The 57,671-nt window shown below is 69.2% G+C and carries 44 protein-coding genes and 13 pseudogenes (2 of these 57 running past the window's edge); 22 read left to right on the top strand and 35 right to left on the bottom strand.

The genetic code is table 11. The annotated features are described in order from the left end of the window. The 4 genes and pseudogenes from H3H54_RS08690 to map all read left to right on the top strand — a co-directional run. Positions 1-10, top strand: the 3' end of a protein-coding gene (locus tag H3H54_RS08690; RefSeq protein WP_262426280.1) for an ABC transporter ATP-binding protein. It extends 920 nt beyond the left edge of the window; 10 of the gene's 930 nt are visible here — the last part of the coding sequence; the start codon falls outside the window, past its left edge; its stop codon occupies positions 8-10. After that, a complete protein-coding gene (locus tag H3H54_RS08685; protein WP_262426279.1) occupies positions 7-798 on the top strand; it encodes an ABC transporter permease in 792 nt (263 codons plus the stop codon). The genes H3H54_RS08690 and H3H54_RS08685 overlap by 4 nt, the downstream gene beginning before the upstream one ends. Before the next feature lie 78 nt (positions 799-876). After that, positions 877-1,908 (top strand): heme A synthase, encoded by a 1,032-nt coding sequence (locus tag H3H54_RS08680; protein ID WP_262426278.1) that lies wholly within the window; start codon positions 877-879, stop codon positions 1,906-1,908. Continuing rightward, positions 1,905-2,725 (top strand): annotated as a pseudogene (gene map, locus H3H54_RS08675) (type I methionyl aminopeptidase). Before H3H54_RS08680 ends, map begins: the two are co-directional and overlap by 4 nt. A 14-nt stretch (positions 2,726-2,739) precedes the next feature. On the opposite strand, the gene H3H54_RS19570 reads toward map, so the two are convergent. The 10 genes and pseudogenes from H3H54_RS19570 to dut form a co-directional block, all read right to left on the bottom strand. After that, positions 2,740-3,147: a transketolase C-terminal domain-containing protein gene (locus tag H3H54_RS19570; protein WP_395963749.1), complete on the bottom strand. Its 408-nt coding sequence runs from the start codon at positions 3,145-3,147 to the stop codon at positions 2,740-2,742. A gap of 102 nt (positions 3,148-3,249) precedes the next feature. After that, positions 3,250-3,614 (bottom strand): annotated as a pseudogene (locus H3H54_RS19565) (1-deoxy-D-xylulose-5-phosphate synthase); the annotation flags it as partial. Further along, positions 3,611-4,612 (bottom strand): 1-deoxy-D-xylulose-5-phosphate synthase N-terminal domain-containing protein, encoded by a 1,002-nt coding sequence (locus H3H54_RS18870; protein WP_316249178.1) that lies wholly within the window; start codon positions 4,610-4,612, stop codon positions 3,611-3,613. The pseudogene H3H54_RS19565 and the gene H3H54_RS18870, both read right to left, overlap by 4 nt. A gap of 264 nt (positions 4,613-4,876) precedes the next feature. After that, a pseudogene (acnA, locus tag H3H54_RS08665) lies at positions 4,877-7,659 on the bottom strand (aconitate hydratase AcnA). 242 nt (positions 7,660-7,901) lie between these two features. Next, on the bottom strand, positions 7,902-8,129 hold the full coding sequence (locus tag H3H54_RS08660) for a hypothetical protein (RefSeq protein WP_262426277.1): 228 nt from the start codon (positions 8,127-8,129) through the stop codon (positions 7,902-7,904). Next, positions 8,090-9,070 carry a hypothetical protein gene (locus H3H54_RS08655; protein ID WP_262426276.1) on the bottom strand — a complete coding sequence of 327 codons (981 nt, stop codon included), beginning with the start codon at positions 9,068-9,070 and terminating at the stop codon, positions 8,090-8,092. Before H3H54_RS08655 ends, H3H54_RS08660 begins: the two co-directional genes overlap by 40 nt. Continuing rightward, positions 9,067-9,222: a hypothetical protein gene (locus H3H54_RS08650; RefSeq protein ID WP_262426275.1), complete on the bottom strand. Its 156-nt coding sequence runs from the start codon at positions 9,220-9,222 to the stop codon at positions 9,067-9,069. The genes H3H54_RS08655 and H3H54_RS08650 overlap by 4 nt, the downstream gene beginning before the upstream one ends. 171 nt (positions 9,223-9,393) lie before the next feature. Beyond that, positions 9,394-10,155, bottom strand: a complete 762-nt coding sequence (locus H3H54_RS08645) for a DUF3159 domain-containing protein (RefSeq protein ID WP_262426274.1) — start codon at positions 10,153-10,155, stop codon at positions 9,394-9,396. Next, a complete protein-coding gene (locus tag H3H54_RS08640; protein WP_262426273.1) occupies positions 10,152-10,907 on the bottom strand; it encodes a DUF3710 domain-containing protein in 756 nt (251 codons plus the stop codon). Before H3H54_RS08640 ends, H3H54_RS08645 begins: the two co-directional genes overlap by 4 nt. Beyond that, positions 10,904-11,344 carry a dUTP diphosphatase gene (gene dut / locus H3H54_RS08635; RefSeq protein ID WP_262426272.1) on the bottom strand — a complete coding sequence of 147 codons (441 nt, stop codon included), beginning with the start codon at positions 11,342-11,344 and terminating at the stop codon, positions 10,904-10,906. The genes H3H54_RS08640 and dut overlap by 4 nt, the downstream gene beginning before the upstream one ends. A 202-nt stretch (positions 11,345-11,546) precedes the next feature. Between dut and H3H54_RS08630 the strand changes: the two genes are divergently transcribed. Then, positions 11,547-12,092 carry a DUF3093 domain-containing protein gene (locus H3H54_RS08630; RefSeq protein ID WP_262426271.1) on the top strand — a complete coding sequence of 182 codons (546 nt, stop codon included), beginning with the start codon at positions 11,547-11,549 and terminating at the stop codon, positions 12,090-12,092. Positions 12,093-12,178: 86 nt separating this feature from the next. Here the strand turns inward: H3H54_RS08630 and H3H54_RS08625 are convergent, their stop codons facing one another. After that, entirely contained in the window at positions 12,179-12,481 is a 303-nt protein-coding gene (locus H3H54_RS08625; protein WP_262426270.1) for a DUF4193 domain-containing protein, read from the bottom strand. 285 nt (positions 12,482-12,766) lie between these two features. On the opposite strand from H3H54_RS08625, the gene sepH reads away from it, so the two are divergent. After that, a complete protein-coding gene (gene sepH, locus H3H54_RS08620; protein WP_262426269.1) occupies positions 12,767-14,044 on the top strand; it encodes a septation protein SepH in 1,278 nt (425 codons plus the stop codon). A gap of 38 nt (positions 14,045-14,082) precedes the next feature. Here sepH and H3H54_RS08615 read toward each other — a convergent pair whose 3' ends face one another. The 4 genes and pseudogenes from H3H54_RS08615 to H3H54_RS08600 form a co-directional block, all read right to left on the bottom strand. Further along, on the bottom strand, positions 14,083-15,195 hold the full coding sequence (locus tag H3H54_RS08615; RefSeq protein ID WP_262426268.1) for an alkaline phosphatase family protein: 1,113 nt from the start codon (positions 15,193-15,195) through the stop codon (positions 14,083-14,085). A gap of 60 nt (positions 15,196-15,255) precedes the next feature. Continuing rightward, positions 15,256-15,831 (bottom strand): DUF5998 family protein, encoded by a 576-nt coding sequence (locus H3H54_RS08610; RefSeq protein WP_262426267.1) that lies wholly within the window; start codon positions 15,829-15,831, stop codon positions 15,256-15,258. A 232-nt stretch (positions 15,832-16,063) separates the two neighbouring features. Beyond that, a pseudogene (locus H3H54_RS08605) lies at positions 16,064-16,684 on the bottom strand (acetate--CoA ligase family protein); the annotation flags it as partial. 260 nt (positions 16,685-16,944) lie between these two features. After that, complete coding sequence (locus H3H54_RS08600) at positions 16,945-18,585, bottom strand: GNAT family N-acetyltransferase (RefSeq protein WP_262426266.1); 1,641 nt, start codon at positions 18,583-18,585, stop codon at positions 16,945-16,947. Between the two features lie 103 nt (positions 18,586-18,688). Between H3H54_RS08600 and H3H54_RS08595 the strand changes: the two genes are divergently transcribed. The 3 genes from H3H54_RS08595 (at position 18,689) to H3H54_RS08585 (ending at position 22,799) form a co-directional block, all read left to right on the top strand. Further along, the gene (locus H3H54_RS08595) at positions 18,689-21,145 is read left to right on the top strand and encodes a DNA topoisomerase (ATP-hydrolyzing) subunit A (protein ID WP_262426265.1); all 2,457 of its coding nucleotides are present in this window, start codon (positions 18,689-18,691) and stop codon (positions 21,143-21,145) included. Positions 21,146-21,214: 69 nt separating this feature from the next. After that, on the top strand, positions 21,215-22,093 hold the full coding sequence (locus tag H3H54_RS08590; protein ID WP_262426264.1) for a D-hexose-6-phosphate mutarotase: 879 nt from the start codon (positions 21,215-21,217) through the stop codon (positions 22,091-22,093). A 460-nt stretch (positions 22,094-22,553) separates the two neighbouring features. After that, on the top strand, positions 22,554-22,799 hold the full coding sequence (locus tag H3H54_RS08585; RefSeq protein WP_262426263.1) for a hypothetical protein: 246 nt from the start codon (positions 22,554-22,556) through the stop codon (positions 22,797-22,799). Between the two features lie 91 nt (positions 22,800-22,890). Here the strand turns inward: H3H54_RS08585 and H3H54_RS08580 are convergent, their stop codons facing one another. The 3 genes and pseudogenes from H3H54_RS08580 to H3H54_RS08570 all read right to left on the bottom strand — a co-directional run bounded on the left by H3H54_RS08580 (position 22,891) and on the right by H3H54_RS08570 (position 26,693). After that, positions 22,891-23,796 (bottom strand): metallophosphoesterase, encoded by a 906-nt coding sequence (locus H3H54_RS08580; protein ID WP_262426262.1) that lies wholly within the window; start codon positions 23,794-23,796, stop codon positions 22,891-22,893. Beyond that, positions 23,793-24,578, bottom strand: a complete 786-nt coding sequence (hisF, locus tag H3H54_RS08575; protein WP_262426261.1) for an imidazole glycerol phosphate synthase subunit HisF — start codon at positions 24,576-24,578, stop codon at positions 23,793-23,795. The genes H3H54_RS08580 and hisF overlap by 4 nt, the downstream gene beginning before the upstream one ends. Then, positions 24,575-26,693: pseudogene (locus H3H54_RS08570) on the bottom strand (type IIA DNA topoisomerase subunit B). The gene hisF and the pseudogene H3H54_RS08570 overlap by 4 nt, the downstream one beginning before the upstream one ends. 176 nt (positions 26,694-26,869) lie before the next feature. On the opposite strand from H3H54_RS08570, the gene H3H54_RS08565 reads away from it, so the two are divergent. After that, positions 26,870-27,088: a hypothetical protein gene (locus tag H3H54_RS08565; RefSeq protein ID WP_262426260.1), complete on the top strand. Its 219-nt coding sequence runs from the start codon at positions 26,870-26,872 to the stop codon at positions 27,086-27,088. 88 nt (positions 27,089-27,176) lie between these two features. On the opposite strand, the gene H3H54_RS08560 is transcribed toward H3H54_RS08565, so the two are convergent. The 6 genes and pseudogenes from H3H54_RS08560 to H3H54_RS08535 form a co-directional block, all read right to left on the bottom strand. Continuing rightward, positions 27,177-27,743 carry a GNAT family N-acetyltransferase gene (locus H3H54_RS08560; RefSeq protein WP_262426259.1) on the bottom strand — a complete coding sequence of 189 codons (567 nt, stop codon included), beginning with the start codon at positions 27,741-27,743 and terminating at the stop codon, positions 27,177-27,179. Positions 27,744-27,858: 115 nt separating this feature from the next. Continuing rightward, positions 27,859-29,181, bottom strand: a pseudogene (locus tag H3H54_RS08555) (RNA polymerase sigma factor). Between the two features lie 145 nt (positions 29,182-29,326). Beyond that, positions 29,327-29,752: a universal stress protein gene (locus H3H54_RS08550; RefSeq protein WP_262426258.1), complete on the bottom strand. Its 426-nt coding sequence runs from the start codon at positions 29,750-29,752 to the stop codon at positions 29,327-29,329. A gap of 57 nt (positions 29,753-29,809) precedes the next feature. Beyond that, a pseudogene (locus tag H3H54_RS08545) lies at positions 29,810-30,892 on the bottom strand (homoserine O-acetyltransferase). 173 nt (positions 30,893-31,065) lie between these two features. Next, positions 31,066-31,302: a hypothetical protein gene (locus H3H54_RS08540; RefSeq protein ID WP_262426257.1), complete on the bottom strand. Its 237-nt coding sequence runs from the start codon at positions 31,300-31,302 to the stop codon at positions 31,066-31,068. Between the two features lie 649 nt (positions 31,303-31,951). Beyond that, positions 31,952-32,215, bottom strand: coding sequence for a hypothetical protein (locus H3H54_RS08535; RefSeq protein WP_262426256.1), 264 nt, complete (start codon positions 32,213-32,215; stop codon positions 31,952-31,954). A 150-nt stretch (positions 32,216-32,365) separates the two neighbouring features. On the opposite strand from H3H54_RS08535, the gene H3H54_RS08530 reads away from it, so the two are divergent. Beyond that, positions 32,366-33,499 carry a polyprenyl synthetase family protein gene (locus tag H3H54_RS08530; protein ID WP_262426255.1) on the top strand — a complete coding sequence of 378 codons (1,134 nt, stop codon included), beginning with the start codon at positions 32,366-32,368 and terminating at the stop codon, positions 33,497-33,499. A 19-nt stretch (positions 33,500-33,518) separates the two neighbouring features. Here the strand turns inward: H3H54_RS08530 and H3H54_RS08525 are convergent, their stop codons facing one another. Beyond that, complete coding sequence (locus tag H3H54_RS08525) at positions 33,519-33,872, bottom strand: Rv2175c family DNA-binding protein (RefSeq protein ID WP_262426254.1); 354 nt, start codon at positions 33,870-33,872, stop codon at positions 33,519-33,521. 221 nt (positions 33,873-34,093) lie between these two features. Here H3H54_RS08525 and pknB point away from each other — a divergent pair, with 221 nt between their 5' ends. After that, positions 34,094-36,079, top strand: coding sequence for a Stk1 family PASTA domain-containing Ser/Thr kinase (gene pknB / locus H3H54_RS08520; protein ID WP_262426253.1), 1,986 nt, complete (start codon positions 34,094-34,096; stop codon positions 36,077-36,079). Between the two features lie 69 nt (positions 36,080-36,148). On the opposite strand, the pseudogene H3H54_RS08515 reads toward pknB, so the two are convergent. Further along, positions 36,149-37,494: pseudogene (locus H3H54_RS08515) on the bottom strand (class II 3-deoxy-7-phosphoheptulonate synthase). Positions 37,495-37,600: 106 nt separating this feature from the next. Then, positions 37,601-38,335: a 1-acyl-sn-glycerol-3-phosphate acyltransferase gene (locus tag H3H54_RS08510; RefSeq protein ID WP_262426252.1), complete on the bottom strand. Its 735-nt coding sequence runs from the start codon at positions 38,333-38,335 to the stop codon at positions 37,601-37,603. 41 nt (positions 38,336-38,376) lie between these two features. Between H3H54_RS08510 and H3H54_RS08505 the strand changes: the two genes are divergently transcribed. After that, positions 38,377-39,192 (top strand): alpha/beta fold hydrolase, encoded by an 816-nt coding sequence (locus H3H54_RS08505; protein WP_316249177.1) that lies wholly within the window; start codon positions 38,377-38,379, stop codon positions 39,190-39,192. Between the two features lie 38 nt (positions 39,193-39,230). Beyond that, positions 39,231-39,764: a hypothetical protein gene (locus tag H3H54_RS08500; RefSeq protein ID WP_262426250.1), complete on the top strand. Its 534-nt coding sequence runs from the start codon at positions 39,231-39,233 to the stop codon at positions 39,762-39,764. Positions 39,765-39,815: 51 nt separating this feature from the next. Here the strand turns inward: H3H54_RS08500 and H3H54_RS08495 are convergent. After that, a pseudogene (locus H3H54_RS08495) lies at positions 39,816-40,750 on the bottom strand (ROK family glucokinase). 194 nt (positions 40,751-40,944) lie between these two features. Here H3H54_RS08495 and H3H54_RS08490 point away from each other — a divergent pair. The 3 genes and pseudogenes from H3H54_RS08490 to H3H54_RS08480 all read left to right on the top strand — a co-directional run bounded on the left by H3H54_RS08490 (position 40,945) and on the right by H3H54_RS08480 (position 44,851). Next, positions 40,945-42,756 (top strand): annotated as a pseudogene (locus tag H3H54_RS08490) (AMP-dependent synthetase/ligase). Between the two features lie 96 nt (positions 42,757-42,852). Then, entirely contained in the window at positions 42,853-44,520 is a 1,668-nt protein-coding gene (locus tag H3H54_RS08485) for a DEDD exonuclease domain-containing protein (protein ID WP_262426249.1), read from the top strand. Positions 44,521-44,569: 49 nt separating this feature from the next. Further along, positions 44,570-44,851, top strand: a complete 282-nt coding sequence (locus H3H54_RS08480; RefSeq protein ID WP_262426248.1) for an Lrp/AsnC family transcriptional regulator — start codon at positions 44,570-44,572, stop codon at positions 44,849-44,851. Positions 44,852-44,948: 97 nt separating this feature from the next. Here H3H54_RS08480 and trpD read toward each other — a convergent pair whose 3' ends face one another. Next, positions 44,949-46,031, bottom strand: a complete 1,083-nt coding sequence (gene trpD, locus H3H54_RS08475) for an anthranilate phosphoribosyltransferase (RefSeq protein WP_262426247.1) — start codon at positions 46,029-46,031, stop codon at positions 44,949-44,951. Between the two features lie 235 nt (positions 46,032-46,266). On the opposite strand from trpD, the gene H3H54_RS08470 reads away from it, so the two are divergent. The 4 genes and pseudogenes from H3H54_RS08470 (at position 46,267) to H3H54_RS08455 (ending at position 50,656) form a co-directional block, all read left to right on the top strand. Then, the gene (locus tag H3H54_RS08470; RefSeq protein ID WP_262426246.1) at positions 46,267-47,001 is read left to right on the top strand and encodes a heme-copper oxidase subunit III; all 735 of its coding nucleotides are present in this window, start codon (positions 46,267-46,269) and stop codon (positions 46,999-47,001) included. 93 nt (positions 47,002-47,094) lie between these two features. Further along, positions 47,095-47,894: pseudogene (locus tag H3H54_RS08465) on the top strand (c-type cytochrome). Positions 47,895-47,902: 8 nt separating this feature from the next. Further along, positions 47,903-48,972: pseudogene (locus H3H54_RS08460) on the top strand (Rieske 2Fe-2S domain-containing protein). Positions 48,973-48,976: 4 nt separating this feature from the next. Next, the gene (locus tag H3H54_RS08455; RefSeq protein WP_262426244.1) at positions 48,977-50,656 is read left to right on the top strand and encodes a ubiquinol-cytochrome c reductase cytochrome b subunit; all 1,680 of its coding nucleotides are present in this window, start codon (positions 48,977-48,979) and stop codon (positions 50,654-50,656) included. Here H3H54_RS08455 and H3H54_RS08450 read toward each other — a convergent pair. Continuing rightward, entirely contained in the window at positions 50,650-51,147 is a 498-nt protein-coding gene (locus H3H54_RS08450) for a hypothetical protein (RefSeq protein WP_262426243.1), read from the bottom strand. The two genes, H3H54_RS08455 and H3H54_RS08450, sit on opposite strands and share 7 nt — an antisense overlap. Positions 51,148-51,344: 197 nt before the next feature. On the opposite strand from H3H54_RS08450, the gene H3H54_RS08445 reads away from it, so the two are divergent. Further along, the gene (locus tag H3H54_RS08445) at positions 51,345-51,818 is read left to right on the top strand and encodes a GNAT family N-acetyltransferase (RefSeq protein ID WP_262426242.1); all 474 of its coding nucleotides are present in this window, start codon (positions 51,345-51,347) and stop codon (positions 51,816-51,818) included. Positions 51,819-52,234: 416 nt separating this feature from the next. Here H3H54_RS08445 and H3H54_RS08440 read toward each other — a convergent pair whose 3' ends face one another. The 5 genes and pseudogenes from H3H54_RS08440 to H3H54_RS08420 form a co-directional block, all read right to left on the bottom strand. Further along, positions 52,235-52,651 carry a cytochrome c oxidase subunit 4 gene (locus H3H54_RS08440; protein WP_262426241.1) on the bottom strand — a complete coding sequence of 139 codons (417 nt, stop codon included), beginning with the start codon at positions 52,649-52,651 and terminating at the stop codon, positions 52,235-52,237. 1 nt (position 52,652) lies between these two features. Further along, the gene (ctaD, locus tag H3H54_RS08435) at positions 52,653-54,365 is read right to left on the bottom strand and encodes a cytochrome c oxidase subunit I (protein WP_262426240.1); all 1,713 of its coding nucleotides are present in this window, start codon (positions 54,363-54,365) and stop codon (positions 52,653-52,655) included. Next, positions 54,362-55,300, bottom strand: a complete 939-nt coding sequence (gene coxB, locus H3H54_RS08430) for a cytochrome c oxidase subunit II (protein WP_262426239.1) — start codon at positions 55,298-55,300, stop codon at positions 54,362-54,364. The genes ctaD and coxB overlap by 4 nt, the downstream gene beginning before the upstream one ends. Before the next feature lie 386 nt (positions 55,301-55,686). After that, positions 55,687-56,046, bottom strand: coding sequence for an iron-sulfur cluster assembly accessory protein (locus H3H54_RS08425; RefSeq protein ID WP_262426238.1), 360 nt, complete (start codon positions 56,044-56,046; stop codon positions 55,687-55,689). A gap of 416 nt (positions 56,047-56,462) precedes the next feature. After that, positions 56,463-57,671: pseudogene (locus tag H3H54_RS08420) on the bottom strand (dipeptidase) (its annotated part continues 188 nt past the right edge of the window); the annotation flags it as partial.

Below are 57,671 nucleotides of genomic sequence, written 5' to 3'. Positions count from 1 at the left end.
GCCCCGATGACCGCCACCAGGAACCCTGCGGACAGACGGTCCGACCGCACCCCGCGCCCCGCTCCCGCACTGCGCCGCATCCTCTCCCATGCCGGGCTGGAGACGCGGGTGCTGCTGTCCAACGGCGAACAGCTGACCGTCGCCGTGGCCCTGCCCGCGATGGTTCTGATCGGCCTCTGGCTGCTGCCGCTGGGCCGGCTCGAGGGAGTCTCCGCAGTGGACACCGCGGTGGCCGCGACCTTCGCGACCGCGCTGATCTCCACCTCCTTCACCTCCCAGGCGATCATCACCGGCTTCGACCGCCGCAACGGCGTGCTGCGCTGGGTGGCGACCACCCCGTTGGGCCGCGGCGGCTACCTGGCCGGGAAGATCCTCGCCACCCTCACCACCCATGTGCTGCAGGTCGTCGTGCTGGGCCTGATCGCGCTGATCATCGGCTGGCGTCCGGAGCTGCTGGGCCTGCTGGCGATGGTCCCGGTGTGGCTGATCGGCACCGTCGCCTTCGGCGCGCTGGGCATGCTGATCGCGGGGACGCTCCGCACGGAGGCGGTGCTGGCCGTGTCGAACCTGGTCTTCGTGCTGCTGATCGCCGCCGGAGGCGTCGCCTTCCCCACCGAGGCGTATCCGCGGATCCTGGGCGGTCTGGTGGACCTGCTGCCCTCCGGCGCGCTCGGCGAGCTGCTGCGTGCCTGTCTGGCCTCCGGAAGCTTCTCCCTCGGCTCTGTCGTGGTGCTGCTCGCCTGGGCTGTCGCGGGTGTGCTGGCCGTCATCCGCTGGTTCCGCTGGACGGACAGCTGACGCCGGCCGGTGCGTCGTCCGTCGCATCCGTCCACACGGATCAGCCTTCTCCCCGGGGCTGAATCTAGACTCAGGGGCATGTCCAGTCCCGTCGCCGCCGCACGGCGGAACCCAGAGCGCCACGGGCGCATCACCACTCTGCCCGATCCCCGCCTCCCCTCCTGGGGGCCGGTGCGACGCGCCCGCGTGGCGGCAGTCGTGTTCTGGGGGAACCTGATCTGTCAGCTGGGCATCATCCTGTCCGGTGGTGCGGTGCGGCTGACCGGCAGCGGCCTGGGCTGCTCCTCCTGGCCCCACTGCGAGCCCGGACAGTTCACCCCGCAGCTGACCATGGAGGCGGGGATCCACCCCTTCGTGGAGTTCGGCAATCGCTCCCTCACCGGTGTGCTGAGCGTGTTCGCCATCGCAGTGCTGCTGGTCTCCTGGCGCTGGCTCGGCCACAAGGGCGCGGGCTTCCGCCGTCTGTCCTTGGTGCCGCTCATCGGCACCGCTCTGCAGGCGCTGATCGGTGCTTTCGTGGTGTGGCTCGACCTGCACCCCGGTGTGGTGAGCCCCCACTTCCTGATCTCTCCCGTGCTCGCAGGACTCTCGATGGTGCTGCTGGTGCGTCTCTACGACGGTGACGGACCGATGCGACGGGCGGTGCCCGCCCGCGCCGTGGCCGTGTTCGTCCCGATCGCGGTGATCGGCTTCGTAGTCCTGGTGCTGGGCACCATCGTCACCGGCACCGGGCCGCACTCCGGCGATGCCGGAGAGGTGACCCGCATCGACATGAACCCCATCGTGATCTCACGCATCCATGCGATCGCGGTCTATGTCTTCTGCGCCGCGCTCGCCGTGCTCCTGGTGATCCTCCATCGTGCCCGGGCCCGGCGCGAGGCGATCGTCGCCGCCTGGTGGCTGGTGGTGCTGACCGTCGCGCAGGGCGTGATCGGCTACATCCAGTACTTCCTGGGGCTCCCCGAGCTCATCGTCTTCCTCCACCTGATCGGTGCCGCCCTGTTCGCAGCGGCGATCGCCTGGGTGGGCGCTCGACTGGTCACCTGGCAGGAGCCGGACACGGCATCTGCCGCCGAGAACGTCGCATATACCGGGACGGAGGCACGATGATCCTCGGAAAGCGCCGCCGCAGCTCCGCGCAGGAGCTGCCCACACTCGCCCAGGCCCGTCCCGCAGGCGATTTCGTCGCCTCTGTGCTCTCCCATCTGCGAGAGGTAGTGGATGTCGGCTGGAACCTCTTGGAGGTCGACGCCGAGGCTCATCGGATGATCCGGGAGGCCGGGGCGACCAGCTGCTACATCGAGTACCACCCAGTCTTCGGCGCCTCGCCCTTCGGTCACGCCATCTGCACGTCGGTCAACGACGGAGTCCTCCACGGGCGCCCGTACGACCGGGTGCTGGAGGATGGAGATCTGCTCTCTCTCGACTTCGCAGTCGAGGTCGAGGGCTGGGTCGCGGACTCCTGCCTCTCGATCATCGTCGGCACCCCGCGCGCTGAGGACCTGCAGCTGATCCGCGACACCGAGCGGGTGATGTGGGCGGGCATCGACCAGGTCACGGCCGGGAACAGCGTGGGTGACATCGGCCATGCGGTGATGAATGAAGCGCACAGGCTCGGCTACACGATCAATGAGCGCTTCGGCGGTCACGGCGTGGGACGCACCATGCACGAAGCGCCGTTCGTCCCCAACCACGGCACCCCGGGGGCGGCCCCACCCTGGTGGCCGGGCAGCTGATCACCGTCGAGCCGTTCCTGGTGCCCACCACCGCGGAGCTCAAGGTCGACGAGCGCGACGGCTGGACCCAGCTCTCGGCCGACGGCTCGCGCGGCGCCCATGCGGAGCACACGCTGCAGGTCACCGACGGAGCGCCGATCATCCTCACCGCCCGGGCGGACGACCCCTCCCCACGCAGCTCGCTGGGCTGAGCCGGGCAGTCAGCTCATAGGAGGTCGCGGAGGCTCTTCGCGATCCCGTCGGCGTCCAGGCCCTGGGCCGCGAGGATCGCATCGCGCTTGCTGTGCGGGATGAACTCCCGCTCGATCCCGAGGGGGCGCAGCACCGGTCCGGGCGCGGCGAGCGTGGCGCAGCCGGCGAGGCGGGTGCCGAGCGCCGCTCCGATCCCGCTCTCGGCGAGGCCGTCCTCGAGCGTGACGACCGCGCGGGCGGAGGCGGCGAGGTCAACCAGCTCCTCCCCCAGCGGGAGGGCCTGCACCGGGTCGAGGACGAGGACGTTGAGGTCCGGATGGCTCTGGGAGATCTCCGCGGCCGCCTCGACGGCCCGCCCTGCGAGGGCGCCGATCGAGACCAGCAGGATGTCGATGGGAGCGCCTGCGTCCCCTGCCAGCACCTCTCCGGCGGGCAGCTGGGCGAGGGCGGGGAGCTCCGGCGGGCAGGCCCCCTTGGGGAAGCGCACGAGGGACGGCCCCGCCGTCGCCAGGGCGGCGGGGACCGCCGCGTCGAGCCGAGCGGCGTCGCGGGGCGCCCACAGCGAGAGACCGGGTACGTGGGTCGCGAGCGCCAGATCCCAGATGCCGTGGTGGCTGGGGCCGTCATCGCCCGTGACCCCGGCACGGTCCAGGGTGATCGTGACGTCCTCGCCGTGCAGGGCGATATCGAGCAGCAGCTGGTCGATCGCCCGATTCAGGAAGGTCGCGTACAGCGAGACCACGGGCTTGCGTCCCCCGCGGAGAGCCCGGCTGCGGTGTCGAGCGCGAGCTGCTCGGCGATGCCGACGTCGAGCACGCGTCCCGGCATCTCCCGCTGCATCGGGGTGAGGCCGACGGGGTCGATCATCGCGGCGCTGAGCGCGATCACCCGCTCGTCGGCGCGCGCGGCGGCGAGCAGGGCCGCACCGAACCGCGAGGTCCAGGTCTCCGCCGGCGCCGACTTCGTCTCCTCCGCCTCGAGGGGAAGGGCCCGGTGGCGTGCCAGTGGTCCACGGCGTCGGATTCGGCACGTGCGAAGCCTGCGCCCTTGCGGGTGAGGACGTGGACGAGCACCCCTGAGCTCGAGGGGTCCTCTGCCGCGCGCCGTGCGGCGGTCAGAGCCTGGGCGAGGGCCCCGAGGTCATGCCCGTCGACGGGGCCGACGTAGGTGAGCCCGAGAGCGGTGAACATGTCCTCGCCAGCACGGACCTCGCCGGCGCGCAGCGCGCCGAGATGCTCGGCGATGCCGCCGACGGTCGGGGCGTAGGAGCGGGTGTTGTCGTTCAGCACGACGACCGCGCGGGAGCCACGGTCGGCCGCCAGCAGGTTCAGGGCCTCCAGGCCCACGCCCCCGGTCAGGGCGCCGTCCCCGATGACCGCGACGGCTGCCCCGTCGGCCCCGGCGAGCCGGTGCGCGCGGTCGAGCCCGTGCGCCCAGGCGATCGACCCCGAGGCGTGGGAGTTCTCGACCAGATCGTGCGCGGACTCGCCGCGGTCGGGGTAGCCCGCGATGCCGCCCGCCGTGCGCAGCCCGGCCAGGTCTGCGCGGCCGGTGAGCATCTTGTGCACGTAGGCCTGGTGGCCGGTGTCGAAGACGATGGGCTCGGCTGGGGAGCGGAACTCGCGGTGCAGGGCGATGGTCAGCTCGACGACACCGAGGTTCGGGCCCAGATGACCGCCGCTGAGCGAGCAGATCTCCACCAGGCGCCGCCGCAGGGTGCGGGCGAGACCGGGAAGCTGCTCGGCGGGAAGGCCTCGCAGCGCCTCAGGATCCGCGCAGATCGGCACCTCGGACGGCGGCGTCGCCGCGTCCGCAGCGGGGGCCGAGGGCGTCACCTCTTCACGTCCGCGGGACGGGGTGGCGAGACGCTGCTCAGTGGTGGACACGCGGGTCCTCCCTCAGGGACGGGGCCGGAACATGCTCAGGCTACGTCGCCCTGACCAGTGGCGACGTGCGACACGGTCACATCTGTGCATATCTTCACCGGGGATTCACGCGTGCTCGCGGCGGTGTGCATCGCGGTGCACAGGTCCCGCGCAATGGTGCATGCGGGACCGCAGCGGCACGGCTCAGCCCCGGGACGCGATGACGCCCCGACCCAGAGGGCCGGGGCGTCGGGCGACGCGTTCGTCGATCGAGCTGCCTGGGTATCAGGCGGCGGCGACGAGCGAGCGCAGGACGTACTGGAGGATGCCGCCGTTGCGGAAGTACTCCGCCTCGCCGGGGTGTCGATGCGGACCACCGCGTCGAACTCCACGGAGGCGCCATCCTCCTTGGCAGCGACGACCTTGACCGTCTTCGGGATGGTGCCCTCGTTCAGAGCGGTCACGCCGGTCACGGAGAACGTTTCAGTGCCGTCCAGGCCCAGAGACTCGGCGGATTCGCCCTCCGGGAACTGGAGGGGCAGCACGCCCATGCCGATCAGGTTCGAACGGTGGATGCGCTCGAAGCTCTCCGTGATGACGACCTGGACTCCGAGCAGCTTGGTGCCCTTGGCCGCCCAGTCACGGGAGGAGCCCGTGCCGTACTCCTTGCCGGCCAGGACGACCAGCGGGATGTCCTTCTCGGCGTAGGCCTGGGCCGCGTCGTAGATGAACTCCTGCTCACCGGTCAGGAGGTTCTTCGTGTACCCGCCCTCGACACCGTCGAGGAGCTGGTTCTTGATGCGGATGTTGGCGAAGGTGCCACGGATCATGATCTCGTGGTTGCCTCGGCGCGAGCCGTAGGAGTTGAAGTCCTTGCGGGCCACTCCGTGCTCCTGGAGGTAGCGACCGGCCGGGGAATCCAGCTTGATCGCACCGGCGGGCGAGATGTGGTCGGTGGTGGTCGAGTCGCCGACCTTGACCAGCACCCGCGCGCCCGCGATGTCGCGGACGGGCTCCGGCTGCAGCTCCATGCCCTCGAAGTACGGGGGCTTGCGCACGTAGGTGGAATCGGCGTCCCACTCGAAGGTCGCGCCCTCGGGGTGTCGAGGCCCCGCCAGCGCTCGTCACCGGTGAAGACGTCCTGGTAGTCCTCGGTGAACATCTCCTGGGAGATGGACTCGGCGATGACCTTCTCGACCTCGGTCGGGCTCGGCCACAGGTCGCGGAGGTAGACCTCGTTGCCCTCCTTGTCCGTGCCCAGGAGTCGTTCTCGAAGTCGAAGTCCATCGTGCCCGCGAGCGCGTAGGCGATGACCAGCGGCGGCGAGGCCAGGTAGTTCATCTTCACGTCGGGGTTGATGCGACCCTCGAAGTTGCGGTTGCCCGAGAGCACCGCGGTGACGGCGAGGTCCTTCTCAGCGATCGCGTCGGAGATCTCCGAGTCCAGCGGGCCGGAGTTGCCGATGCAGGTGGTGCAGCCGTAGCCGACCAGGTGGAAGCCGAGCGCCTCCAGTGCCGGCCAGAGACCTGCCTTGGTGTAGTAGTTCGTGACGACCTGGGACCCGGGGGCCATGGAGGTCTTCACCCACGGCTTGGAGACGAGTCCGCGATCAGCGGCGTTCCGAGCCAGCAGGCCGGCAGCCATCATCACCGAGGGGTTGGAGGTGTTGGTGCAGGACGTGATCGAGGCGATCGAGACGATGCCGTGGTCGATCGAGAAGTCCCGGCCTTCCACCTGGACCGGGTTCGAGGCCCGGCCGGTGACGTGCTGGTGCTCGGGAGCGGAGCCGCCGGAGTCGTTGTCGGAGCCCTGGCTCGCGGGATCGGAAGCCGGGAAGGTGCCGGAGTTCTCGCCCTCCTCGACCACGTGCGGCTCACCCGCGTAGGACGGCAGCACCTCGCGGAAGGACTTCTTCGCGTCGGTGAGGACGATGCGGTCCTGGGGGCGCTTCGGGCCGGCGATCGAGGGGACCACGGTGGACAGGTCCAGCTCGAGGTACTCCGAGTACTCGGCCTCCTTGGAGGGGTCGTGCCACAGGCCCTGGCGCTTGGCGTAGGCCTCGACCAGCGCGAGCTGCTCCTCGGAGCGGCCGGTCAGACGCATGTAGTCGACGGTCACCTCATCGATCGGGAAGATCGCGCAGGTGGAGCCGAACTCGGGGCTCATATTGCCGATGGTGGCGCGGTTCGCGAGCGGCACCTGGGTGACGCCCTCGCCGTAGAACTCCACGAACTTGCCGACGGCGCCGTGGTTGCGCAGCATCTCGGTGATCGTCAGCACCACATCGGTGGCGGTCGCGGCCGGCGGGATCTCGCCGGTCAGCTTAAAGCCGACCACGCGCGGGATCAGCATGGACACGGGCTGGCCGAGCATCGCGGCCTCGGCCTCGATGCCGCCCACACCCCAGCCGAGCACACCCAGACCGTTGACCATGGTGGTGTGCGAGTCGGTGCCGACGCAGGAGTCCGGGTATGCACGCAGCACCCCGTCGATCTCACGAGTCATGACGGTGCGGGCCAGGTATTCGATGTTGACCTGGTGCACGATGCCGGTGCCCGGGGGACGACCTTGAAGTCATCGAAGGCGGTCTGGCCCCAGCGCAGGAACTGGTAGCGCTCGCGGTTGCGCTCGTACTCGAGCTCCATGTTCTTCTCGAGCGCGTCCAGGCGGCCGGCCACGTCGATCATCACCGAGTGGTCGATGACCATCTCGGCCGGGGCGAGGGGGTTGATCTTCTCCGGATCGCCGCCGAGCTCCTGCATCGCCTCACGCATGGTGGCGAGATCGACGACGCAGGGCACGCCGGTGAAGTCCTGCATGATCACGCGGGCCGGGGTGAACTGGATCTCGACCGAGGGATCGTCCGAGGGCTCCCAGCTCGCCAGCGCACGCACATGGTCGGCGGTGATGTTCGCGCCGTCCTCGGTGCGCAGCAGGTTCTCGAGCAGGATCTTGAGGCTGTAGGGAAGCTTGTCGGCGCCTTCCACGGCGTCGAGCGCATAGATCTCGTAGTCGGTCCCGCCGACGGCGAGATCCTGCTTCGCTGAGAATGAGTCGACAGTGCTCATCAGGCGAACTCCTTTGGTGTGGGATTGACCCCTCCATCGTAGGCGCGCATCCCGCCCGTGGCGGGAGAACGAGCACCTCGCGACGAACCGCTGCTCATGCAGGCCGACGAAGGGGCGGCCGGATCGCTCCGGCATTTATCTTGAAGTCAAGATAAATAATACCACGCCCGGTGCGGCTGATCTGACAGGCCGTCAGCTGAGCGGTGCGTGTCGGATCGGGGACGGAGCCATGCCCCGCCGAGTCACGCGCCGGCACGCTCCAGCACGACCACGGACTCGATGTGGTGGGTGTGCGGGAACAGGTCGAAGGCCCGCAGATCGGAGAGCTGCCAGCCCTTCTTCTCGATCGCCGCCAGATCACGGGCGAGAGTCGCAGGCTCGCAGGAGACGTAGACGATGCGCTGCCGGACGTTCGTCGCGAGCAGCTCCATCAGCTCGACACCCGCACCGCTGCGGGGCGGATCGAGCACCACGGCGTCGACCCCGCCGCGGCGTGCCCGGACCCAGTCCGTGACGTCCGCGGTGGCCGTGGAGACCTGCGGCAGATCCTCGAGGTTCTCCGCTGCGAGCTGGGAGGCGCGGCGGTTGCCCTCGACCGAGACCACGGTGCCCTCGGCACCCACCTGCTGTGCGGCGATGGCGGAGAAGAGCCCGACTCCGCCGTACAGGTCCCAGGCGCTGCCCCGGCAGGGGCGCCCAGCGAGGCCTGGACGACCTCGGTCAGGAGATCGGCGGCGCGACGGTGCGACTGCCAGAAACCGGTCGCGCTGACCGTGAACAGGCGCTCTCCGACCCGCTCGTGCACGGTGCCGTCTCCGCGCAGCGTGACCAGCCCGCGAGAGGTCCGCACGGCGACATCCGCGTCTCCCCAGGAGTCGGGGATCTCCACGGAGTTCGGATCGAGGTCGCGACCGATCAGCACCACGGAGGCCGGACCTGCGGAAGGAGCGACGGCGTCGATCGCCTCGGTGCCCTCGGGAGCGATCCAGTCCCCGAGCCGCAGGTCGCGGATGGCCTGGGCGGAGAGCGGATCGTCGCCCACCGGTCGCACCTCGTGGGAGCGCCAGCCGCGCATGCCCACGCGCCCTTCCTCGTCCACGGCGTAACGGACGCGGGTGCGCCATGCGAGCCCCTCGGCATCATGGGGTGCCGGCTCGACCTGGACCTGCTCGATCGGGAAGCTGCTCACCCCGGCGCGGCGCAGCAGCTCCTGCATCACCTCGCTGGCGATCCGGCGCTGCGCCGGCAGTGCGATGTGCGCCCACTCCGCTCCGCCCACTCCGTCGATGCCCGCTTCCTCCCAGACGGAGGGGGCGCGATCCGGGCCGGCTTCGAGGACGTCGAGAGCCTCGGCACGCCAGAATCGCGCGGAGGCCCGCTCCTGCGGGTCCTCGAGCAGGCGCGCGGTCACGGTCTCTCCGGGGTGGTGCCGCGGATGAACACGACTCGACCCTCGTGTCGCGCGACGAAGGTGCCGCCGGCCGCAGGGGGCCCTGCGGTCAGGGTCAGCAGTCGCCCGCCGAGGGCGGAGCTGCTAGGCGCGTGTTCGGCATCGGGGGTCATCGGACCACTCTCTTCCCGTCCGCGCGGAGGCTCGCGTCGCGGACCGTGGCTGCTCGATCTCTGGGGGCTCCGCATCTCGACCTGCGGCCTGGTGCGGGGAGCCGTTCCGTCCATTGTCTCATCCAGTGGACGGTCCTCGCGCCCATCCCCGGGTACGGGGTGGGAGCGGGCTCAGCCGAGCTCGCGGCGTGCGAGCAGCCCTCGATGCATGAGCCACACGAGATAGGCGACCACGGCGAAGGCCGGCAGCCCCATCGCGATCTTCGCGGCGCCGAGGGCGGCGACCTGCCCGGTCAGCAGCAGCGGGAGCTGCACCGCGATCTTCGCGGCATAGAGCACCATGAACAGGAGCGTCGCCCGCGTGTAGACGCGGCGCGCGTCGGGCTCCGAGGCCCAGTCCTGCACCCGCGGGTCCAGCAGCCCCACCAGGAAGCCCACGAGCGGCTTGCGCGCGACAACGGTGACCAGCAGCACCAGGAGCGTGACGGCGTTGATGACGATGCCGGGCCAGTAGAAGTCGGACCCCTCGCCGGATCGGATCGACAGCACCGCGCCGAGCGCCACGCCGAGCAGCCCTCCGAGCACGGTGGACGGGCTCTGCCGCTGCACGATCCGGGCGATCAGGAGCACCACCACCACCGCGACCGCGACACCAGCCGCCAGCACGACGGAGCGGGTGGCGACGAACAGCACGACGAAGAGCAGCGTGGGGAGCACGGACTCGGCGATGCCCCGCGGCCCGCCGATGGCATCGGAGACGGAGAACTCCTCCTCCTGGAGGACGGCGCCGAGTCCGCTGCGCGCGGGGGCGGGGGTCTCCTCCGCAGCGGGACCGGCAGCGTCCTCGACGTCCCCTCCCCCGCCGGACGTCTCGGTGCCCCCGAGCTCGGGGCGGCGCTCGCGCGACTCGTGGCCGGATCCGGGGGCGCTCATCCGACTTCCGTGATCTCGGGTCCGCGGGCGAGCGGGTCCGTCGGGCCGGCGCTGATCGGGTTCAGGCCCGGGCGCTCTCCGGGCAGGTGCAGCGGGATCAGTTCCTGGGGCGCCATGGCGTCGGAGCCACGAACGACCACGAGCCGGGAGATGAGCGTCTCGAAGCGACGCGACTGCTCCTTGTCCCCGAGCGCCTTCCCGGTGAGGATCGCGCGGACGAACCAGCGCGGCCCGTCGATGCCGATGAAACGAGCGGGACGGTATCCCGTGCGGCCGTCGGTCCTCTTCACCGGCAGGCGGGTGATCAGCTCGGTGCCGAAGACGCCGGGCCTGGTCTCGGCGGTCCCGCCCTGCTTGACGACGGAGTCCCGCAGCGAGGCGCGCACGTCCTCCCACAGACCGCGGGTCTTCGGCGCGGCGAAGGCCTGGACCTGCAGCGAAGAGCCGCCTATCACCAGGTTCGCGCCGGTGACCGAGCCGCTGCGCTGATCGACCTCCATGCGCAGCTCCATGCCGTCGATGGTGGGGACGCGCAGTCCGCCGAGGTCGATGTGGTCTTCCTCGGGCGCCTCGCGCTCGTCGTAGGGGCCGTCCTCGAGGTGCTCGCCGCGCGGAGCGGCGTCCTCCTCAGCCGCCTCGACGTCCTGCTCCTCGTCGGAGGGCTCCGTGTCGATGGCGTCCTTCGGCTCGAGGTCCTCGACCTCGGCCTGCTGCTGCCTCTTCTTCTTCCGGGAGAACAGTCCCATGGTCATCCCTCCGTGGTCTCGTCTGCGGTCACCGGGGAGCCCACGGCTCCGAATCCGCCGCTGGAGCCGAAGCCGCCGTCAGCCCGGTCCGTCTCGTCGAGGTCCTCGACCTCCTGCAGCACCGGGGCGAGGAAAGGCACCACCACGAGCTGAGCGATACGGTCGCCGACCTGGAGCGCGAACGGCTCGGTCGGGTCGGTGTTGTGCAGGGAGACCTTCACGGGCCCCCGATAGCCGGCATCCACGATACCGGGACCGTTCAGGACGGTGACCCCGTGGCGTGCGGCGAGACCGGAGCGCGGGCAGACCATCCCGACGGTGCCAGGAGGCAGGGCGACGGCGAGCCCGGTGTCCACCAGGGCTCTCCCTCCGGGCGGGATCACCAGCTCCTCGGCGCTGGAGAGATCGAGTCCGGCGTCGTCGGCGTGCGCCCGGTGCGGCATTGGGGTCGCTCCGCTGCGACGGATCCGCAGCGTGGGAGCGGCGGGGGCGGCGGTTGCTGCGTCCCCGGAGTGATGTCAGCGTGATCGACAGGCATGGGCACAGGGTATGCCGTTCTGCCGGCTTCGCATCCAGCGGGCTCGGAGCCCCCAGGGTGATCATCGCCGCCGCAGGCGCACAGGCGCTGCGTGAGACGATGGGAGCATGTCCGCCGCAGCCGATCACACCGCCGACTCCCCCTCCTCGACCGCACCGGGATCCTCTCCCGCCCGCGAGCCAGCGCAGGGCACTTCACTGTTCCGCGAACATCTGTTCCCCGGCATCGGGTGGTGGCTCGTAGCGGTCAGCGTTGGGGCGGCCCTGGGTCTCGTGCTGGTGCCGCTGGACCTCACTGTCGCGATCGTCGTCGCCGTGGTCTGCGTGATCGCTCTGGTGGCGCTCGTCTACCAGTACTCCCCGCTGCTCGAGGTCAAGAACGGCCAGTTCCAGCTGGGGCGCGCGCGGATCGACGTAGATCTGCTCGGCGAGGTGACCGTGCTGCATGGCGAGGAGTGGGCGCGCACCGTCGGGCAGGACTTCGAGCCTCTGGCCCATCACTGCGTACGGGGCTGGACCCGTTCCGGGCTCCGCGTCGAGGTGCTCGATGACGCGGATCCGACCACGGCGTGGGTCGCCTCGTCCCGGCGTCCCGACGACCTGGCCCTCGCGCTGCGCACCGCGAAGCAGCTGCAGGAGCGACAGGGCCGCTGAACACCCTCTGAACACCCTCGACGACAAGAACGGCACCACCCCTGATCAGGGGCCGTGCCGTTCTCGTCTGCGATAAGGGCGCGGGGTCAGGCCGCAGCGCACTCCTTGCAAATGATGAGGGTCCCTTCGACGTGATCGATCTGGCTGCGGTGCTTCACCAAGAAGCAGCTGGCGCAGGTGAACTCGTCCGCCTGACGGGGCAGGACCCGCACGGAGAGCTCTTCGCCCGAGAGGTCGGCGCCGGGGAGCTCGTACGAATCCGCGGCTTCGGCCTCGTCCTCGTCGACCGTCGGGGTCGCGGCCTCGTTCCGTCGACCCTTCAGCTCCTCGATGGAGTCGTCGTTCGATTCGTCTTCGTTCTTGCGAGGGGCGTCGTAATCAGTGGCCATCTACGGTCCGTTCCTGGTAGTCATCGAGGTCTTCCGACCTGGGGGTGGCTGGAGCAGTTCCGCGCCGGTGAGCCCTCTCGGGTCACAACGGGTCGGCCCGGGTCTCAACGCTGAATGCGGCGGCATTATTGCAGAGGGACCTGCGACTCACAACACGCCGTCCAGGCTGGCGCGCAACACGCCGTGTCCCCGGCCCGGGGAACCCGCAGCGACCGGCCCCGCACGATATGGTCACGGCCTAGACTTCTGCACGCAAGCGACCAGGCTCCGACGGAGAGGACGACGATGCGCGAGCTCGAACTCGACGGGATCCATGACGACGGGGAACATCTGCTCCTGGTCGACTCCGATGGCGAGCGGTACACGCTGCGCATCGACAAGGCGCTGCGAGCCGCGGTCCGCTCCGACCGCCCGGCGCTGAACATGATCCAGGCCGCCGACGCCGCCCCGGTCCGTCCGCGGGAGATCCAGGCGATGCTGCGCTCCGGGCGCAGCGCCGAGGACATCGCGGAGGCCTCCGAGATCCCCCTCGAGCACGTCCGCCGCTATGAGGGTCCCGTCCTCGCCGAGCGCGAGTGGACCGCGCAGCGGGCCCGCACCTTCCCCGTCGGCCGAGGCGGGCCTGCGCTGCAGGAGGTCGTCGCCGAGCGCCTCGCCGCCCGCGAGGCGACCGGGGAGACCGCGTGGGACGCCTGGCGCCGCCAGGACGGCACCTGGACGCTCGAGCTGACCTTCTCCGCCGGTGGCCGCACCCGGCAGGCGCATTGGGTCGCGGACACCTCCAACCGCACCGTCTCGCCGGTGGACGACGAGGCGCGCTGGATCAGCGACGAGGATGCTCCGCCGGAGCCGACCCGCGGCCGCGGCCGGCTCCAGGCCGTCAAGAGCGCCGTCTACGACCTCGAGGCCGACGGCTCTCTGGAGGGCAGCCCCGCGGCGTCGCCCCGTGTGCGCACCTGGCCGCCTCGCCGCCCCGTCGCCGAGGAGCATCCTTCGGTCATCGACGACAGCGAGCTCGACGCCCTCAACGCACGACGGGGCCTGCGCTCGGTGCCGCGGCCCGAGGAGTCCGCGACCGTCTGGTCCGATCTCGACGACGTCCCGGAGTCCGGGCAGCCCGAGCAGACCGACATCGAGCCGGTCGCCGAGCCCGGGACGGACATCCCGGCGCAGGACGACGTCGCAGGATCGGCAGATGCCAAGAGCGATGACCCGGATCTCGAGGCCGAGCAGGAGCATTCCGCCACCGCAGACGACGGCGTCGGAGACCTTCTCGAGGACGAGCCGGCCCTCTCCCCCGCGGACGACCAGCTCGTGAGCCCCGAGCCTGCGGAGACGGACGAGGCACCCTCCCAGGAGGAGGGCGGCGAGATCCAGTACCAGGACACGGTGGACCTCACCCCGCTGCCCGGGTTCGACACCGCCTCCCCGGCACCCGCCGCGTCCGAGAAGGACGAGGACGATGCGCCCGCGAAGAACGCGCGGAAGCAGCAGCGCCCGAAGAGCAAGCGCGCCTCGATGCCCAGCTGGGACGAGATCGTCTTCGGCTCCAAGCAGGAGTGAGCAACGGCGCCCGCCTCTCGAGAGCGCGGCGGGCGTGCTCAGACCACGGTGCGCAGCAGCGGCACCCAGCACTCGGCAGCGGTCAGCGAGCCGTGCACGCCTAGCATGGCGCGCGCGGTGTCCGGTCGGCGGGAGAAATCATCGACGCTCCACCGCCCCCGGGACAGCACCAGCACGTCCGGCAGCCGCTCCGCGACCCGCGCCGACACCGCAGCGCCGATCGGGCCCAGCAGACCGCTGCTGAGGATCCTCTCGCGGGGCAGGACCAGCGCCCGCTCGCCGAGCAGGGTCTCGAGTGCGGCCGCGAGCTCCTCACCGGCGCCGTCGCCGGGCACGGCGTGGAGGGCCAGCGCCCGCGCCTCACCGGCGACCTCATGGACCAGGCGCAGGAGCCGGGGATGATCCGCGAGGTCCGTGGTGTGCGCGGGTGAGGTGTCGACCATGCCGTGATCCGCGGTGACGTGGAGCCGTGTGCCTCGCGGGAGCCGGCGCAGCAGGGTGCCGATCAGCCCGTCGACCTCCGCGAGCGCGGTCCGCCATTCTTCCGAGTCCACGCCATACCGGTGACCGGCGTGGTCGACGTCGTCCACATGCAGGTGCACCAGACCGTCGGGGCCGGCGCGGCGGAGCGCGGAGCGGACTGTCTCGACGCGATCCTCGCGACCATGCCCGCGGAACTCCCAGCCCCGGTAGGCGACGCCGCTGAGATGCGAGCCTGCGTGCTTCTTGGGCCCCACCTGCACCGCTCGACGAGCTCCCGCTTCGACGAGGGTCGCAAGCGGCATCCAGCCGCGTGGGTCGGTGCCGGGCGCGCCGGTGAGCTGGTTGAGGCTGCGGCCGGACCGCGGATCGTACGTGAGATAGCCGAGCACCCCGTGCTCAAGCGGAGGCAGACCGGTGTGCAGGGAGACCATGGCGCTGGAGGTGGTCGACGGAGAGACCGTGCGCACCCGCTCGGTGTGCTGCTCGAGACGCCGGAGCGTCGGCGTGAGCGCGCGGTGCTCGAGCAGGAGGTCCGCCCCGAGCCCGTCGAGCAGCACCACCAGATCGCGACCGGGTTCCGGTGAGTCGACCAGCGGCCGCAGAACGTCCAGGAGGCCAGGGCGGGCCCCGGCGGCGAACGGTGGGGGCAGCAGGTCCGAGGGCCACATCTGTGGAGCCTCCGGGCCAGGGGACGCCCGGGGGCGGGGTCGGGTCCGTTCATGCCCGCCTCAGGCCGTCGCCGCATCGATCGCGTCGAGCAGGACGTCGTGGAAGGCCAGCGCCTCGTCGACGGCTCCCGCACCATCGGCCAGAGCACTGACCCGCAGCGCGAGGTCCGAGGGCGCGGTGGTGCCCGTGTACCCGTGGTCGAGCTGGCAGCTGGGGTCCTCGCAGACCGCCCGCTCGACATCCACCCGGCGCGTCCCGTCCCAGGTCACGCCGAGCGTGATCTCCGCCTCCCGAGCGGGGCTGTGCTGCCCGTCGGTGTCGAACACCTGGGACAGGCCGGTGGCGGTGATCCGCTGCAACCGGATCCTCTCGGTGGTGGAGACCACCTGGCTGGGGTTCAGCGCGTCCGCGGGATCGTCATCGAGGTGAGTGATCAGCAGGTGCGTGGCGGTGAGCACCAGGACGGTCAGGTGGCGGCGCACTTCGGGGCCGTCGAAGGTGGTCTCGGGGCGCACCAGGTATGCGACCGGCGGGGCGCTGCGCAGCGAGCGCGACAGGCTCTGAGCTGCCGTCTGCGGGAAGTACCCGGCGGTCTCGAGGGCCCTGAGGAGGTCGGCGGGAAGTGCGGTGGTCATCCCGACATTGTTCCACGCCCTGCAGCGTCGGTCGGCGCGGTTCAGGTGCCTGGCGGGCCGGACAGGGCACGCCGTGGACTGTCGGTGCGGTTGGGCGGCGGGGCCAGCCGCGCCCGCGCCCCGACCACGGTCGTGCCGTCCTGCGCGACCAGCACCGGGTACAGCTCGAGGAGGAGACCTCGGGGAGGTCCTCGGCGAGCAGGCCGATCCGGACCACGAGATCCGCGAGAGCTGTGCGGTCCGCCGGCGGCAGGCCGCGGGTCCCCCGCAGCTTCACCGCGGTGGCCGGGGTGTCGACCAGCTTCGCCGCGGCGCTCTCGCTGAAGGGCGGGATCGCATAGGCGATGTCGTCCAGGAGATCGGTCGCGTCCCCGGCCACGGACAGCGACACCACCGGGCCGAGAGAGGGATCCTCGACGCTGCGCACCACCATCGGGACCCCGGCGGGCGCCATGGCCTGCACCTCGAGCGGCGCGCTCGAGTAGGACAGGTCTCGGCGCATGCCCTCGACGGCATGACGCAGCTGGACCGCGTCGGGGATGTCCAGGCGCACTCCTCCGAGATCGGCGCGGTGGCGGAGCACCGGGTCCGTGCTCTTGAGCGCCACGGGATAGCCGATCTCGGCGGCCTGCGCGAGCGCGTCCTCGACGCCCGTGATCCGGCGGGTCGTCAGCAGGTCGATGCCGTACGCCGCCAACAGCGCGGTGGTCTGCTCCAGGGAGAGCTCCACGGCGGAGACGGCGCTGTCGGCGAGCAGATCGTCCACCAGGTCCCGGGCTGCGGCGCGGTCGATGTCCTCACGCTGCGCGGGTTCGTCGTCATCGGCCTCGGGCCGCAGGGCGGCGCTGAGCATCCCCGCCCCGGCCCGCACCACGGCGAAGGGCGTGGCGTGGACAGGAGGCAGGGAGGAGTCGGCACGCACCGCCCTCTGCACCTCCTCGAACCGGTCCGCCGTGGTGACCAGGCACACCAGCAGCACTACCTCGGAGTGGCGGGCCACGAGCGCCATCTGGCGCAGCACCTCGGCGACCTCGGTGGTCTGGGGGTCGATCATGCCGGCGATGACCATGTCGACCTTGCCCAGCGCCGCCATCGTGGTGAAGGCCCGCTGGATCAGGCGCGGATCCGGGGAGAGCGGGACGCTGTGGTTCTCCGCGACGACCTCCAGGCCCGCCTGGCCCGCGGAGCCGCGCAGCGAGGCCCCGAGGGCCGCGGTGTTGGACAGCAGTCCCACCCGTCGGCCGAGCGGGAGGCCCTGGCGTCCGATGGCATCGACCACGTCGAGCAGGTGGTCCACTCCCCGGTCTGCACCACCCCGGCCGATTCCAGGACCTGGTCGAGAGCTCTGCGGGGCAGGGTCGTGGTGCGCACATCGTGCCCGGGCGGCAGATGGGACTCGCTGCCGGGCGGTCGCAGCACGATCAGCGGGGTGCTCCGGGTGAGCCGGCGCGCGATCCGGGTGAACTTGCGCGGATTGCCCATGGATTCGAGGGCGAGCCCGATCACCCCGACCTGCTCGTCGTCCTCCCAATGCTGGAGGGTGTCGTTGAGGGAGACGTCGGCGCGGTTCCCGACGCCCACGAATTCGTGCACGCCGAGGCCTCGGGCATCGGTCCCCGCCAGCAGCATTGCCGACAGCGCACTGGACTGACCGGCCAGTGCGACCGGTCCCGGGCGCGGCATCCGGGGCGCCAGGGAGAGGCTGATCGCCTCCTGCCCCGTGCGCAGGAAGCCGAAAGAGCCGGGGCCGAGCAGTCGCATGCCGTGGCGACGGACCCGTGTCACCAGCTCGCGCTGCAGTCGGCGTCCCGCATCGGTCTCCGAGAATCCCTCGGTGGGGATCAGGACGCTGCGCACGCCGATCTCGGCGCACTCGTCGATCGCTTCCACACAGGCCTCGGGTCGCAGGGCGATCACGGCGAGGTCCACGGCGCCGGGCACGTCGCTCACCTTCGCCCAAGTGCGGCGCCCCCGCAGCTCGAGAGCGTCGCGGGAGACGAGGTGAACGGTTCCGCTGTACCCGGAGCTCTCCAACGCGGTGAGGAAGCGTCCCCCAGCAGAGTCGGCACGGGAGGAGACCCCGATCAGCAGCACGGACTCGGGATGCAGGAGCCGCTCCATGGCCTGTGCCTCGGCGCGGTGCTCGCGCTCCGCCATCACCGCGAGCGAGCGCGCCGTCGGATCGATGCGGAAGGAGACCATCACCACGCCGTCGTCATATACACGGTCCACGTCGAAGCCGGTCTCGGTGAAGACCTTGATCATCTTGGTGTTCTGCGGCAGGACCTCGGCGGTGAAGCTGTTGATCCCCCGCTCGCGGGCCGCGGCGGCGAGGTGCTCCAGCAGGACTGAGGCAAGGCCCGTCCCCTGGTGGGAGTCGGACACGTTGAACGCGACCTCGGCGGAGTGCGGCTCGATGCGGTCGTACCGCCCGACCGCCACGATCTCCGCGCCGAGCAGGACCACGAAGGCCACCCGATCATGGTGGTCCACGTGCGTGAACCGTTCCAGGTCCCGACGGGACAGCTTCGGCATAGGAGCGAAGAAGCGCAGGTACCGGGAATGCTCGGACTGCCGCTGGTGGAATTCCTGCAGGGCATCCGCGTCCGTCGGCAGGATCGGTCGCAGATGAGCTGCCGAGCCGTCGCGCAGGGCGATGTCCGCCTCCCAGTGCGCGGGATAGGTGGGTGCGGTCTCGTCCTCGTCCCGGGCTCGCCGGCGCAGGGACCGCAGGCCTTCGCGTCGTTCCACCATGTCCCGATCCTAACGTCGCGGCCCGGGAGTTTGACGGGATTCACGTCCCGTTCCGGTGCCTGGTTCCCGGGATCGTGCCCGGTCATGCGCCATGATGTCCCTCATGGCCCGATCACGCAGCACCAATCCGCCCGCCGGGGACGACGCGGTCGACGAGACGATCGTCGACATCGACGTCACCAGTGAGATGGAGTCGTCGTTCCTCGAGTACGCGTACTCCGTGATCTATTCGCGGGCCCTGCCCGACGCGCGAGACGGCCTCAAGCCCGTCCAGCGGCGCATCCTCTACATGATGGCCGAGATGGGCCTGCGCCCTGAGAAGGGTCATGTGAAGAGTCAGCGCGTCGTCGGCGAGGTGATGGGCAAGCTCCACCCGCACGGCGACACCGCGATCTACGACGCACTGGTGCGGATGGCGCAGAGCTTCAACATGCGCCTGCCCCTGGTGGACGGCCACGGGAACTTCGGCTCCCTCGACAACGGCCCGGCGGCGGCGCGCTACACCGAGGCGCGTCTGGCCAAGGCCGCTCTGCTGATGACGGACTCGCTGCACGAGGACGTCGCGGACATGATCCCGAACTACGACAATCAGCTCACCCAGCCCGAGGTGCTCCCCGCCCAGTACCCGAACCTCCTGGTCAACGGAGCCTCAGGGATCGCCGTCGGCATGGCCACGAACATGGCGCCGCACAACCTGGTCGAGACCATCGCCGCCGCCCGGCACCTGATCGATCATCCGGAGGCCGAGCTCGAGGAGCTGATGCGCTTCGTGCCGGGGCCGGACCTCCCCACCGGCGGGCGGGTCGTGGGACTGGAGGGCATCCGTGACGCGTACCGCACCGGCCGCGGCTCCTTCAAGATGCGGGCCACCACCCGGATCGAGAACATCACCTCGCGCCGCAAGGGCATCGTCGTCACCGAGCTGCCCTACCAGGTGGGTCCCGAGCGTCTGGCCGAGAAGCTGCGTGATGCGGTGCAGGCCAAGCGGGTCCAGGGCATCACCGACTACCAGGACCTCACCGACCGTCACCACGGTCTGCGCCTGGTGATGACGGTGAAGTCGGGCTACGACCCCGAGGCCGTGCTGCAGCAGCTGTACCGGTACACGCCGCTGGAGGAGAACTTCGGCATCAACAACGTGGCCCTGGTCGATGGGCAGCCGCGCACTCTGGGCCTCAAGCAGCTGCTCGAGGTGTTCGTCGACCATCGGCTGAAGGTGGTGCGCCGCCGCACCGAGCACCGGCTGAGCAAGCGTCAGGCCCGCCTGCACCTGGTGGAGGGTCTGCTGCTGGCGATCCTGGATATCGACGAGGTCATCCAGATCGTGCGGCAGAGCGATGACTCCGAGACGGCGCGCGCTCGGCTGATGACGGTGTTCGACCTCTCGCATCTCCAGGCCGAGTACATCCTCGAGCTGCGGCTGCGGCGCCTGACGAAGTTCTCGCAGATCGATCTCGAGGCCGAACGGGACGACCTGCGCCGCGAGATCGAGGAGCTCGAGGAGATCCTGGGCTCGGACGCGGTGCTGCGTGCGCTGGTCTCCGACGAGCTCGCCGCTGTGGCCGCGGAGCACGGCGATTCCCGCCGCACCGTGCTGCTGGAGGCAGCGGACAAGCCCGTCGCGAAGGCGGGGGTCTCGCTCGAGGTGGCCGACGAGCCCTGCAACGTGCTGCTCACGGGGACCGGGCTGATCGCCCGGATCACGGGTGAGGGACCGCTGCTGCGGGAGGGCCAGCGCGGTGCGCACGACGTGGTCGTCTCGCACGTGCGCTCCACCACCCGTTCGACGATCGGTGTGGTCACGGATCAGGGGCGGGTGCTGCGGCTGTCCGTCGTGGACCTCCCCTCGCTCGCCCCGACCGCGGGGGCGCCGTCGCTCGCAGGCGGAACCCGGTTGGCGGACCTCATCGACCTCGAGCGCGAGGAGCGGGCGCTGGGCCTGATCCGGCTCGACGAGGACGATCTCGCCCGGGGCGGGGCGATCGCGCTCGGCACGCGGCAGGGCGTGGTCAAGCGGGTCCAGCTCGAATTCCCGAAGTCCGACGGCTTCGAGATCATCTCCCTCAAGAACGGCGACGCCGTGGTGGGGGTCGTGGATCTCGAAGCGGATGAGGACCTGGACTTGGTGTTCATCACCTCCGATGCGCAGCTGCTCCACTTCCCGTCCTCCGGGGTCCGCCCGCAGGGTCGCGGCGCCGGCGGAGTGGCGGGCGTCAAGCTCGCCGAGGGTGCCCGGGTGGTCTCCTTCGGGGTCATCGACGTGACCGCCCCCGCGGACGTGGTGACCGTCGCCGGAAGCTCCTCGACCCTTCCGCTGCTGCAGACAGGTTCGCTCAAGGTCTCCGCTCTGACCGAGTTCCCGGCCAAGGGCCGTGCCACCGCCGGGATGCGCTGCCATCGCTTCCTGCGCGGGGAGGACGAGCTCATCGGTGCCTGGGTGGTGCCGCATCCGGCGCGCGCCTCCTCCGAGGCCGGGCAGCCGATCGACCTTCCCGAGCCGACGGGTCGTCGTGACGGCTCGGGCACTCCGGTGGCGGTGCCGATCGCCGCGGTCGGATGACCTCTCAGAGCCGTTCCACCAGGTGACCTTCACCGGATCGGCGGGGAGCGAGCGTGGGACGATGTGCCCATGAACTCTCCGAGCGCTGACGCGTCCACCGCCTCTGTCCCCCTGCCCGAAGGGGTGCGCCTCGAGCAGGTGCACGGCGTGGATGCGCTGCTGGTCGACACCCCTGCCGCGACGGCCGAGCTGCTCCTCGACGGCGCGCATCTGACCAGCTGGGCCCCGGCCGGGGAGAAGGATCTGCTGTGGCTGAGCCCGGATTCCGCCTTCGGTGAGCGTCAGGCCGTGCGTGGCGGCATCCCGCTGGTCGGTCCGTGGTTCGGGCCGGGACGCGATCTGGCCATGGAGGTCAAGCACGGCTGGCTGCGCACCCTCCGTTGGGATCTGGCGAGCGCCGTCCGTGAGGGTGATGATGTCGTGCTCACGCTCCGCACCCCCGAGGATGTCAAGGCGCTGGCTGCGACGGCTGAGTTCCGCCTCGGTGCCGAGCTGTCGGTAGCCCTCACCATCACCGCTGGGTCCAGGCCGCTCGAGCTCGAGGCCGCGCTGCACACCTATCTGGCTGTCGGCGACGTCCGCGAGATCGCGATCCACGGGCTGGAGGGGGCGGATTACCTCGACAACACCCGCGGCCTGGCCCCCGATGTGCTGGCCGACGGGCCGCTGCGGCTGACGGGCTCCACCGACCGGGTCGTCGACTCCGCCGCCGACGTGACCGTCACCGATGAGAAGAGCGGTCGCCGCCTAGTCTCCACCACCCGCGGCACCACCAAGACGGTGGTCTGGAACCCCTGGGACACGCTCGTGACGGGGATGGCCGACATCCCCGATACGGCCTGGCCCGAGTTCGTGTGCATCGAGCCGGCCGTCGCGAAGGATGGCTACGTGGCCCTCGAGCCCGGCCGCTCGCACACCAGCGGCGTCACCTACCGCATCGAGCGCTGAGACCGGCTCCGCCCGGCGGAGCACCCGACCCGGACCCGGTCGCCCCTCACGGGGTGGCCGGGTCCTCGTCATCATGTGCGCGTTTAATCAGTTGTGCGCCGCCCGGACGAAGTGGTCGACTGTCCGTATGGAGATGCACACGACCTCGACCACGACCCCGGATATCCCGGCCGCGTCGTCGTACGGCTTCGCCGCATCCCCTTCCGGCACCACGGACAGCCCGTGGCTCAGCAAGCGGCCGGTGGGGGCCGCAGCACCGCCGACGACGCCGCGCCCACGGCCGGCTGACGGAGCACACCGCTCCCGGCCGCCGGGTGGCACCGCTCCCGGCCGCACACCGAAGATTTCCCGCCGCTCGATGCGTTCGAGCCGCGGCGGCACCCTCCTGCGCACTTCGCGGACACACGCTGTCCGCGCTGCGGAGGAACCTGATCACACACCACTCCCCCAGGAGCTCCTCATGTCCGCCGACGCTCTTCTCGGCACCCACCGAACCACCACCGCTGCCACCACCGAGCGCACCCTGCGCCGGCTCGAGCAGCTCACCGACGACCGCGCCTTCGAATCTCAGCTGCAGTCGTTCCTCGCGCGCCGACGTGCGGTGCGCCAGGCGCGTCTCGAACAGGCAGCGGAGGCTGCTCGGCACGAGCACGAGCTGCTCGTCCAGAGCGCTCTGCTCGAGGCTGGCCTCACCCATCTGCGGTGAGGCACCGCGAGGCCCGCCCGGGATGATCTCGGGCGGTCCTCGCGCCATGCGTCATCAGGTCCGCAGCTCGCCTCATGAGCCAGCGGAATGCTCAGGCTGATCCCTCTCGGCGCAGCTCCACGATCACGAGCTCGCGCGGGTTGTTGACCCGCACCCCTGCGATGCTGTTGCCGAGACCACGGCTGATCACCATGGACGTCCCCTCACGCTCATGCACTCCTTCGCTGAGCGCAGGGAAAGTCCCCTGATGTGGGGCGTACAGACCGCCCACCCAGGGGATGCGCACCTGCCCGCCGTGGGCGTGGCCGGAGAAGACCAGGTCGACGCCGATCCCGAGGTATCCCTCCAGCAGCTCCGGGCGGTGCGCGAGCAGCACCGTGGGGGAATCCTCAGGCAGGTCGAGCTCCGCGAGCACCTCGGCCGGTTCCCGGGGCTCCGCCCGTCCGGAGGCCCGCACCCGCGGGTCATCGAGCCCCACCATCGTCAGCTCGGCCCCGTCGATCTCGATCTGGACCGCCTCGTCACGCAGCACCACGACCCCTCGGTCTGCCAGGCCCGCCAGCAGCTCCTCGAGCACCGGCGAATCGGCCTCATGGTTTCCGAGCACGAAATAGGCGGGAGCGATGGCCTGCAGCTGCTCAGCCATGTCGAGCACGCTGGCCAGCTCGGTGGTGCGGTAGTCGATGAGGTCCCCGGTGAGGGCGATCAGGTCCGGCTGCGCCTCCCCGACCGAGGACACCACACGCTTCCGGAAGTCTCCGAAGTCCGCGGCGTGCAGGTCCGAGACCTGTGCGATGCGCAGCCCGTCCAGCGCAGGCGGCAGCGGGTCGATGACGACGTCATGGGTGGTGACGTCGAGCCTGCGGTTGTCCCACAGCAGCCAGGCACCGGTCGCGACCAGCAGCAGGAGCACCACGAGCGCCGCCGCAGTCACTCGCCGCCCCGCAGAGCGGGACGTGCCGTCTGCTCGCTGGGCGATCGAGAGCGGCGCACTCACCGCACGGTGATCCCGTCGGCGGCCATCGCCGCCTTCGCCTCACCGATCGTCATCTGCTGGAAGTGGAAGACGCTCGCGGCCAGCACCGCATCCGCACCAGCATGGACCGCCGGGGCGAAGTGCTCCGGCGTGCCCGCGCCGCCCGAGGCGATCAGCGGCAGAGACGTCGCCTCACGCGCCAGACGGATGAGCTCGAGGTCGAAACCCTGCTCGGTGCCATCAGCATCCATCGAGTTCAGCAGGATCTCCCCGGCCCCACGCTCGGTCACCTCGCGGATCCAGGCGATCGCGTCGATGCCGGTGCCGCGCCGACCGCCGTGGGTGGTGACCTCGAAGCCGGAGCCGGAGCGCGCCGTGCCCTCGGGGGTCTCATCGGTGACACGGCGGGCGTCGATCGAGAGCATCAGCACCTGGTTCCCGAAGCGGCGGGAGATCTCGGAGATCACCTCGGGGCGTGCGATAGCGGCAGTGTTCACCCCGCATTTGTCCGCTCCGGCGCGCAGCAGCTGGTCCACGTCCTCGGCGGAGCGCACCCCACCGCCGACCGTCAACGGGATGAAGATCTGCTCGGCGGTGCGGCGGACCACGTCGATCATGGTGTCCCGGCCGCCCGAGGACGCGGTGACGTCGAGGAACGTCAGCTCGTCGGCACCCTCGACACCGTAGCGAGCGGCCAGCTCGACCGGGTCCCCCGCATCGCGCAGGTTCTTGAAGTTGACGCCCTTGACGACGCGTCCCGCGTCGACATCGAGGCAGGGGATCACTCGGACGGCGACACTCATGCGTCGATCCTCTCCATGTCGAGCTCTTCGGCTCCTTCGATGATGAACTGCTTGCGCGGAGCGACCTCGGATCCCATCAGGAGCTCGAAGACGGCGCTGGCCGCCTCGGCATCCTCGATGCGCACCCGGCGCAGGGTGCGGTGGCCGGGATCCATGGTGGTGTCCGCGAGCTGATCTGCATCCATCTCACCCAGGCCCTTGTACCGCTGGATCGGTTCCTTGTACTTCTTCCCGCGGCGCTCGAGGTTCTTGAGCAGCTTGTGCAGCTCCGCTTCGGAGTACGTGTAGACCAGCTCGTTCTTCTTCTTGCCACCGTGGACGATCTCGACCCGGTGCAGGGGCGGCACCGCGGCGTAGACCCGACCGGCCTCGACCAGCGGGCGCATATAGCGATGGAACAGCGTCAGCAGCAGAGTGCGGATGTGGGCGCCGTCGACGTCGGCGTCCGTCATCATGATGATCTTGCCGTAGCGCGCGGCCTCCAGATCGAAGGTGCGTCCCGAGCCCGCTCCGATCACCTGGATGATCGCCGCGCACTCGGTGTTCTTCAGCATGTCCGTGACGGACGCCTTCTGGACGTTCAGGATCTTGCCACGGATCGGCAGCAGCGCCTGGAACTCCGAGGAGCGGGCATTCTTCGCCGTCCCGAGTGCGCTGTCGCCCTCGACGATGAACAGCTCCGAGCGCTCCACGTCATGGGTGCGGCAGTCGGCGAGCTTGGTGGGCATCGTGGAGGACTCCAGCGCATTCTTGCGGCGCGAGACCTCCTTGTGCATGCGTGCGGCGATGCGCGCCCGCATCTCCGAGACCACCTTGTCGATGACCAGGGCGGCCTGCTCCTTCTCCCCCTTCTTGGTGGAGGTGAGGAACTCCGTGAGCCGGTCCTCGACGACCTTCGAGACGATCGCACGGATCGCCGGGGTGCCCGAGCACCTCCTTCGTCTGCCCCTCGAACTGCGGCTCGTCGATGCGCACGCTGACCACAGCGGTCAGCCCGGCGAGCGTGTCGTCCTTCTCGATCTTCTCGTTCTTGGCGTTGAACTTGACGCGGCGGGCGTGGTTCTCGACCTGCTTGCGGACGGTCTTGACCATCGCCTGCTCGAAGCCCGTGACGTGGGTGCCGCCCTTGGGGGTGGCGACGATGTTCACGAAGGAGCGCAGGGTGGCGTCGAAATCCGATCCCCAGCGCAGGGCGATGTCGACCTCGCAGGAGCGCTCGACATCCGTGGAGACCATGTGGCCGTTCTTGTCGAGCACCGGGATCGTCTCGGTGTACTCACCCGTCCCCTGCAGGCGGATCACGTCGGTGATCTTCTGATCCTGGGCGAGGTACTCCACGAACTCGCTGATCCCGCCGTCGTACTTGTACACGCGGGTCGCCGGCTGGTCCGGGGAGGCCTCGGGGCGGAGGTCGGTGACCGTGAGCTTCAGCCCGGGAACCAGGAAGGCTGTCTGGCGGGAGCGGCGGGTGAGGTCGTCGAGGGAGAAGTGGGAGCCCTTGACGAAGATCTGCGGATCGGCCCAGTAGCGCACTCGGGTGCCGGTCACGCCTCGCTTGGCCTTGCCCACCACACGCAGCGCGGCAGCGCCGGAGGACGGGGCGAACGGGGATTCGGGATCCGGGCCATCGGTGTCGGCGAACTCGCCGGGCTGACCGCGCTGGAAGCTCATGGCGTAGACCTTGCCGGCGCGATCGACCTCGACATCGAGACGGCCCGACAGCGCATTGACGACGCTCGCGCCCACGCCGTGCAGACCACCCGAGGCGGCGTAGGAGCCGCCGCCGAACTTCCCGCCGGCGTGGAGCTTGGTGTAGACGACCTCGACGCCGGTCAGGCCGGTGCGGGGCTCGACGTCCACCGGGACGCCGCGGCCGGTGTCACGCACCTCGACGGAGTGGTCGGGGTGGAGGATCACCTCGATCGTGTCGCCGTGGCCGCCGAGGGCCTCGTCGACCGCGTTGTCGAGGATCTCCCAGAGACAGTGCATGAGGCCCCGGGAGTCGGTGGAGCCGACATACATGCCGGGACGCTTCCGCACGGCCTCGAGGCCCTCGAGGACCTGGAGGTTGCGGGCGTCGTAAGCAGATTTCTTCACAGCGCTGGTGGTGGACACCCATCAGATCCTACGGGTCCGGGCCACCGGATCCGGGCATTGCCCGTGCCGCCCCGCTCACAGGTGCGAGTCGTCTCCCGCGGCGTCGAGCGGTCGGGCTCACAAGAGGTTGCGCCCCCAGCGAACCAGCGCTGCGGATACTCCCCCGGGCCCTCGCTCGATGCTAGAAATGACCTATGAACCTCACTCTCGAAGCTCCCCGGCTCACGGCACACGACCGCTGCGACCGCTGCGGCGCTCAGGCGTACGTCAAGGTGCTCCTCGAAGCAGGCGGCGAACTGATGTTCTGCGCCCACCACGCTCGCGCGCGCCAGGACGCGCTGCAGGGCGTCGCCGCCGAGGTCATCGACGAGACCGAGCGTCTCCACCTCAAGCCCGAGCCGATCGAGGACTGACCGCAGAGCCTGATCGCTCCTAGACATCGCGGAGGGCGTCCACCATCACGGTGGGCGCCCTCCGTCGTGCCCAGGCGATCCGTACCTCTCAGCCCGCCAGCAGCTCCTCGGCGCGGAGCGCGTACTCGACCCACCAGGTGCCGCGACCTTCCCGGGGATCCCGGGCTCCCGTGGCCCTGAACCCGAGACGTTCGTAGAGCTGCCGCGCGGAGATGTTGCTGTCATCGACGTCCAGTCGCAGGTCGGGACGGCCGAGATCGAGCGCGAGCTGTGCCAGCCCCGTGAAGAGGGAGCGCGAGACGCCGGTGCCCCGCGCCGCGGGACGCACCCAGAGCGACACGATGAGTGCGCGGTCCGGCGGGATCAGGTGCTCGGGGGTGTAACCGGTCGGGAGCAGTGCGATCCCTCCGAGCACCGCCGCTCCGCGCCGTGCCTGGAGGTGGATGCGAGGCCCGCTGATCTCCGCGCGCCACTGCTGCTCCGTACGGAGACGTGCTTCCTCCGGATCGGCCCAGAAGGCGTCGGGGTCCGCAGCCAGCATGTCCAGGCGCAGGTCTCGATGCGACCGCCACTCCTCGCCGGTGACGCGATGGATCTGCAGCGAGGGGGCGGAGGAGGTGGTGGCGGAGCGGGAGGCCACCGGGATCATCGTCATGCTGTTGTGCGTTCTTCCTGGCTCGTCGTCGCTCGGGGATCACCACCCCTCGAGCACTGAACGGACAGCGGGCCCGGTTCCATTGGAACCAGGCCCGCTGTCGATGATGTGGTTCTCAGTCGAGGTAGTCGCGCAGAACCTGCGAGCGTGAGGGGTGACGCAGCTTCGACATGGTCTTCGACTCGATCTGGCGGATCCGCTCACGGGTCACGCCGTAGACCTTGCCGATCTCGTCGAGGGTCTTCGGCTGGCCGTCCTCGAGGCCGAAGCGCATCGAGACCACGCCGGCCTCGCGCTCGGAGAGGGTGTCCAGCACCGAGTGGAGCTGCTCCTGCAGGAGGGTGAAGCTCACCGCGTCTGCCGGCACCACAGCCTCGGAGTCCTCGATCAGGTCGCCGAACTCGCTGTCGCCGTCCTCGCCCAGCGGGGTGTGCAGGGAGATCGGCTCGCGCCCGTACTTCTGGACCTCGACGACCTTCTCAGGCGTCATGTCCAGCTCCTTGGCGAGCTCTTCGGGGGTGGGCTCGCGGCCGAGGTCCTGCAGCATCTGCCGCTGGACGCGGGCGAGCTTGTTGATGACCTCGACCATGTGCACGGGGATGCGGATGGTGCGGGCCTGGTCGGCCATGGCACGGGTGATCGCCTGACGGATCCACCAGGTGGCGTAGGTGGAGAACTTGTAGCCCTTGGCGTAGTCGAACTTCTCGACGGCGCGGATCAGACCGAGGTTGCCCTCCTGGATCAGGTCCAGGAACAGCATTCCGCGGCCGGTGTAGCGCTTCGCGAGGGAGACCACCAGGCGCAGGTTCGCCTCGAGCAGGTGATCCTGGCGGCGCGGCCGTCCTGGGCGATGATCGCCAGTTCGCGGCCTGCCTTGGTCTTCGTGATCGACTCGTCGCCCTTGATCTTCTGCTCGGCGTAGAGACCGGCCTCGATCCGTTCGGCGAGCTCGACCTCCTGCGCGGCGTTCAGCAGCGCGACCCTGCCGATCTGCTTGAGGTAGTCCTTGACCGGGTCGGCGGTGGCGCCAGCGGTGACGACCTGCTGCGCGGGAGCATCGTCCTCCGAGGCGTTGAAGACGAAGCCGCCGGACTCCTCGACCTTCGTGTCGGTCGCGGACTTGGCCTTCTTCGCCTCGCTCTCCTCGGTCTCCTCCTCGGTGTCGGAGTCGACCTCGGCATCCTTCGGTGCAGCCGCGGCCTTCTTGGCGGCGGGCTTCCGGGGTCGTCTTGCGCGCCGGAGTCTTCTTCGCGGCGGTCTTCTTGGCGGGGGCGGCAGCGGTCTCGACGGCGTCGGTCTCGACGGCCTCGGAGCTCTCCGCTGCCTTCGCGGCTGCGGCGCTGGTCGAGCGCTTCGCCTTGGAGGCGGTCTCAGCAGTACTGGAGGAGGTCACAGAGTTCCTTCTTCCGGCGGCGGCCCGGCGTGGGCGGTCCGCCACACTCGGGCGATCGGTCTTCTCGGCGCGGCTCGCGGTCTCCGCTCCGTGTCGTGTTCCCGGTGTCCACCGGTTTCACGGCGCACGAACGCACGGTGCCGTCAAGCCTATCGAGTATAACGCTGTGCGGGAGGGTTTATTCCCACCGTCACGCCCGGGCGGAGCCGACGTGCTCGCCGGGGCGATGGTCATCCTTGACGGCGAGCACCGAACAGGGCGCACCGAGCACGACTCTGCGCGCCGAGGCGCCCAGGTTCAGCTTGCCGATCGGCGGCTTCCTGCGCAGCCCGATCACCACGAGGCTCGCGTCGACCTCGTCCACGACCGAGAGGATGAACTCCCCGATGTCTCGCTCGGGGCTGCTGTGCACGGCGATCTCTGACAGCTCGGCGCCGAGGGCGGCGAGCTCCGCCCGCACCTCGTCCTCCGCGGCGGCGGTCACCCCGTGCTCGGGGTCGTTGTACTGATGGGAGGCGATGGCCAGGCCCTCGCCTGTGCGCTCCCCATAGCGGAGAGCCGCCCCCAGCGCGGCCCGCCCCTGTCCGGACGGGGAGTACCCCACGACGATGGTCATTCGACGGCCCCTCCCTGCCCAACGGTGCAGCGGCGCAGCAGCACCGGCTGGTCCAGCTTAGTCGCCCAGCAGGGCGCCGATCCACTCCTCGAGTCCCGGGTGGGCGAGGAGGAACGCATCATGCCCGATGGGCGAAGCGGCCAGGTGCCATTCGGAGCGCGGGGCATGCTCGGCCACCTCGCGGACGAGCTCCGGTGGGAAGAGGCGATCGGAGTCGATCGCGACGACCAGCGTCCGCGCCCGGATCCTGCCCAGAGCTTCGTCGACCCCGCCGCGACCACGACCGACGTCATGGGTGCTCATCGTCCTGGCGAGGGTGATGTAGGAGTTCGCATCGAAGCGGCGCGCGAGCTTGACCGCGTGGTGATCGAGGTAGCTGGTGACCTGATGCCTGCCCTGCCCGTCGTGCGGGTTCTCGCTCCCCTGGGCCCGGTTGCCGAAGCGGCTCTCGAGCTCATCGGCGGTGCGATAGGTGGTGTGGGCGATCCGGCGGGCGATGCCCAGCCCGGTGTGGGGGCCGTGCCCGCTGTCGTGGTCGTAGTAGTCCCCGCCCCGGAACTCGGGATCCAGCTGGATCGACGAGATCTGGGCGTTGTTCCACGCGATCTGGTCGGCTGTCGCACGGGCCGAGGAGGCGATCACGGCGAGCCGCTCGACCTCGCCGGGATAGGAGACCCCCATTCGAGCGCGCGCATCCCACCCATCGACCCCCGATCACGAGCGCCCAGCGCTCGATGCCGAGCTGGTCGCGAAGACGCCGCTCCGCAGCGACCTGGTCCCGGGTGGTGATGACGGGGAATCGTGAGCCGTAGGGACGCCCGTCGGGGGCCGGCGTGCTCGGTCCCGTGGAGCCCTGGCAGCCGCCGAGCACGTTCGGGGCGATGACATGGAAGCGGTCGGTGTCTATGGGTCGCCCCGGCCCCACCATCTGCTCCCACCAGCCCGCACTGGGGTGGGAGCTGCTGGCAGTTCCAAGAACGTGGGAGTCACCGGTGAGCGCGTGGAGCACGAGCACCGCGTTGCTCCCGTCCTCAGCGAGCTCCCCCAGGTCTCGTAGGCGATCGTGACCTCCTCGAGCACTGCGCCGCTCTCGAGGGCGAGCGGCCCGAGCTCCGCGAAGAGACGGTCGCCGGGCCCCATCTCCGGCCGCCAGGCACCGGTGATGGCGGGGATCTCCGTGGGGGCCGTCAGGTCGTGCGGGGCCCCGTTGCTGACGGGGAGATCCGCACCGACGCTTCGGCGCTCTCTCAAGGATGGTCATCGGTGCTGCTCCTTCGATGCTCTCCCCGTTGCCCCGGGTCATGGCGCCCGGATCAGGTGCTGGGCCACCAGGCAGGGAAGATCGGCGTATCGGTCATCCGTGACAGCAAGGGTGCCAGAGTCGACTCAGGTTCCCTCTCCCAGAGCTCGTCCACGAGACGGCCGGCAGTGGCGAAGCGATGATTCCACCACGCCAGCAGCACCAGCAGCGCCGTGAGGGCACGCCATGCCGATCGCGCAGTGCTGTGCTCCCCGGCGGCGCCGACTCCGCTGCCGCCATAGCGATGCAACGCAGCTTCTCAAGAGAGACATACCAGCTTCCACCTGCACAGACGTCATCGTGAGGGGTCCATTTCGCGTCCCTGACGAGCACTTGCAGCAGTGACTCCCGATCGATCATGCCGGTGGCACCATGCTCGACGCATTGCGCCAGCAGCTCCCAATGGAGCCTGTCCACAGCGACGGCGGAGAGCAGCGACGCGACGTGTTCATATTTCGTCATCCTCTCCACCTCCGAGAGCTCGAGCCCACCGGCTCCGAGCAGCTCCAGCGCCTTCCTCGCGGCGGTGAACAGAGCACCTGGATCCGCCCTCGAGGCGAGATCGCGGGCCGGCAGACGAAGGCTGCGTCCGATCTCGAGCAGCATCGGATCCTCGCGTTCGCTGCGAGGGATCGGGCGCCCGGTGAGGACTGCGGTGGCCGCGGACCGGGTGTCGGAGAAGGGCCGCAGAGGTCCTGTGGCAGAGAGGCGGAGAGCCTCCTCGCCGCCTGTGCGGTCCAGCTCCCAGCAGGTCGAGGAGGCGGCACCACGCACGGACAACAGCCCGAAAGGCATCGATGCGAGCACCTGCGCCGCCTCGTGCACGAGGGTTCCCGCTCGCCGCAGGACTTCTCTGGCCACCGTCTCCAGCAGGGGCTGGTAGCCATCGCCGACGACGATCAGTGCGTGGAGGGCGCCGCCCCTCGATCACGCATCAGGGTCAGATGGCGCTCGAGGTTCGCGCCCCCGCCCGGAGCCAGCAGGTCGGTCAAGGTCGAACGCGTGATCATCGCGGGCGCGCCGAGCCCGCCGGTCCCGGCGAGGATCAGGCAGTCCGACGGTGTCTCGCGCAGGCACAACCGAGCCTCCGCGAGGAGCTCGGCGGGGTCGTGGACATCGAGGAGGTGGCGGCCGCGGCCGGCGGGGCTGAAGTTCGTCGTCATGCACCTGACCTTCACCGATCCGGGACCCTGATGGGCGGGGAGGACGGGCGTTGGGGATGACGGGCGGATGTGGAGGATCCGTCGCGTGCTGCGAGGAGCCGGTCAGGTCCACGTGGGAGGATCTGGGGTCAGCACGAAAGGACGTTCCCGATGCTCCCTCCTTCCACCTCGCCCATCAGCGACCGCTTGCGCGAGCTCGACGAGCGCTTCGTGGCTCAGGTCGCCGAGGTCACCCGCTCCGAGCTCGCCGACCATCAGCGGCGCCTCGAGGAGATCTCCCCGGAGACGGGCGCCCTGGTCGATGCGCTCGCCGGATACCTCGAGGGCGGGAAGCTGCTGCGTCCGCGCTTCTGCTTCTGGGGCGGTGTCGCGGCGCTCGCTCGGGTGCCTGAGCCGGCGGAGGTGGATGCTCTCGCCCGCTACGGCGCCGCGATCGAGCTGATCCAGGCGGCCGCGCTGATGCACGACGACGTCATCGATCACTCGCCGATGCGCCGCGGGCGGCCGGCCCTGCACGTGCAGGCGGAGCAGCACCACCGTGAGTCCGGCTTGGTCGGGTCGTCCGAGGAGTACGGCGTCGCGACCGCGATCGTGCTGGGAGACCTCGCGCTCAGTTGGGGCGAGCAGATGGCCGCCGGAGTGCAGGCGGAGCCGACTGTCGCTCTGCGGGCACGCGTTGAGTTCGACGCCCTGCGCACCGAGGTGATGTCGGGCCAGTATCTCGACATCCTCCACCAGGCGGGCGGCTACGCCTCTTCACCGGATGCCGAGCTGTCCGCGCTGTCGGTGATCCGTTGGAAGACGGTGCCCTACACGGTGCTGCGGCCTGTGCGCATCGGCGCCGCGCTGATGGGAGCCCAGGACGCCGTCCTGGAGACCCTCTCTGCGTGGGCGGTCGAGGTGGGTACCGCGTTCCAGCTGCGGGACGATCTGCTCAGCGTGGTCGGCGACCAGGACGAGACCGGCAAGCCGATCGGTGGTGACATCGTCGAGGGCAAGCGCACGGTGCTTCTCGCACGCGCCGAGAAGGCGACCGACGCCCGCGGCAGGGAGCTGCTGGGCGCGGTCATCGGTCGCGCCGACGCGGAGGAATCGCAGGTCGCCGCGGTTCACGAGCTGATGGTGTCCACCGGGGCCGTAGCCTCGGTGGCACAGGAGGTCCGTGAGCGAGCGTCCCGCGCGCGCCAGCTGCTCGCCGACGCTCAGGACATCGGCGACCCGGGACGAGCAGGGCTCGGATCGCTCGCCGATCTCGCCACCGACGTGGATTCGCTGCCCGCGTGAGCCACCGCGCGGGAAGGGGTCAGAGGGCGAGCGCGAGCGCTCGCCGCCGGACCTCTCCGCGCTGGCCACGGCGAAGCTGGTCGATCGGCCGCCCGGGAAGGGACTCGTCCTCGGTGAACAGCCAGGCCAGGACTTCTTCGTCGTCGAATCCGCCGTCGCGCAGGACGGTGATGGTGCCACCGAGATGCGGTGTGATCGCACCATCGGTGAGCATCAGAGCCGGAACCATCCGCACCACGGGATCACCGCGGCGCACCGAGATCATCTGCCCTTCCTCTATGAGGCGCCGCACGCGCGAGACCTCCACATCCAGTCGCTCGGCGACGTCGGGGAGGTTGAGCCAGTCGGAGATGAGGGTGTCGAGTTCGTCCACAGCACCAGGGTGCCACGCCTGGTTCCCAGGCGCACCTCCCGCACGGCACGCGCCGAGGTGTCACCGCCCACTTGCCGAGGCGCGCTCCGTGTGTCGGTCCAGGTTCTTCGGCGAGTGTCCGCCTAGATTGAAGGGGTGAGTTCGGCTACGTCGACTTCCCCGGCATCAGCCAGCTCCTCGACGACCGTTACCGGGTCGAGGAGCCGATAGCGCGCGGCGGAATGGCGACGGTGCATCGCGGCCACGACGAGCGTCTGGACCGGGTCGTGGCGTTGAAGATCATGCACCCCCACCTCGCGATGGATGAGGATTTCCGTCGTCGCTTCGGCAGGGAGGCCCGCTCGGCCGCGCGCCTGGCGCACCGCAATGTCGTGGGCGTGTTCGACCAGGGCGAGGACGAGGACCGCATCTATCTGGCGATGGAGCTGGTGGAGGGTCAGACCCTGCGTGCCCGCATCGTCGACCAGGAACGGCTCACGGTCCGCGAGAGCCTCGCGGTCACCGCCCAGGTGCTCGAGGCGCTGGTCGCCGCGCACCAGGCAGGGATCGTCCACCGGGACATCAAGCCCGAGAACATCCTCATCGACCACAGCGAGCTGGTGAAGGTCGCCGATTTCGGCCTCGCCCGGGCGATCGGTTCGAACAACTCCTCCGCGAGCGCGACCCTGCTGGGCACCGTGGCGTACATCAGCCCCGAAGTGGTCACCCGGGGCCACGCAGATGAGCGCAGCGACCTGTACTCACTCGGCGTCGTGCTGTTCGAGATGCTCACGGGTCGCCAGCCATTCCTCGGCGAACAGCCGGTCCATGTCGCCTTCCAGCACGTCCACGAGGACATCCCGGCCCCCTCCACGCTGGTCTCCGGCATCCCGCGCGAACTCGACTCCCTGGTGACCTGGGCCGCAGCGCGCCGTGTCGAGCAGCGGCCCGCTTCCGCCACGGATCTTCTCCGGGCTGTGCAGGAGCTGTCCACGACACTGTCGCCCGCCGTGCTCGACTCCCGGCCCCAACCCCTCGAGGACACCGACACCTCCGACGTGCCGAGGCTGACCACGTCGCTGGACGAGGTCGCCTCCGAGCTCGAGCACGGCCCGCGCGCCTTCCCCGCCGCTCTCCTCGCCCCCGGCGACGATCTCGATACCGGAGCGGACAACGCGCAGACCGCCCCCGACTCGGGTGACCCCGACGCCCACGCAGAGTCAAGGACGGACGAGGACGGCACGCCCGAAGCAGTCGATGAGCCGCCGCGCGTGGTCGTGATGCGGTCACCGCGCACCCCTCGAGGCCGCCACCTCCCCCACGGCACCCACCGGCGTTCCCGTCCGATGGCGCTGCTGGCCGCACTGAGTCTGGTCGCCGCCCTGGGCGCGGGCGCCTGGACCGGTGGTGACTGGTACCTGAACACCGGGCCCGGGGCCGATCGGACGATCCCCCTGGTCACCGGCAGCACGCTCGCCGATGCCGAAGCGGCGCTGAATGCTGCCGACCTCACCGTGCGCACCGAAGAGCAGTTCGACGACACGGTCCCCGCCGGTCATGTGATCTCCGCCTCGCCCGGCACCGGCACCTCGGTGAAGAAGGGGGCTGACGTCCAGGTCCTCGTGTCCAAGGGCGAGCAGACGTTCCCTGTGCCCGAGCTGGTGGGCAGCGAGCTCGAGGATGCCCGTGCAGAGATCGAAGGACTGGGCCTGGTGCTCGTCGAAGCCGCTCCGGAATACTCGGAGACCGTGCCCGCAGGCGAGGTCATCTCGCAGTCCGCGCCGGCGGATGCCCTGCCCCTCGGCGGGGAGGTCGCTGTCGTGGTCTCCCAGGGACGCCAGCCGATCACCGTGGCGGACCAGACCGGCAGCACCGGCAGCGCCGCGCGCGCGGCGCTCGAAGGAGCCGGGTTCGAGGTCACCAGCTCCCAGGCCCATTCCGGCAGCGTGCCGCGCGGCGCCGTCATCTCCCAGTCGCCGTCCTCCGGATCGCTCTTCCGCGGCGACACTGTCCACCTCGTCACCTCCCTCGGCCCGGAGATGGTGAACGTCCCGGACGTCTTCCGTCAGCCGGAGGCCGAGGCGAAGGCAGCGCTCGAGAGCGCCGGCTTCGCAGTGGACGTGGTGCACGACAAGGGCGAGCCGGTCTTCGGCCTGGTCTACGAGCAGTCGGCGACCGCGGGTGAGGAGCTCGAGAAGGGCTCCACCATCACGATCAAAGTGTTCTGACACAGCCCTGGCACGACGATGCCGGCGCCCTCCCTGGTGGGGAGGACGCCGGCATCGTCATGTGCGCGCTCAGCGGCGCGAGAGCATCTCCGCGACCAGGAAGGAGAGCTCGAGCGACTGCTGATGGTTCAGCCGGGGATCCACAAGGGTCTCGTAGCGGCGGGTCAGCCCCTCCTCGTCGATCGAGCCGGCGCCGCCGAGGATCTCGGTGACATCGTCGCCGGTGAGCTCCATGTGCAGGCCCGCGGGGATGGTCCCGAGCGCCTGGTGGACCTCGAAGAAGCCGACGACCTCGTCCAGGATGTCCTCGAAGCGGCGGGTCTTGTACCCGTTGGACGAGGTGATGGTGTTGCCGTGCATCGGATCGGTCACCCAGGCGACCTGCGCACCGGAGTCGCGCACACCCTCGACCAGGGCGGGCAGGCGGTCACGGATCTTCCCGGCGCCCATACGCGTGATGAAGGTCAGCCGGCCCGGCTCGCGGTCGGGATCGAGCTTGTCGATGAGCCGCAGCGCGTCGTCGACGGTCGCGGTCGGCCCGAGCTTCACCCCGATCGGGTTGCGCAGGCGCGCCATGAAGTCCACGTGCGCTCCGTCGAGCTGCCGGGTGCGCTCGCCGATCCAGAGGAAGTGGCCGGAGCAGCCGTAGATCTCCCCGTGCGGGAGTCGATCCGCGACAGCGCCTCCTCGTAATCGAGCAGCAGCGCCTCGTGGGAGGCGTAGAACTCCACGACCTTCAGCGCGTCGAAGTCCGCACCGATGGCGTCCATGAAGCGGATGGCCTTGTCGATCTGCCCGGCGAGCTCCTCGTAGCGGTCGTAGCCCGCCCCGGAGGTGAAGCCGCGGTTCCAGGAGTGCACCTCCCGCAGGTCGGCGAATCCGCCGCCGGTGAAGGCACGCAGCAGGTTCAGGGTCGTGGCGCTGGTGGTGTAGGTCTTCCACAGGCGCTTCGGATCCGGGATCCGAGATTCGGGGGTGAAGGCGAACTCGTTGACGGCGTCGCCCCGGTAGGTCGGCAGGGTGACCCCGTCGATGGTCTCCTCATCCGCGGAACGCGGCTTGGCGAACTGGCCCGCCATCCGGCCCATCTTGACCACGGGCACCGAGGCGCCGTAGGTGAGCACGGCCGCCATCTGCAGGATGGTGCGGATCTTGTTGCGGATGCGATCGGCGGTGGAGTCGGCGAAGGTCTCCGCGCAATCGCCCCCGGCGAGGAGGAAGGCCTCACCTCGCGCGGCAGCGGCGATGCGGTCCCGCAGCACGTCCACCTCGCCGGCGAAGACCAGCGGCGGAGCGGAGCGCAGATCATCAAAGGCCTTCGCGCGTTCGCCCTCGTCGGGCCATACCGGCTGCTGCACACGCGGATACTCGCGCCACGCGCCGAGTGCCGCCAGGCCGTCATCGGCCGAGGACAGGGTGAAGGCGTGAGCGCGGGCGGGGGCATCGGGGCTGAATTGAGTCACCCGTACAGCGTATCCAGTCCGCCGCTCTCGCGGAGCGTCGATCCCACTGGCCGGTCCCTCAGACGGCCGCGTCGGACTCCGGCGATCCCGCAGGGCGTCCCTGCGCCTGGCGCATCCGCTTCTTCTGGACGCTCGCGTACTCGTCCGAACGCTCCTGGCCGGAGAGGGACTGGATGCGGTCCATCAGCGCGTCGGTCACCGCTCGCAGGACCTTCGCCTCTTCGGCTCCTTCGAGTGCAGCCACGATCTCCGCGACCGCCAGCGGCTCGCCGACGACGGCGTGGATCCGCGGCGTGCGATGCGGGAAGATCTTCCGTCCCCGCTGGGCCTCGAAGGCTCCGAGCATCGCGACGGGGATGACCGGCGCACCGGTGGCCAGCGCGAAACGGGCGACCCCTGTCTTGCCCCGGTAGAGCCGGCCGTCCGGGCTCCGCGTCCCTTCGGGGTAGATGCCCAGCACCTCTCCCTGTTCGAGTACGGCGAGGCCCGCCTCGATCGCGGACCTCGACGCGCTGCCGCCGCTGCGGTCCACCGGCATCACGCGCAGGCCCCGCATCACCGCAGCCACCACCCGGGTCAATGGGGATCGGGCCACGAAGATGTCGGACTTGCCGAGGAAGTGGACGCTGCGGCGCACCTGGCCGGGGAGGAAAACGGTGTCGGAGTAGGCCTGGTGGTTCGATGCGAGGATCACGGGGCCATGGTCCGGGATGTTCTCGGCACCGCTGATTGTGGGGTTCCACAGCACCCTCACCACCCCCATGACGAAGGGTTTGGCGATCTCGTACAGCACGGGGCGGACTCCTGGGTGAGGGCTGCGGGAAGCGGCGGCGGATGCGCGCGGATGAGGAGGGTGCGGACAGATGCGACGATGTACACATGGCGTTCAGCGAACTGTCCCTTCCCTGGCGCGCGCGGGGACACTCTAACCCGCGCGGCGGTCTGCTCCTGTGCCATGGGTTCACCGGCTCTCCCCAGTCGATGAGGCCTTGGGCCGAGGATCATGCCGCGCGCGGATGGGCGGTCGAGCTCCCGCTCCTGCCCGGTCACGGCACGACGGAGGACGATCTCGCCGGCACCACCTGGCAGGACTGGTACGAATGCGTGCGCGAGGCGGCGCTGGACCTCTCCGAGGACCATGGTCCGATCGCCGTCGGCGGCCTGTCGATGGGCGGCGCGCTCACTCTCGCCCTCGCCGCGGACTCCGATCTGCAGGGGCGCATCGCGGCCGTGGTGGCGGTGAACCCGGGGATGACTCTGCCGGCCGCTGCGGGCGTGGCCGGGCTCATCGCACCGGTGGTGCGCACGCTGCCGGGGATCGGCTCCGACATCGCCCTGCCCGGCGCCGCGGAAGAGGCGTACGGGAGGATGCCGGTGCGTGCCGTCGCGCAGCTGCATCGACTCTTCCGGCGCACCAGGCGGGAGCTGGGTGCGGTGCAGGTGCCGCTGCTGCTGGCCACCTCCAGCGTGGACCACACCGTCCCTCCCTCCGACAGCGACATCGTCGCCGCCGGGGTGAGGGGCTCGGTGGAGCGCTTGGCGATGCCCCACAGCTATCACCTGGCACCGCTGGACCATGACGCCCAGCTGCTGTTCGACAGCTCCGCCCGATTCCTCGCTCGTCATGTCCCAAGCCCTGGAGGTCGATGATGCCCTCTGAACGAGGTCAAGCTCCCGACCCTCGGGACGTGGATGCGGAGTTCGCCAGGATGCTCGAGGGAGAGGGTCTGGTGGTGCGCCCCGGAGAGGCGCCGCGCGAACCTGCGGCGGCGGATCATCCCTCCCCCGACGAGGAGCACGATCGCCCACGCGGAACGGAGGAAGACTCCCTCTGGTCCTTCAGCGCCGACTCCCCGAACGACCCGCCGAGCCCCGAGTCGATCGCCCGTTCCCGTGCGGCGCACCCGGCCGCCCGTCTCAACGATCCCACCGCTGGGCTCCGCGGTGCCGCCGGCCCGCGGGAGCTCGATGACGACGAGGTGATCTATGGGGACTTCGAGCCTCCGGATCCCGATCTGCCAGAAGCATCGGAGTCCGCGCTGTGGTCCTGGACTGCGCTGCTGGGAGGCTTCGTGATGATGCTCGTGGTCACGGTGACCCCCACACTGCCCAGCTTCCTCGGCTGGGTCGGCGGGCTCGCCGCGCTTGGCGGGACGGTCGCTCTCCTGCTGCGCGCGCCGCGAGAGCCTCGAGATGAAGACGACAACGGGGCCCAGGTCTGAGCTGCGAGCCCATGCACCGCAGGGAACAGAACTGCGAGGCGCGGCCCCTGCTCAGCGTGCGAGGTCCGCGGCCCCGACGATCCCGGCGCGGTTCCCCATGCTCGCGACCACGAAAGGTGCCAGCTCTCGGTGGGAGCGAGCGGTGAGGTTCTTGGCGTAGGTCTCCCTCGCGGGATCGAGCAGCAGGTCGCCAGCGGCGGCGACCCCCCGCCCACCACGATGATCTCCGGGTCCAGCAGGCTCGCGATCGAGGCCATGCCCATGCCGAGCCAGGCACCGATCTCAGCGATCAGCTCGCGGGAGCCGGGGTCGCCCTGCTGAGCGAGGCGCGTGATCAGCGGCCCGTCGATCTCCTCCCTGTCGCCGCCGGCGGCCTGCACCAGCGGGCCCAGCAGCGGATCGCCTGCAGAAGCGCGGCTCTTCGCCGTGCGCACCATGGCGGTGCCGGCGGTGTACTGCTCCAGGCAGCCGCGGCGACCGCAGCCGCACCACTGTCCGTCCGGGACGGCGATCATGTGCGCGACCTCGCCGGCGAACCCGCCGCTGCCGCGGACCAGCTGTCCGTCCAGCACGATCGCACCGCCGAGCCCGGTGCCGACGGTGGCCATCAGCATGTGCGACGCCTCGGTCGCAGCGCCGAACCGGTACTCGGCCCAGCCGGCGGCATTGGCATCGTTCTCGATGATCACCGGCAGGCCGGTCAGACGCTCGAGCTCGTCCGCCAGCGGGTGCTGACGCCAGGCGAGATTGGCTGCGAACTTCACGGTGCGTCGATCCGCGCTCACGAATCCGGCAGCCCCCACTCCGACGCCCACGACCTCGTGCTGCGCTCGCAGCTCCGCAACGGCGTCGCCGACGGCCGCTTCGATCAGGGCGGCGTCCGTAGCCGGGGTGGTGCGCGTGGTCGCAGCGATGATCTCGCCCGATTCGTTGACCACCCCCGCCGCGATCTTCGTGCCGCCGATGTCCACTCCGATAGAGAGCATGCCGTTCCTGTCCGCCTCTGCGATGCTGCGAGCGACGATCATCCCGGTCCCCGCGATGCTTCGGCCCGCTCACCTGCCTGTCATGGCCCATCGTAAGCGCCTTCTGCCGTAGAATCGCACCGACCCCACCAGCGCTTCCGGGCAGGCGTCCGGTACGCCGACTTCACGCCACTGGCCGGATCGAAGGAGATTCGATGAAGCAGTTCACCTCCCCACCGCAGCATGAGAGCCGTCCCGACGAGAACACGACGGACCTCCTGCTCGGCAGGCTTCGCTCGAATCCGTCGGTGCCGATCTATGAGTTGCTCCAGGCTGATGGCTCCTACACCCCGGTGAGCACCGCCGACTTCATCGACGAGGCGAAGCGGGTCGCGAAGGGCCTGATCGCCTCGGGCGTCGCATCCGGCGATGTGGTCGCGATCCTGTCCCGCACCCGCTACGAGTGGGCGCTCATGGACTGGGCGGTCTGGTGGGCGGGTGGCGTCAGCGTCCCGATCTACGAGACCTCCTCCCCCAACCAGATCCAGTGGATCGCCTCCGATTCCGCGGCGAAGTTCGCAGTCGTGGAGTCCACGCGCCACAAGGAGGACATGGAGTCGGTCCGGGGCGACCTGCCCGAGCTGTTGCACATCGGCGTGCTGGATGACGGCATCCTCGACGAGCTGAAGACCCGTGGGGCCGACATCAGCGACGAGGACCTCGAGGAGCGACGCACCTCGCGGCGTCTGGACGACATCGCGACCATCATCTACACCTCCGGCACCACCGGCCGGCCCAAGGGCGCGGCGCTGACGCACGCCAACTTCGTGGACACCACCCGCAGCGCCCTGAACCTCCTCGGCGAGCAGGTGCTGCCGCCCGGTTCACGGCTGCTGATGTTCCTGCCGCTGGCACACGTGTTCGCGCGCCTGATCACCGTCCTCGCCGCCTCCTGGCCGGTCACCACCGCGTTCACCCCGGACACCAAGAATCTGCTGGGCGATCTCGCCGCGTTCAAGCCGACCTTCCTGCTGGCGGTCCCCCGCGTCTTCGAGAAGGTCTACAACGGCTCCGAGGCCAAGGCGGTCGCGGGCGGCAAGGGCAAGATCTTCACCGCCGCCTCCCAGACCGCGACCGCGTATTCCAAGGCACTCTCGGCCGGGAAGATCCCCTTCACCCTCAAGGCCAAGCACGCCCTGTTCGACAAGCTGGTCTACGGAAAGCTGCGCGAGGCGATGGGCGGCCAGGTCCAGTGGGCGGTCTCCGGCGGCGCACCGCTGGGCGCCCGGCTGTCCCACTTCTTCCGGGGCATCGGCGTGACCATCCTCGAGGGCTACGGCCTCACCGAGACCACGGCGCCGATCAGCGTGAACCTGCCCTGGGACGTGCGTCCGGGGACGGTCGGGCCGCCGCTGCCGGGCTCCACGGTGGCTATCGACGAGAATGGCGAGATCCTGGTCAAGGGAGTGATGGTCTTCAAGGGCTACCACAACAACCCCGAGGCCACCGAAGAATCGATGACCGACGGCTGGTTCAGCACCGGCGACCTGGGCGCCCTGGACGAGGAAGGCAACCTCACGATCACCGGGCGCCGCAAGGAGGTCATCGTCACCGCCGGGGGCAAGAACGTCTCCCCGCTCAGCTCGAGGATCAGCTGCGCTCCCATCCGCTGGTCAGCCAGTGCGTGGTGATCGGTGACCAGAAGCCCTTCGTGGCCGCGATCCTCACGCTGGATGCCGAGATGCTCGGCACCTGGCTGAAGAACAACGGCCTGCCGGCCGGACATGGACGTGGCGCAGGCCGCGCAGGACGACCGAGTCCGCGCCGAGCTGCAGACGGTCGTGGACCGCGCGAACAGCACGGTCTCGCGCGCCGAGTCGATCCGCGCCTTCGAGGTCATCGATTCGGATTTCACCGAGGAGAACGGCTACCTCACCCCTTCGTTGAAGCTCAAGCGCAACGTCGTGGTCAAGGACATGGCCCAGGTCATCGAGAAGATCTACGCCGGCCAGAAGCCGGCCAGCTGACCCCCTGAGGGCCGCCGCAGCGGCCCCGACGGTCGACACGAGCGCGCACCGCGCCGCTCCGGTTCGAGCGTCGGGGCCGCGTCGTACGCTTCGGCCATGTCTGCACGCCGCCAGCTGAGCTTCGACGATCTCGGGACCCCGCTGGCCGAAGCCACGCTGGTAGTGGTGGACCTCGAGACCACCGGCACGGATCCCGCAGGAGACGCAATCACCGAGATCGGTGCCGTGAAGGTCCGCGGTGGCGAGGTGCTCGGGGAGTTCCGCTCCTTCGTCGACCCCGAGAGACCGATCCCTGCCTACATCGCCTCGCTGACCGGGATCACGGACGCCTCCGTGGCCGGCGCACCCTCCATCCGCACAGTGCTGCCGATGTTCCTGGACTTCGTGGGCGATGCTGCGCTGGTCGCGCACAACGCCCGCTTCGACATCTCCTTCCTCAGCACCCAGGCGGCGGCCTGCGAGATCGCATGGACGAAGCCCCGGGTGCTGGACACCCTCACGCTCGCGCGGGCCGTGTTCCGCCGGGACGAGGTCCGTGACCACAAGCTCTCCACCCTCGCCGCACACGTCGGGGCGAGCATCACCCCGGATCACCGGGCGCTGTCCGATGCCCGCGCCACCGTCGACGTCCTCCACGCGATCATCGAACGGCTCGGGCCGACGGGCGCCTCCACGCTCGAGGACCTCAGCGGCGCCCATCGCCGGGCGAGCCCCGCCCAGCTGCGCAAGAAGCATCTGGCCGCGCAGATCCCCGCCGTACCGGGCGTCTACCGGTTCCTCGACGCCCAGGGCGCTGTCCTCTACGTCGGGACCTCACGCAACCTGCGCTCGCGGGTCCGCACCTACTTCACGGCCGCGGAGACCCGCCGCAAGGTCCTCGACATGCTTCCCCGCGCGGAATCGATCGGCGTGATCGAGTGCGCCACTCCCACCGAGGCGCGGGTGCGGGAGCTGAGGATCATCGCGCAGGAGAAGCCGCCCTCGAATCGACACGGTCTCACCCCCGACAAGGCCCACTGGCTGCGACTCGGCTCGGATTCGCAGGGCCTGCGGGCCGCACGGCTGGCACGGTCCGAGGCCGACGGCTCCGCCCAGATCGGTCCGCTCACCTCCCGTCACGATGTCGAGCCGCTGCGAGGCCTGCTCACCGATGCGATCCTGGGGCGCGGCGCGTCGCTCGAGGCCGGGGCGCGGGGCGGCGCACCCGCATCGCTGCACAGCCATCGCGGGCGCCTCCGACGGGCCATGGTCGATGATGACCCGCGCGAGGTGCTCGACCATGTCGCGGCCCGTCTCCGCGCCCACGTCGATGCCGGGCGCTACGAAGACGCGGAGAAGCTGCGCAAGCTCGCGCTGACCTATCTCTCCGCAGCGCATCGCGCATCTCGCCTCCGGGCGCTCGCTGCGGTGCCGCTGCTCATCGCCGCCCGACCCAGCACCGAGGCCGTCATCGGAGGCCGTGGATGGGAGCTGCTCGCGGTGCGGCACGGGCGCTACTCCGGGACCACCCTGGTGCCGGCGCACAAGGATCCCCTTCCGTTCGCACGTTCTCTGGCCCTGACCGGGACCGGGGAGGCTGAGCTGGCCGCACCGCTCTGCCAGGGCTACCACCAGGAGGCCGAGATCATTCTGGGCTGGCTGGAGAGCGAGGGCATGCGCACAGTGCTCGTCGACGGGACCTGGCAGGTCCCTGCCCGCGCCCGCTTCGATCAAGAGCACCTCGCTCGGCGCTTCGCACGGACCGGGGGCCAGGAGGCGGCATAGGCTCGGGTCAACGTCCCGGCGCGCCCGGCGCCCTGTCGAAGGAGAAGCCATGATCACCGCCATCGTCTCGATCGTCGTCGAGCCCAGCCGCATCCCCGAGGTCGCTCAGGCGGTCGTGGACATCGACGGCATCGAGCAGGTCTACTCCGTCACCGGCGATGTGGATCTGATCGCGGTGGCGCGCGTGCGGGCGCACGAGGACCTCGCCACGGTCATCGCCGATTCGCTGAGCAAGGTGGACGGGGTGCTGGACACGACCACGAACATCGCCTTCAAGACCTACTCGAAGCAGGATATGGATGCTGCGTTCGATCTGGGCATCGACGGCTGAACCTCCCGGAGCCGGGCCGTGCCCGTCATATGCAGGAAGCCCCCGACCGGTGGTCGGGGGCTTCCTGTCGATCCGGGCCGGAGGCCCGATCCGTTCCTCAGCCCTGCCGTTCGAAGGCGTCCTGCGAGGCTGCGGCCCAACGGTTGATCAGCTCGGCGGGTCGACCTGAATCGAGCGTGTTCACGACCTCATCGAACGCAGCGACGAAACGCTCTTCGAATCCGTCCTCTGCCGGCTGACCGATCCCGTCGAACGCGACGACACCTGCGGCGGCGTTGAGCAGCACCGCGTCGCGGATCGGTCCCATCCTGCCGTGGCGGAGTCCCGCGTAGAGGTCGCGCGCCACCTGGGCGTTCTCCTCTGCGGTCCCTCCCCGCAGCGAGTCATGCCCGCTGCGCGGGACGTCCACCAGCACAGCGGGGTCCAGCACATGCCGTCGGACCTCGCCTCCCCGCACCTCCCAGATGTCGGAGGGAGCAGTGACCGTCAGCTCATCCAGCCCGTCCTGGCCGCGGAAGACCAGCGCACTGGTCCCCCGTGAGGCGAAGACACCGGCCACCGTGGGAGCGATCGTCGGATCGGCGACACCCACGGCGCTCGCCCGCGGGCGAGCGGGGTTCGTGATCGGTCCCAGGATGTTCATCACCGTGGGGATCCCCAGACCCCGTCGCGCCTCCGCCGCATATTTCATCGAGGGGTGGAAGACCTGGGCGAAGAGGAAAGTCATGCCGATACGGCTCACCAGCTCCTCGACCTGAGACACCGGCAGGTCCAGGCGGATGCCGAGGGCCTCCAGCACGTCCGCCGAACCGGATTTCGAGGTCGAGGCACGGTTGCCGTGCTTCACCACGGTCCGCCCCGTGGCGGCGATCACCACGGATGCCATGGTGGAGATGTTCACGGTCTGCGCGAGGTCGCCACCGGTCCCGACGATGTCGATCGCCTGCGCGGGCGCGTCCACCGCGCGGGCATGTTCGATCATCGAATCGGCCAGTGCCTCGAGCTCCGTGCTGGTGACACCCTTGGACTGCAGCGCGACGAGGAAGCCCGCCAGCTGCACCGGAGTCGCGTTCCCCGACATGACCTCGTCCATCGCCCACGACGCCGCAGGACCGTCGAGCTCCTCGCCGCGCACGAGCTGCGCCGTGATCCTGGACCAGGTTGGGGTGTTCTCGTTCATGCTCCGATCATCGCATCTGCACACCGCTGATCGTCGACCTGATCACGGTGCGGATCACGGAACGGTCACGGCCCCGCACATGGCGGACCACCTGGGGCTATCGATGCGTGTCTGGGTTCGTGACACGACGTCAGGAGAGATATGATGGCCCGGTCCGCCCGGGGCGCAGGCCCCGCGATGTGCCCGGTCGTCGTGTACCGGCACACCGAATCTGACGACACGACATAATGGTGACGTGACTACTGCGACCTTGCCTGAGCGCTCAGCCCCCGCTGCCACCCCAGCGGTCGGCCGCCCGAACCCGACGCAGATCGGCACCCTCGTCTGGCTTGCCAGCGAGTTGATGTTCTTCGGCGGCCTGTTCGCCATGTTGTTCACCCTGCGCTCGATGGCGCCGGACACCTTCTCCGAAGGTCAGTCGAACTTCACCCATGGTTTCGCGCTGCTGAACACCTCGATCCTTGTGTTCAGCTCCGTGACCTGTCAGATCGGCGTCTACATCGCCGAGGGCCGGTGGCCCAACGGTGCCACCTTCACTCCGCGAAAGCGCCGTGAGGGCTCGATCTTCAACATCGCCGGCTGGGGGATGATCGAGTGGTACACGCTCACCTTCATCCTCGGCGCGATTTTCGTGTCCGGTCAGGCGTACGAGTACGCCGAGCTCGTCCACCACGGCGTGACGATGTCATCCTCGCCCTTCAGCTCGGTGTTTTACCTCTCCACCGGCTTCCACGGCATTCACGTGATCGGCGGCCTGATCGCCTTCCTGATGGTCCTCATGCGGGCCTACGCGGCGGATCAGTTCACGGCCCATGAGCAGGTCTCCGCGATCTGCATCTCGTACTACTGGCACTTCGTGGATGTGGTCTGGGTCGTGCTGTTCTTCATCGTGTACATGCTCGATCCGATCATGACGCTCGGGAACTCCGGCCATGCAGTCCCGGTCGACTTCAACTGGAGGATCTTCTGATCCCCGGTGACGCACACGGCCGCTCAGGCCCGTTGCGTCCCCCTTCCCCCGTCACCGCTCAGTCCACCCCCTCCACGAATCGAGGTCCGAACCGTGAAGGCTCTCGCCGCACGTCGTCATCACCCGATGGCGCTACTCGTGATCCTGTTGCTCGCGCTCGTCGCGACCGGCGGGCTGTATGCCGCCCTGCAGCCGCAGACGGCCCAGGCCGAGGCCTACACAGAGGATGACGTCGACGCTGGCGAGGCGCTGTTCCTCGCCAACTGCGCGACCTGCCACGGCCGCAACGCGGAAGGTCTCCTCGACGCCGATGGCGGCACCATCGGCCCGTCCCTGATCGGTGTGGGCGCCGCCTCGGTCGATTTCCAGGTGGGCACCGGCCGCATGCCGATGCAGTCCGCCGGCGCGCAGGCCGCCCGCAAGCCCCCGCAGATGAACGAGGAGCAGACCCGCCAGCTGGCCGCCTACGTGGCCTCGCTCGGCCCCGGTCCCGCGGTTCCCGACGAGGAGTGGCTCGACACCAGCAAGGGTGATGCCACCAAGGGTGGCGAGATCTTCCGGATCAACTGCGCCATGTGCCACAACGCTGCCGGTGCCGGCGGTGCCCTGACCCGCGGCAAGTACGCACCCCCGGTTGTCGGCCTGGAATCCAAGCACGTCTACGAGGCCATGGAGACCGGCCCGCAGAACATGCCGGTCTTCAACGACACCAACCTCTCCCCGTCGGACAAGCGCGACGTCATCAGGTACCTCGAGACCCTCGATGAGACGGGCTCCCCGGCGGTATCTCCCTGGGCTCGCTCGGTCCGGTGACCGAGGGCCTGTACGTGTGGACGATCGTTCTGTCCCTGCTCCTGGGCTGCGCAGTGTGGCTGGGGGCGAAGGCCAAGTGAATGCGAGCATGAACAACAACCTCGACGGCAGCTCCCCGCCAGCGGCGTGAGCGCCATCTCCTCCAAGGAGGGTGGCGGCTTCCCGAACCCGGGCCTGCCTCCCCATGTCCATCGCCAGGCGGATATCTCGAAGGCCGCGGAGAAGCGCGCGGAGCTCATCGTCGCCAGCATGTTCCTGCTGAGCGTCGTGGGCACGGTCCTCTTCATCGCGGCGTACTTCCTCGTCACGCCCACCGGCATCAACCTCTTCGCGGAGGAGAAGAGCCCCAGCGCCCTGTGGTGGTCGAACCTCACCATCGGCCTCGGACTCGCGATCGCCGTGTTCTTCATCGGTGCGGCCGCCGTGCACTGGGCCAAGACCCTCATGCCCGATGAAGAGATGGTCGAGGAGCGGCACGACATCCGCAGCTCCGACGAAACCCGCGAGGCCGCCGTCGGCATCATCAACGACGGCCTCGAGGAGTCGGGCATCGCCCGTCGCCCCGTGATCGTCACCGCGATGGTCGCCGCTCTGGCAGCGCTTCCGATCGCCGTGCTGGCTCCGCTGTCGACGCTCGGCCCACTGCCGGGCAACAAGCTCCACCACACCTTCTGGGGCCACAACCCGGGCCAGCGCCTCGCCCGCGATCACGACGGCACGCCGATCAAGCTCTCCGACGTCGCGATGAACTCGATCTTCCACATCATGCCCGAGGGCCTGACCAGCGAGACCGAGCACCATATCGAGGAGCGTGCGAAGGCCGCGGCCGTGATCGTGCGCTTCGACCCCAAGCTCGCCAAGAACGAGGACAGCATGGCGATGGGTGTCGAGGGAGTGCTGGCCTTCTCCAAGATCTGCACCCACGTGGGCTGCCCGGTCGCTCTCTACGAGCAGCAGACCCACCACATGCTGTGCCCCTGCCACCAGTCCACCTTCGACGTCACCGACGGCGCCAAGGTGATCTTCGGCCCGGCGCACCGCCCCCTTCCCCAGCTCCCGATCCAGGTCGACGACGAGGGATACCTGGTGGCCCCCGGCGACTTCATCGAGCCGATCGGCCCCAGCTTCTGGAACATCCACAAGAACAAGGATGTGTGATCACGTGTCGACCACGACTCCCAGCACCCGGAAGCAGACTTCCGTCGACGCGAACAATTCCCGCGTGTACAAGCTCGGCGCAGTAGGCGGCGACTGGCTCGATAAGCGCGTCGCCGGCGGCGGCCTCATCAAGTTCATGGCCCGCAAGATCTTCCCCGACCACTGGTCGTTCATGTTCGGTGAGGTGGCGCTGTACAGCTTCGTCATCCTGCTGATCTCGGGAACCTTCCTGACGATGTTCTTCGACCCCTCCATGTCGGAGGTCGTCTACAACGGCCCGTACGAGGCGCTGCAGGGCGCCACGATGTCTCGCGCCTATGAGTCCACGCTCGAGATCTCGTTCGAGGTCACCGGCGGCCTGCTGTTCCGCCAGATGCACCACTGGTCTGCACTCGTGTTCATGGTCGCGATCTTCGTGCACATGTTCCGCGTGTTCTTCACCGGTGCGTTCCGCAAGCCGCGCGAGCTCAACTGGCTCGTGGGCTTCACCCTCATGGTCCTGGGCATGGTTGCCGGCTTCTCCGGCTACTCCCTCCCCGATGACGTGCTCTCCGGCAACGGCCTGCGCGTCGTCGAAGGGCTGATGAAGTCCATGCCCGTGGTGGGCACGTACCTGGTGATGCTCATGTTCGGCGGCGAGTTCCCCGGCACCGACATCATCCCGCGACTGTTCACCGTCCATATCCTGCTGGTCCCCGCGATGATCCTCGGACTGATCGCGATCCACCTGGTGCTGCTCGTGCTGCACAAGCACACGCAGTACCCCGGCCCGGGTCGCACCGAGCGCAACGTGGTCGGGTTCCCGGTGTTCCCGGTCTACGCGGCCAAGGCCGGAGGATTCTTCTTCCTGGTCTTCGGGATCATCACCATGATCTCGGCGACCACCTCGATCAACGGGGTGTGGAACTACGGCCCCTACGACCCCTCCCCCGTCTCGGCAGGCTCGCAGCCTGACTGGTACATGCTCTGGACCGACGGCGGGCTGCGCCTGATCCCGGGCTGGGAGTCGACGATCTTCGGCTACGTGCTCTCCTGGAACATGCTCATCCCCATGGGCATCTACGGGCTGCTGCTGGCCGCTCTCGCGCTGTACCCGTTCCTCGAGGCATGGGTCACCGGAGACGATCGCGAGCATCACCTCAACGATCTGCCGTACAACACCCCGGTCCGAACCGGCCTCGGGGTCGCCTGGATCATGACCTACCTGATCCTCGCCCTCGCGGCCACGAACGACCTGATCGCTATTGCTCTGGACCTGTCGATCAACGACCTGACCTGGGCACTGCGGATCGGCTTCTTCGTGGTGCCGGTGCTGTCGTTCTACATCACGAAGCGACTGTGCCTGTCGATCCAGCGCCAGAAGCGTGACCTGGCACTGCACGGCGAGGAGACCTCGCGGATCGTGCGCACGGACACCGGCAACATGATCGAGATCCATGCACCGCTGAGCGAGTACGACCGCTGGGTCCTGGTGCAGCACGATGACTACCGCCCTCTCAAGGCCGGTAAGGGCGTCTCCGCGCTCCGTGCGAAGGCCACGAGCTTCTTCTTTAAGGACCGGATCGATCCGGTCACGCCGGCCGAGCTCCGCGAGGCGCTCGAGCATCACGGCCACGAGAAGCACGTCATTGACGAGCTCACCGGCGGGGACTACCGGACCCCCTCGGAGAAGTCGTCTCACTGACTGAGCCGTTCTGGCTGCGCTGAACGCAGACGTTGAAGGGCCCCGAGGAACTGTTCCTCGGGGCCCTTCGCACGTCCCGGGCAGCTGCTGGGGAGCGGTGAGGCATCTTGCCACTGTTTGTCCCGTACTCGCTCGGCACCGAGCGGCAGCTCACTCCAGATGCGGGTTGAAGGAGGACGTGCGCTCCCCGGCCGCTTCCCGGCAGCAGCTTCTGCCAGATATCGGGCGGCGATCCTGCTCAGCCGACGATCGTTCTTGCGCAGCGCCCGTACGGAGCGCAGCGACGCGGAATCCGCGTCGATCTGCTCTGCTGCGAACACCCGGCGCGCCCATTCGACGGCGCCCTCGAAGTCCTCATCGTCCGGGAAGAGCTGCCGCAGTTCCTGACGCGCCCTGCCCACCGGGTTCGCTCCACCGATCATCGTCGACTCCTTCTGCTCGTCGTCCGCGTCCGATCGCGCGCACGGCGCGATCATAGTCGCCGCATTCATGGCGGGAGCTGACGCTATACCGCGGGCCGCGCGGCCGGACGTGCTCCTCGGTCCGGCCGGCGGGGCACACCACGGGCTTCAGCCAGACGGGCCCAGGATTACGTATCCAAAGCGCTGTTTCACTCAACACGCCTTTTGATTGCTTACCAACCAGCGCGGTCGATGATCCGGTACTCCCCCTCCCCGTCACCTTCGTCATGACCAACAGGGATCGCCGTCCACGTACCGAAGACCTGGACGGGGTGAGGTATGTCGGCGTCTCCACCTGGCCAGCGACATACGGCACCATCAAAGGCGCGCGCTACGTGATGGAGGGACTGGACTCCTACTGGAGTGCCGAAGCGATCCGTGCAGCCATCGACGCAGACAACATCGACGTTGCAGAAACCTCACAAGGCGTGGTCGGCATGACCGAAGTCGAGGGCCTCGGGGACGACCTCGTCATGTGGAAGCTCTATGTCTTGCCATCGGAACACGGCTCAGGACTCGGGCACGCTCTTGACGAAGCCGCCAAGGACCGAGCACGAAAGCGTGGATGCGATCTGCTTACCGAGTACGAACCGGACAACTCGACCGCGGGTACGTTCTACGCACGAGAGGGGTTCAACCACACCGAACCGCCCTGGCCAGAAACTGATGCCGTCTGGCTCCGCTGGCGCAGAGACCAATAGCGCGACGCACAACCCTCGCCGAGAGCCCCGGGCCAATCACGCAGCCCACCCCTCGACGAAGTTCGAAGGGACACCCCGGCAAGACGACGAGATATGGCACGCCCCGCAGCCCGCATCTCGTGCCATGGTCCGGGTGTGCGGGTGGCGGCGAAGCCCCTCACGACCTGCCTCCAACGTCATTGCGTGATGAGCTGATCGGGACGCATGAGGCTCGCGCGGCAAAGCGGTCCCGGCGCTCGAGGCGCAGCGGTGCGAGCTCCCGTACATCTCCATGGCCGCGCTCTATGCGCTGGTCTCTGCAGCAGGGGCCACAGGGCGCGCAGTGCCCAGGAAGCAAGCAACGGGCCCCGCATCGATGAACGATGCGGGGCCCGCTGGCGATGTGCATGCCCTTGAAGAGGCATGCGAACCGTTGATCAGTGTGCGTGCTGTCCCACGGAGAACTCCATGACCCAGAGCAGCACGCCGTAGATGGCGAACATGACGCCGAAGGCGAAGATCCACCATCCTGCGGCCACACCGAGGAAGCAGAGCGAGGCGCCGAGGGATGCCCACAGCGGTGCCCAGCTGTACGGGGAGAAGCTACCCTGCACGCCGGCGTCATCGGAGACCTCGCCGTCCAGGTCGTCAGAGGCTCCGAGGTCGTTCTTCTTGACGGCCAGGGAGGCAGTGACGGCGATCATCATGGCGAGACCAGCCAGCGCGAGGAGCGCCGGGAAACCGACGGTCTCGATGCCCAGGGGCTCGTAGGTGCCAGTGACGAAGGCGTACGCGATGGCGACGATCAGGAAGAAGACCGCCAGGATCCAGAAGATCTTTGCCGTTGCTCTCATGTCAGTTCGTCCTCGGGTTCGCAGCGGGTTCTTCAGCGAGCATGTGGTCCTGCAGCGCGACCTCCGGGTGGTGGAGATCGAACGCCGGACGCTCGGAACGGACACGGGGCAGGGAATGGAAGTTATGACGCGGCGGTGGGCAGGAAGTCGCCCACTCGAGAGAAGCGCCGTAACCCCAGGGATCATCGACCTCCACCTTCTTGCCCTTGACGTGGGTCAGCACCACGTTGAGCAGGAACGGCAGGGTCGAGGCACCCATGATGAACGCACCGACGGTCGAGATCTGGTTCATCCAGTCGAACCCGTCCTCGTGGAGGTAGTTCACGTATCGACGCGGCGCACCGTCCACACCCAGCCAGTGCTGGATCAAGAACGTCATGTGGAAGCCCAGGGTCAGCAGCCAGAAGTGCAGCTTGCCGAGCCCCTCGCTGAGTTTGTAGCCGAACATTTTCGGCCACCAGAAGTAGAAGCCGGCGAACATCTCGAAGACCACGGTGCCGGCCATCACGTAGTGGAAGTGCGCGACCACGAAGTAGGTGTCGGAGATGTGGAAGTCCAGCACCGGCGAGGACAGGATGACTCCGGTCAGGCCACCGAAGATGAAGGTGGTGAGGAAGCCGAGGGTGAACAGCATCGGGGTCTCGAAGGTCAACGACCCTCGCCACATCGTGCCCACCCAGTTGAAGAACTTCACGCCCGTCGGCACCGCGATCAGCATTGTCATGAAGGCGAAGAAGTCGAGCATGACCGCACCGGTGGTGTACATGTGGTGCGCCCACACGGTGACGGACAGTGCAGCGATCGCGATCGTCGCACCCACCAGCGTCTTGTAGCCGAAGATCGGCTTGCGGGAGAAGGCGGGGATGATCTCGGAGGCGATACCGAAGAAGGGCAGCGCGAGAACGTACACCTCGGGGTGGCCGAAGAACCAGAAGAGATGCTGCCACAGGATCGGTCCACCGTTGGCAGGATCGAAGATGTTCGCTTCGAAGCGCCGATCAGCGCCTAGCGCCAGCAGGGCGGAAGCCAGCGGCGGGAACGCCATCAGCACCAAGACTGCGGTGATGAGAGTGTTCCAGGTGAAGATCGGCATGCGGAACATGGTCATGCCGGGCATCCGCATGCACAGGATCGTGGTGATGAAGTTGACCGAGCCGAGGATCGTTCCGAAGCCCTGCAAGGCCAGGCCGAACACCCACAGATCACCGCCCAGGCCAGGGGAGAACGTGGTGTCCGACAGTGGCGCGTAGGCAAACCAGCCGAACGAGGCCGCCCCCTGAGGGGTGAGGAAGCCGGAGACCACGATCAGCGAGCCGAAGCCGGTGATCCAGAAAGCGAACATGTTCAGGCGCGGGAAGGCCATGTCCACGGCGCCGATCTGCAGCGGCACGAGGTAGTTCGCGAAGCCGTTGAACAGCGGTGTGCCGAACATGAGCAGCATGATCGTGCCGTGCATGGTGAACAGCTGGTTGTACTGGTCCTTGGAGACCACGACCTGCAGTCCAGGCTCCCAGAGCTCGGTGCGGATGCCGAGTGCGAGCAAGCCGCCGAACGCGAAGAACGCGAAGGCCATGCCCATGTACATCATGCCGATCAGCTTGTGATCGGTCGTGGTCAGGAGCTTGAACATCTGCTGGCCGAGATTCGTCGGCCGCTCTTCCTGGAACCGCGCGGCGACCGAGCTGCTCGGTGCGGCGGTGGTCTCGGTGCTCACTCGTTCTCTCCCTCGGTACCGGTGGAGTCGGTCTCCTCGGTGTAGCGAGGACCGGCATCATCATGCATCTCGCGCATGCTCCACTCCTCCTGGTTACGGTTCAGATCCACGCCCAGCTGGCCCTCGTAGCCCTGCGTACGCAGCTCCTCCATGTGCGCGTCGAACTCCTCCTGGGAGACGACGACCACGTTGAACAGCATGTCCGAGTGGTACTCGCCGCAGAGCTCCGCGCACTTGCCGGCGTAGGTGCCCTCACGCGTCGGCGTGAGCTGGAAGCTGTTGGTGTGCCCCGGCACCATGTCCTTCTTGTACAGGAAGTCCACGACCCAGAACGAATGGATGACGTCACGCGAGTCGAGGCGGAACTCGACGGTCTGGCCGACGGGGAGATACAGCTCCGGCAGCGACTCCGCCGCGCCCGGCTGGCCGGTGGCGAAGGACTGCACACCCGCGGGCTCGTGGACGTCCTGGTCGACGTAGTTGATGTCCCAGCTCCACTGCTTGGCGACCACGTTGACTGTGTAGTCGGGCTCCGCCACGTGCATCTCGATCTCACGGGCGTCACGCTGCGTGAAGTAGAAGAGGGTCAGCACCATGACCACGGGTACGAGCGTGAACATCAGCTCGAGCGGCACGTGGTAACGCAGCTGGACCGGGAAGCCGGTGTCGTTCTTGCGGCGGCGGTAGGCGATCGCGCACCAGATGGTGAGGCCCCAGATCATGATGCCCACGAGGACCAGCACCGCCCAGGAGCCGACCCAGAGGTTCGTGATCCGCTCGGTGTGGCTGGTGACCTCCTGACCATCTTCCGGGCCGGGCATGAACCCGCGCTGCTGCGCCTGGGTGCAGCCGGCGAGGACCAGAGTGGCCAGGGCGAGGCCTGCTGCCGCTGCGCGACGTACACGCCGTGCGCGCTGAGGGACCTGGGGGATCACAGGGGATGACCTTCCGCTCGTCGTCTCCGGACCGCGTCTCCGGACCGAGCGCGTCGACTCGGTCCGGCTCCGCGGCGCGGAGCTGGTACTGATGTGGGCGGGACATGCCCACAGTGCCGCGCCCTCCCCGTCATAGGAAGGCCGTGACCGGCCCGAGGGCCCGCCACTTGACGGCACTCCGTCATCATACGGGTTTCCGGAGGTGGTGGAGCCACCTCGACTCGCCGCAGAGCATCCCATCCGCAGCTCCGTGACCGGTCCGTGATCTGCAGGTAGCCGTGATCACACGAGAACGGGCCCGGCCCGGTGATCTGATCGTCACCGGGACGGGCCCGTCTGCATCTCTGGCATCGGCCGCGAGGCGGATTCGATGCGGTCATACCGGCTCAGCCGAAGGAATCGCCGCAGGCGCAGGAGCTGCCGGCGTTGGGGTTGTCGATCGTGAAGCCCTGCTTCTCGATGGTGTCGGAGAAGTCGATCACCGCGCCGCTGAGGTACGGGCTGCTCATCTTGTCGACGATCACCTCGACCCCCTCGTACTGGGCGACCAGATCGTTGTCCATCAGGCGCTCGTCGAAGTACAGCTGGTAGATCAGTCCGGAGCAGCCACCGGGCTGGACGGCGATCCGCAGGCGGAGGTCGTCGCGGCCCTCCTGCTGCAGCAGCGTGGTCACCTTCTGCGCGGCGCCGGAGGTGAGGGTGACGCCATGCGCATCGGTGGGGCGCTCGGTAGTGGGCGTGGTCATGCTTTCCTCCTCGAAGCTCGTGTCCTTCCAGGATACGCCTCGGCGTCGTGGAACGGGGGACGGTGTGCACGGCGATCCGTCTCACCTTCCCGGCGTGGCCCGCAGCACCTCGTTCCCTTGCGGATCCGGAGGCTCAGATGACGCCTCGGAAGAACGCCAGCAGGAGTACACCTGCGTATCCCAGCAGGACACCCACCACCGCTCCGGTCGCACCGTCGCGGCTCCTGCCCGAGAACACCATGGAGACTGCCGCGAGGAGCACGGCGCCGACGACCAGCAGGCCCCACCACACGAGGAAGTAGCCCGCGAAGAACCCGATCATCAGGCCGAGCAGCAACAGCGGGACCATCAACGGAGAGATGGGGGTGCCCGCTCCCCCGGGCTGTTCCACCGGCCTGTTCATGCTCCGCCCCCCCCAGCACGCCGGCGCTGCGCAGCAGCAGAGCTTCAGCGAGGCAGACCCGTGCGAATTCGCCCAGGTGCAGGGACTCGTCGATGCCGTGTGCCCGGGACTCGGGATCCTCCACCCCGGTGACCAGCACCTCGGCTTCGGGGAAGACGTCGAGCAGGTCGGCGATGAAGGGGATCGATCCTCCCAGACCGGTATCCACCGCCGCAGTGCCCCAGGCGCGCGCGAAGGCGGTGCGGGCGAGGTCCATGGCGGGCGACGCCTGCCGAGCGCTGTAGGGCTTGCCCCGCTCTCCCCGATGCACCGTGACCTGAGCGGTGGAGGGAGTGTGCCGCTCGAGGTGCGCGACGAGCGCCTCCATCGCCGAGTCCGGGTCCTCGCCCGGCGGGATCCGCAGCGACACCTTGGCCCGCGAGACGGGGACCAGGGTGTTGGAGGCCTCACGCACTGTGGGCGCGTCGATTCCGATCACGGAGAGCGCCGGGCGGGTCCACAGACGTGCGGTCAGGGAGCCGGTGCCCGAGAGCTCGAGCCCTTCGCTCACCCCGGCATCGCGACGGTAGTCCGCTTCGCCCATCTCGACCGTCGGGTCGGGCGCACGGAGCAGTCCCTCGACTGCGACTTCGCCGTTCTCGTCATGCAGGGTGGCCAGCAGGCGGGAGAGCTGGGTGAGCGCATCCATCACCGGGCCGCCGAACAGCCCCGAGTGCACGGCATGGTCCAGCGCGCGCACCTCGACGACCACATCCACCACGCCTCGCAGGCTGGTGGTCAGCGCCGGGGTGCCCACAGCCCAGTTGGCGGAATCGGCCACGACGATCAGATCTGCGGCGAGCCGATCCCGGTACGTCTCGATGAACGGGCGGAAGGTCGGGGAGCCCGCCTCCTCCTCGCCCTCGACGAAGACCGTGACGCCGACCCCGTCGGCGGTCAGCTCCTCGCCGACCAGGCGCAGAGCGGTCACGTGCGCCATCACTCCGGCCTTGTCGTCGGCCGCGCCGCGCCGTAGAGGCGCCCGTCCCTCTCGACGGGCTCGAACGGCGGGCTCGTCCAGTCCTCCGGGTCCCCGGTGGGCTGGACGTCATGGTGGGCGTAGAGCAGCACCGTGGGCCTGCCCTCGGCGGCGGGCGTACGGCCGATCACCGCGGGACTGCCGCCCTCGACGGACTCGATGCTCACCTCAGCCATGCCGGCACCTCGCAGCAGGGCGGCGACC

Source organism: Brachybacterium sp. Z12 (genome assembly GCF_014400405.1).
In the GTDB taxonomy this organism is placed as follows: domain Bacteria; phylum Actinomycetota; class Actinomycetes; order Actinomycetales; family Dermabacteraceae; genus Brachybacterium.
Note: the sequence above shows the minus strand (reverse complement) of the source record. Positions and strands in the feature narration are given on the sequence as shown.

Coding starts and splice junctions, on each gene's coding strand:
- H3H54_RS08685 (WP_262426279.1), top strand. CDS start 7: ATGACCGCCACCAGGAACCCTGCGGACAGACGGTCCGACCGCACCCCG.
- H3H54_RS08680 (WP_262426278.1), top strand. CDS start 877: ATGTCCAGTCCCGTCGCCGCCGCACGGCGGAACCCAGAGCGCCACGGG.
- H3H54_RS08650 (WP_262426275.1), bottom strand. CDS start 9,222: ATGACCCCCGATGCCGAACACGCGCCTAGCAGCTCCGCCCTCGGCGGG.
- H3H54_RS08645 (WP_262426274.1), bottom strand. CDS start 10,155: ATGAGCGCCCCCGGATCCGGCCACGAGTCGCGCGAGCGCCGCCCCGAG.
- H3H54_RS08640 (WP_262426273.1), bottom strand. CDS start 10,907: ATGACCATGGGACTGTTCTCCCGGAAGAAGAAGAGGCAGCAGCAGGCC.
- dut (WP_262426272.1), bottom strand. CDS start 11,344: ATGCCGCACCGGGCGCACGCCGACGACGCCGGACTCGATCTCTCCAGC.
- H3H54_RS08630 (WP_262426271.1), top strand. CDS start 11,547: ATGTCCGCCGCAGCCGATCACACCGCCGACTCCCCCTCCTCGACCGCA.
- H3H54_RS08625 (WP_262426270.1), bottom strand. CDS start 12,481: ATGGCCACTGATTACGACGCCCCTCGCAAGAACGAAGACGAATCGAAC.
- sepH (WP_262426269.1), top strand. CDS start 12,767: ATGCGCGAGCTCGAACTCGACGGGATCCATGACGACGGGGAACATCTG.
- H3H54_RS08615 (WP_262426268.1), bottom strand. CDS start 15,195: ATGTGGCCCTCGGACCTGCTGCCCCCACCGTTCGCCGCCGGGGCCCGC.
- H3H54_RS08610 (WP_262426267.1), bottom strand. CDS start 15,831: ATGACCACCGCACTTCCCGCCGACCTCCTCAGGGCCCTCGAGACCGCC.
- H3H54_RS08600 (WP_262426266.1), bottom strand. CDS start 18,585: ATGGTGGAACGACGCGAAGGCCTGCGGTCCCTGCGCCGGCGAGCCCGG.
- H3H54_RS08595 (WP_262426265.1), top strand. CDS start 18,689: ATGGCCCGATCACGCAGCACCAATCCGCCCGCCGGGGACGACGCGGTC.
- H3H54_RS08590 (WP_262426264.1), top strand. CDS start 21,215: ATGAACTCTCCGAGCGCTGACGCGTCCACCGCCTCTGTCCCCCTGCCC.
- H3H54_RS08585 (WP_262426263.1), top strand. CDS start 22,554: ATGTCCGCCGACGCTCTTCTCGGCACCCACCGAACCACCACCGCTGCC.
- hisF (WP_262426261.1), bottom strand. CDS start 24,578: ATGAGTGTCGCCGTCCGAGTGATCCCCTGCCTCGATGTCGACGCGGGA.
- H3H54_RS08565 (WP_262426260.1), top strand. CDS start 26,870: ATGAACCTCACTCTCGAAGCTCCCCGGCTCACGGCACACGACCGCTGC.
- H3H54_RS08560 (WP_262426259.1), bottom strand. CDS start 27,743: ATGACGATGATCCCGGTGGCCTCCCGCTCCGCCACCACCTCCTCCGCC.
- H3H54_RS08550 (WP_262426258.1), bottom strand. CDS start 29,752: ATGACCATCGTCGTGGGGTACTCCCCGTCCGGACAGGGGCGGGCCGCG.
- H3H54_RS08535 (WP_262426256.1), bottom strand. CDS start 32,215: ATGACGACGAACTTCAGCCCCGCCGGCCGCGGCCGCCACCTCCTCGAT.
- H3H54_RS08530 (WP_262426255.1), top strand. CDS start 32,366: ATGCTCCCTCCTTCCACCTCGCCCATCAGCGACCGCTTGCGCGAGCTC.
- pknB (WP_262426253.1), top strand. CDS start 34,094: ATGGCGACGGTGCATCGCGGCCACGACGAGCGTCTGGACCGGGTCGTG.
- H3H54_RS08505 (WP_316249177.1), top strand. CDS start 38,377: ATGCGCGCGGATGAGGAGGGTGCGGACAGATGCGACGATGTACACATG.
- H3H54_RS08485 (WP_262426249.1), top strand. CDS start 42,853: ATGTCTGCACGCCGCCAGCTGAGCTTCGACGATCTCGGGACCCCGCTG.
- H3H54_RS08480 (WP_262426248.1), top strand. CDS start 44,570: ATGATCACCGCCATCGTCTCGATCGTCGTCGAGCCCAGCCGCATCCCC.
- trpD (WP_262426247.1), bottom strand. CDS start 46,031: ATGAACGAGAACACCCCAACCTGGTCCAGGATCACGGCGCAGCTCGTG.
- H3H54_RS08450 (WP_262426243.1), bottom strand. CDS start 51,147: ATGAATGCGGCGACTATGATCGCGCCGTGCGCGCGATCGGACGCGGAC.
- H3H54_RS08445 (WP_262426242.1), top strand. CDS start 51,345: ATGACCAACAGGGATCGCCGTCCACGTACCGAAGACCTGGACGGGGTG.
- H3H54_RS08440 (WP_262426241.1), bottom strand. CDS start 52,651: ATGAGAGCAACGGCAAAGATCTTCTGGATCCTGGCGGTCTTCTTCCTG.
- H3H54_RS08425 (WP_262426238.1), bottom strand. CDS start 56,046: ATGACCACGCCCACTACCGAGCGCCCCACCGATGCGCATGGCGTCACC.